Origin of the sequence: Lysobacter daejeonensis GH1-9 (genome assembly GCF_000768355.1) — a bacterium.
Taxonomy (GTDB): domain Bacteria; phylum Pseudomonadota; class Gammaproteobacteria; order Xanthomonadales; family Xanthomonadaceae; genus Aerolutibacter; species Aerolutibacter daejeonensis.
On record NZ_AVPU01000024.1, the window covers coordinates 1 to 40,704 of the forward strand.

The 40,704-nt window shown below is 68.4% G+C and carries 32 protein-coding genes and 1 tRNA gene; 23 read left to right on the plus strand and 10 right to left on the minus strand.

Annotated features, from left to right (window positions below; translation table 11 throughout):
• The 3 genes from N800_RS12035 to lpdA form a co-directional block, all read left to right on the plus strand.
• Positions 1 to 1,077: dihydrolipoyllysine-residue acetyltransferase (locus tag N800_RS12035; RefSeq protein ID WP_036138915.1), on the plus strand; the 1,077-nt coding region annotated here is incomplete at its 5' end.
• A gap of 2 nt (positions 1,078 to 1,079) precedes the next feature.
• The gene (locus N800_RS12040) at positions 1,080 to 1,745 is read left to right on the plus strand and encodes a hypothetical protein (protein WP_036138983.1); all 666 of its coding nucleotides are present in this window, start codon (positions 1,080 to 1,082) and stop codon (positions 1,743 to 1,745) included.
• On the plus strand, positions 1,732 to 3,576 hold the full coding sequence (gene lpdA, locus N800_RS12045; RefSeq protein ID WP_036138918.1) for a dihydrolipoyl dehydrogenase: 1,845 nt from the start codon (positions 1,732 to 1,734) through the stop codon (positions 3,574 to 3,576). The genes N800_RS12040 and lpdA overlap by 14 nt, the downstream gene beginning before the upstream one ends.
• Before the next feature lie 144 nt (positions 3,577 to 3,720).
• Here the strand turns inward: lpdA and N800_RS12050 are convergent, their stop codons facing one another.
• The gene (locus tag N800_RS12050) at positions 3,721 to 3,945 is read right to left on the minus strand and encodes a DUF2061 domain-containing protein (RefSeq protein WP_036138921.1); all 225 of its coding nucleotides are present in this window, start codon (positions 3,943 to 3,945) and stop codon (positions 3,721 to 3,723) included.
• A 229-nt stretch (positions 3,946 to 4,174) separates the two neighbouring features.
• Between N800_RS12050 and N800_RS12055 the strand changes: the two genes are divergently transcribed.
• The 9 genes from N800_RS12055 (at position 4,175) to N800_RS12095 (ending at position 11,404) form a co-directional block, all read left to right on the plus strand.
• A complete protein-coding gene (locus N800_RS12055) occupies positions 4,175 to 4,540 on the plus strand; it encodes a hypothetical protein (RefSeq protein ID WP_036138925.1) in 366 nt (121 codons plus the stop codon).
• 60 nt (positions 4,541 to 4,600) lie between these two features.
• Positions 4,601 to 5,398, plus strand: coding sequence for a F0F1 ATP synthase subunit A (gene atpB, locus N800_RS12060; protein WP_036138927.1), 798 nt, complete (start codon positions 4,601 to 4,603; stop codon positions 5,396 to 5,398).
• A 74-nt stretch (positions 5,399 to 5,472) separates the two neighbouring features.
• A complete protein-coding gene (atpE, locus tag N800_RS12065) occupies positions 5,473 to 5,769 on the plus strand; it encodes a F0F1 ATP synthase subunit C (RefSeq protein WP_036138930.1) in 297 nt (98 codons plus the stop codon).
• 108 nt (positions 5,770 to 5,877) lie between these two features.
• Positions 5,878 to 6,348, plus strand: coding sequence for a F0F1 ATP synthase subunit B (locus tag N800_RS12070; protein ID WP_036138933.1), 471 nt, complete (start codon positions 5,878 to 5,880; stop codon positions 6,346 to 6,348).
• Positions 6,349 to 6,355: 7 nt separating this feature from the next.
• Entirely contained in the window at positions 6,356 to 6,883 is a 528-nt protein-coding gene (locus tag N800_RS12075) for a F0F1 ATP synthase subunit delta (RefSeq protein ID WP_036138936.1), read from the plus strand.
• A 60-nt stretch (positions 6,884 to 6,943) separates the two neighbouring features.
• Positions 6,944 to 8,491 carry a F0F1 ATP synthase subunit alpha gene (atpA, locus tag N800_RS12080; RefSeq protein ID WP_036138938.1) on the plus strand — a complete coding sequence of 516 codons (1,548 nt, stop codon included), beginning with the start codon at positions 6,944 to 6,946 and terminating at the stop codon, positions 8,489 to 8,491.
• 101 nt (positions 8,492 to 8,592) lie between these two features.
• A complete protein-coding gene (gene atpG / locus N800_RS12085) occupies positions 8,593 to 9,456 on the plus strand; it encodes a F0F1 ATP synthase subunit gamma (protein ID WP_036138941.1) in 864 nt (287 codons plus the stop codon).
• Positions 9,457 to 9,530: 74 nt separating this feature from the next.
• A complete protein-coding gene (gene atpD / locus N800_RS12090; protein WP_036138943.1) occupies positions 9,531 to 10,934 on the plus strand; it encodes a F0F1 ATP synthase subunit beta in 1,404 nt (467 codons plus the stop codon).
• 44 nt (positions 10,935 to 10,978) lie between these two features.
• On the plus strand, positions 10,979 to 11,404 hold the full coding sequence (locus tag N800_RS12095; RefSeq protein ID WP_036138946.1) for a F0F1 ATP synthase subunit epsilon: 426 nt from the start codon (positions 10,979 to 10,981) through the stop codon (positions 11,402 to 11,404).
• A gap of 54 nt (positions 11,405 to 11,458) precedes the next feature.
• On the opposite strand, the gene N800_RS12100 is transcribed toward N800_RS12095, so the two are convergent.
• Both N800_RS12100 and N800_RS12105 read right to left on the minus strand, forming a co-directional pair.
• Positions 11,459 to 11,842 (minus strand): GtrA family protein, encoded by a 384-nt coding sequence (locus tag N800_RS12100; RefSeq protein WP_036138986.1) that lies wholly within the window; start codon positions 11,840 to 11,842, stop codon positions 11,459 to 11,461.
• Positions 11,839 to 13,839: a hypothetical protein gene (locus tag N800_RS12105; RefSeq protein WP_156962987.1), complete on the minus strand. Its 2,001-nt coding sequence runs from the start codon at positions 13,837 to 13,839 to the stop codon at positions 11,839 to 11,841. Before N800_RS12105 ends, N800_RS12100 begins: the two co-directional genes overlap by 4 nt.
• A gap of 84 nt (positions 13,840 to 13,923) precedes the next feature.
• Between N800_RS12105 and glmU the strand changes: the two genes are divergently transcribed.
• Together glmU and glmS are read left to right on the plus strand one after the other, a co-directional pair.
• Positions 13,924 to 15,294, plus strand: coding sequence for a bifunctional UDP-N-acetylglucosamine diphosphorylase/glucosamine-1-phosphate N-acetyltransferase GlmU (gene glmU, locus N800_RS12110; protein WP_036138952.1), 1,371 nt, complete (start codon positions 13,924 to 13,926; stop codon positions 15,292 to 15,294).
• A gap of 69 nt (positions 15,295 to 15,363) precedes the next feature.
• The gene (gene glmS, locus N800_RS12115; protein ID WP_036138954.1) at positions 15,364 to 17,196 is read left to right on the plus strand and encodes a glutamine--fructose-6-phosphate transaminase (isomerizing); all 1,833 of its coding nucleotides are present in this window, start codon (positions 15,364 to 15,366) and stop codon (positions 17,194 to 17,196) included.
• An 87-nt stretch (positions 17,197 to 17,283) separates the two neighbouring features.
• On the opposite strand, the gene N800_RS12120 is transcribed toward glmS, so the two are convergent.
• Positions 17,284 to 17,658, minus strand: a complete 375-nt coding sequence (locus tag N800_RS12120; protein WP_036138955.1) for a TfoX/Sxy family protein — start codon at positions 17,656 to 17,658, stop codon at positions 17,284 to 17,286.
• Complete coding sequence (locus tag N800_RS12125; RefSeq protein ID WP_036138958.1) at positions 17,655 to 18,140, minus strand: GAF domain-containing protein; 486 nt, start codon at positions 18,138 to 18,140, stop codon at positions 17,655 to 17,657. The genes N800_RS12120 and N800_RS12125 overlap by 4 nt, the downstream gene beginning before the upstream one ends.
• A gap of 63 nt (positions 18,141 to 18,203) precedes the next feature.
• Here N800_RS12125 and bioD point away from each other — a divergent pair, with 63 nt between their 5' ends.
• The 3 genes from bioD (at position 18,204) to N800_RS12140 (ending at position 23,222) form a co-directional block, all read left to right on the plus strand.
• Positions 18,204 to 18,878, plus strand: a complete 675-nt coding sequence (gene bioD, locus N800_RS12130) for a dethiobiotin synthase (RefSeq protein WP_036138987.1) — start codon at positions 18,204 to 18,206, stop codon at positions 18,876 to 18,878.
• A 115-nt stretch (positions 18,879 to 18,993) separates the two neighbouring features.
• A complete protein-coding gene (locus N800_RS12135; RefSeq protein WP_084087601.1) occupies positions 18,994 to 20,148 on the plus strand; it encodes an efflux RND transporter periplasmic adaptor subunit in 1,155 nt (384 codons plus the stop codon).
• Between the two features lie 14 nt (positions 20,149 to 20,162).
• Complete coding sequence (locus N800_RS12140; RefSeq protein ID WP_036138961.1) at positions 20,163 to 23,222, plus strand: efflux RND transporter permease subunit; 3,060 nt, start codon at positions 20,163 to 20,165, stop codon at positions 23,220 to 23,222.
• A gap of 74 nt (positions 23,223 to 23,296) precedes the next feature.
• On the opposite strand, the gene N800_RS12145 is transcribed toward N800_RS12140, so the two are convergent.
• The gene (locus tag N800_RS12145) at positions 23,297 to 23,695 is read right to left on the minus strand and encodes a phasin family protein (RefSeq protein WP_036138963.1); all 399 of its coding nucleotides are present in this window, start codon (positions 23,693 to 23,695) and stop codon (positions 23,297 to 23,299) included.
• A gap of 244 nt (positions 23,696 to 23,939) precedes the next feature.
• Between N800_RS12145 and N800_RS12150 the strand changes: the two genes are divergently transcribed.
• Positions 23,940 to 25,157, plus strand: coding sequence for an MgtC/SapB family protein (locus N800_RS12150; RefSeq protein ID WP_198032542.1), 1,218 nt, complete (start codon positions 23,940 to 23,942; stop codon positions 25,155 to 25,157).
• Positions 25,158 to 25,164: 7 nt separating this feature from the next.
• Here the strand turns inward: N800_RS12150 and queD are convergent, their stop codons facing one another.
• The gene (queD, locus tag N800_RS12155; RefSeq protein ID WP_036138969.1) at positions 25,165 to 25,521 is read right to left on the minus strand and encodes a 6-carboxytetrahydropterin synthase QueD; all 357 of its coding nucleotides are present in this window, start codon (positions 25,519 to 25,521) and stop codon (positions 25,165 to 25,167) included.
• Positions 25,522 to 25,603: 82 nt separating this feature from the next.
• On the opposite strand from queD, the gene N800_RS12160 reads away from it, so the two are divergent.
• Positions 25,604 to 26,377 (plus strand): lytic transglycosylase domain-containing protein, encoded by a 774-nt coding sequence (locus N800_RS12160; protein ID WP_036138972.1) that lies wholly within the window; start codon positions 25,604 to 25,606, stop codon positions 26,375 to 26,377.
• An 11-nt stretch (positions 26,378 to 26,388) separates the two neighbouring features.
• Here the strand turns inward: N800_RS12160 and prpF are convergent, their stop codons facing one another.
• A complete protein-coding gene (gene prpF / locus N800_RS12165; RefSeq protein WP_036138974.1) occupies positions 26,389 to 27,582 on the minus strand; it encodes a 2-methylaconitate cis-trans isomerase PrpF in 1,194 nt (397 codons plus the stop codon).
• Between the two features lie 107 nt (positions 27,583 to 27,689).
• The gene (gene acnD / locus N800_RS12170) at positions 27,690 to 30,299 is read right to left on the minus strand and encodes a Fe/S-dependent 2-methylisocitrate dehydratase AcnD (protein WP_036138977.1); all 2,610 of its coding nucleotides are present in this window, start codon (positions 30,297 to 30,299) and stop codon (positions 27,690 to 27,692) included.
• Positions 30,300 to 30,441: 142 nt separating this feature from the next.
• Here acnD and recC point away from each other — a divergent pair, with 142 nt between their 5' ends.
• Genes recC through recD form a run of 3 tightly spaced genes read left to right on the plus strand, consistent with a single transcriptional unit; the run spans position 30,442 to position 39,813 of the window.
• Positions 30,442 to 34,248 (plus strand): exodeoxyribonuclease V subunit gamma, encoded by a 3,807-nt coding sequence (gene recC / locus N800_RS12175; protein WP_052108211.1) that lies wholly within the window; start codon positions 30,442 to 30,444, stop codon positions 34,246 to 34,248.
• Positions 34,241 to 37,897: a UvrD-helicase domain-containing protein gene (locus N800_RS12180; protein WP_036138979.1), complete on the plus strand. Its 3,657-nt coding sequence runs from the start codon at positions 34,241 to 34,243 to the stop codon at positions 37,895 to 37,897. The genes recC and N800_RS12180 overlap by 8 nt, the downstream gene beginning before the upstream one ends.
• The gene (recD, locus tag N800_RS12185) at positions 37,894 to 39,813 is read left to right on the plus strand and encodes an exodeoxyribonuclease V subunit alpha (RefSeq protein ID WP_232227639.1); all 1,920 of its coding nucleotides are present in this window, start codon (positions 37,894 to 37,896) and stop codon (positions 39,811 to 39,813) included. Before N800_RS12180 ends, recD begins: the two co-directional genes overlap by 4 nt.
• Before the next feature lie 131 nt (positions 39,814 to 39,944).
• Here recD and N800_RS12190 read toward each other — a convergent pair.
• Positions 39,945 to 40,021 (minus strand) — tRNA-Met (locus N800_RS12190).
• Positions 40,022 to 40,185: 164 nt separating this feature from the next.
• On the opposite strand from N800_RS12190, the gene N800_RS12195 reads away from it, so the two are divergent.
• The coding region (locus N800_RS12195; RefSeq protein WP_036138980.1) for an RNA pyrophosphohydrolase at positions 40,186 to 40,704 on the plus strand (519 nt) is incomplete at its 3' end.

A 40,704-nucleotide genomic window follows, 5' to 3' on the forward strand; every position in this document is an offset into this window, starting at 1 on the left:
CCGGTGCCCACCGCCGAGACCGGCGCCCGCGTCGAGCCCGTCGCGCCGTCCACGCAGCCCGACGCCCTTGCCGCCCGCGAAATCGAGACTGCGGCCACAGCCAGCGAGCCGCGCACCCCGCCGGTGGCCTTCACGGCCGACGAGCTGATGCCCAACAAGGTGCCCTACGCCAGCCCCGCCGTGCGCCTGTTTGCGCGGGAACTCGGCGTGGACCTCGGCCACGTCAAGGGCAGCGAGCGTGGTGGCCGCATCACCCGCGAGGACGTGCAGAAGTTCGTCAAGGGCGTGATGCAGGGCGGTGGTGCCATGGCCGCGACGCCGGTAGCCGGGGGGGGGGGGCTCAACCTGCTGCCGTGGCCCAAGGTCGACTTCGCCAAGTTCGGCCCGGTCGAGACCCGCGAGCTCAGCCGCATCCAGAAGATCTCCGGCGCCAACCTCGCCCGCAACTGGGCGATGATCCCGCACGTCACCCAGCACGACGACGCCGACATCACCGAGCTGGAAGAGTTGCGCGTGCAGCTCAACAAGGAAAACGAGAAATCCGGCATCAAGCTGACCATGCTCGCCTTCCTGATGAAGGCCTCGGTCGCCGCGCTGCAGAAGTTCCCCACCTTCAATGCCTCGCTCGACGCCTCGGGCGAAGTGCTCACCCTCAAGCAGTATTTCCACATCGGCTTCGCCGCCGACACGCCCAACGGCCTCGTGGTGCCGGTGGTGCGCGACGTCGACAAGAAGGGCGTGCTGCAGATCGCGCAGGAAACCAGCGAGCTGGCCAAGAAGGCGCGCGATGGCAAGCTCGGCCCCGCTGACATGCAGGGCGGCTGCTTCTCGATCAGCTCGCTGGGCGGTATCGGCGGTACCAAGTTCACGCCGATCGTGAATGCGCCGGAAGTCGCCATCCTCGGTGTGTCCAAGTCGGCCATCCGCCCGGTGTGGAGCGGCAGCGCGTTCGAGCCCAAGCTGATCCTGCCGCTGTCGCTGTCGTACGACCACCGCGTCATCGATGGCGCCGCCGCCGCGCGCTTCACCGCCTACCTGGCGCAGCTGCTGGCCGACATGCGCCGGGTCCTGCTGTGACCGTGCGCGCCATGTGTCTGGCCGCCGCGCTGGCGGTCGCGCCGCTCGCGCAGGCAGACGAGTGCGTGGTTGATCTTGGCCGCGGCTGGCCTGTAGGCGCACAGAACCACGGTGAAGCCGCGGAGAAACTGCTGTTCGGCGGTCGCCAGCCGGTGCTGTCGTTGACCTGGCTGCCCGTGCGCGGGGAGGAACGCAGCCTGCAACTCGTGCCTGCCGAGAGCGGTGACTGGACGCTGCGCTACAGCCTCGCCGACGAGCGCGTGCTGCAATGGACCGCCGTGCGCAACGGCGTCGAGCAGCGGTTGGTGCTGGAGCAGACCCCCGAAGTGCTGGAAGTGCCGATCCCGGCCTTGGTTGGCCAGCGGTTGGTGGACGACTGGGGCCGCGTGCTGGCTACCGTCGCGCCGGCAAGCCGCGCAGCCAACTTCCACGAGGGTGACCTATGGCTGCTGCAGGTGGAAGGCATGCGCATCAGCGGCCTCGCGCCCAAGTGCGGCCCTGCCGAGCGCCTGCATGAACAGATCGGCCTGCTGATCGAAGCCGTGGACGAGAAGGCCTCCAAGCGCGAGAAGCGCTGGACCCAGATCCAGGAATCACTGGACACGATGCGCGAAGAACTGGCCAGCACCACGGGTGCCGACGAAGGAGTGGCCCATGCCAACGATTGAGATCAAGGTCCCGGACATCGGCGGTTATGACGATGTGCCAGTGATCGAACTGCTGGTCGCCGTGGGCGACACCGTCGCCAAGGACCAAGGCCTGGTCACGCTGGAGTCGGACAAGGCCACGATGGAAGTGCCGGCCTCGCACGCGGGTGTGATCAGGGAACTCAAGGTCAAGCTCGGCGACGCCGTGTCCGAAGGCAGCGTCATCGCGCTGATCGAAGCCGAAGGCGAGGGCGCCGCACCGGCAGCGACGCCGGCCACCGCACCCGCAGCGGCACCGGCTTCGGCTGCACCTGCAGCAACGCCCGCCGCCACCGGGGCTGCGTCCGCACCGATCGCGCCGGTTGCGCCGGTTGCGCAACCGGCGTCGCCCGCGGGCCCCGCTCCGGCCGCCGCCTCCGGGCGCAAACCCGACATCGAGTGCCGCATGCTGGTCCTCGGCGCGGGTCCGGGCGGCTATACCGCCGCGTTCCGCTCCGCCGACCTCGGCATGGATACCGTGCTCATCGAGCGCTACGCCAGCCTCGGCGGTGTCTGCCTCAATGTCGGCTGCATTCCGTCCAAGGCGCTGCTGCACGCCGCCGCGGTGATCGACGAAGCCGCGCACGCCAAGGACTATGGCATCGACTTCGGCAAGCCCAAGATCACCCTTGACGCGCTGCGCGCCTACAAGGAAAAGGTCGTCGGCCAGCTGACCAAGGGCCTGTCCGGCATGGCCAAGCAGCGCAAGGTGCGCGTGGTCGAGGGCGTGGGCAAGTTCGTGTCGCCGCATGAGGTGGAGGTGGCCGGGCCCAACGGCACCCAGCTCATCCGCTTCGAGCAATGCATCATCGCCGCGGGCTCGCAGGCGGTGAAGCTGCCGGGCTTCCCGTGGGGCGACGCGCGCGTGATGGATTCCACCGACGCGCTGGAATTGGCCGAAGTGCCGAAGAGGCTGCTGGTCGTGGGCGGCGGCATCATCGGCCTGGAAATGGCCACCGTGTACCGCGCGCTGGGCAGCGAAGTGACCGTGGTCGAATTCGCCGACCAGATCATGCCGGGCGCCGACACCGACCTGATCAAGCCGCTGGCCGACCGTCTGAAAAAGCAAGGCGTTATCGTCCACACCAAGGTCAAGGCCGCGGGTACCGAGGCGCTCAAGGGTGGCCTCAAGGTGCGTTTCGAGCCTGCGCAGGAGGGTGGCAGCGCACCCGAGCCGCAGACCTTCGACCGCGTGCTGGTTGCCGTCGGCCGCTCGCCCAACGGCGGCAAGTTGGACGCGAACAAAGCCGGCGTCAGCGTCACCGATCGCGGCTTCATCCCGGTCGACCGGCAGATGCGCACCAACGTGCCGCACATCTTCGCCATCGGCGACCTCGTCGGCCAGCCGATGCTGGCGCACAAGGCCACGCACGAGGGCAAGCTCGCCGCGGAGGTCGCGTTTGGCGAGAAGAAGGAGTGGGTCGCGCGCGTGATCCCGTCGGTGGCCTACACCGATCCGGAAATCGCCTGGGTGGGCGTCACCGAGACCGAAGCCAAGGCCAAGGGCCTGAAGGTGGGCGTGGGCAAGTTCCCGTGGGCCGCCAGTGGCCGCGCGATCGGCCTGGGCCGCACCGAGGGCTTCACCAAGCTGGTCTTCGATGAGGCCACGCACCGCATCATCGGCGGCGGCATCGTCGGCGTGCATGCCGGCGACCTGATCGCGGAAATCGGGCTCGCCATCGAGATGGGCTGCGAGGTGCATGACATCGGCGCCACCATCCACCCGCATCCGACGCTGAGTGAGTCGGTGGGCATGGCGGCCGAGGTCTATGACGGCACCATCACCGATCTCTACCTTCCGAAGAAGAAATGACAGCAAAGCCCCGGCCCGGGGAGCACACCCGGGCCGGGGCTTTGAGTGCCGCCGTTGCGTTGCCTTTGACGAGGAGGTTTGGAGCGGCGGGACTCGGGGTATGGGACCGGCGCGGCGGGAAAAGGTTCCCGCCGGCGCGCAGATTCAAGCGATAACTTGCGTCGATGGCCGGGGTGCGGCCGAGGCGCGGCGTGGATTGCGATGGGCCAGCCGCCGCCACACCTTTTCGTGCAGGTGGAAGGCCACGGTGTTGACCGCCGGCTCCACCAGCGCCATGGCGCCGCCAACCCAGACGCTGCCGGTCATGAGGTAGCCCAGGGTGAAGGCGACGGTGAAGTGCACGGCGGCAAAGCTGAGGGTCTTGCGCATGGCATCTGCCTGCAAATGAGAATTGATCTCGATTATCCGGCTGCCTTCTAGGCCGTCCAGTCGAAATTTCCTGCGGTTTTCATAGATCGAGCCAATCGCCCCGGGCCGTGAGCCGTTGTTTCACAAGGAAACCGCCGACCATCGTCGGTTGCTCCGCCCCCGTAGCCGTTCTATACTTTTGCGGCTTACCCGGGCGCTTTTCAGCCCACTTCCTCCGACCGGGACCAGCGTGCACGACCCACTGACAGCCGGCCGTCGCCTGGCGACCCGCACGGTCGTCTGGCAAGCCACCGCGACAGCCCTGCTGGCGCTGGCTTTCCTGGCCAAGGGTGGCACGCATGCCCTCGCGGCGCTGCTTGGCGGCGGCGCGATGGCGGCCGGAGGTGCCATCGCGGCCCGCCTGCTGTTCAGGGGTGGCGTCGGGTCCGCGGGCACGGTCATGGGCCGCTGGCTGGCGGGCTTGGCATTGAAGTGGCTGGTGGTGTTCGTGGTGCTGTGGTTGGGCGTGGTGGTCTGGCACTTGCCGGCGCTGCCGCTGCTGCTGGGGATCGTGGCTGCACTCGTTGCGCTCGCCCTCGCCGCGACCCGTCGCTGACGGCACTGGTTTGGCCAGCAATCCGTCGTTCATAAATTTCACATTGCAAGGTTAGGGCACATGTCCGGCGCGGCAGAACTGACTCCCACCGAATATATCCAGCACCACCTCAAGAACCTGACCGTCCAAGTCGGCGAGGGTGGCTTCTGGACCCTGCACCTGGACACGTTCATCACCGCAGTGCTGATGGGCCTGGTGATCGTGTTCGCGTTCTGGCTGGCCACGCGCAAGGCCACGTCCGGCGTGCCGGGCAAATGGCAGGCCTTCGTCGAGATCTGCCTGGAGTTCGTCGACAAGCAGGCGCGCGACACCTACCACGGTCCGAGCAAGCTGGTGACGCCGATCGCGATCACCCTGTTCTTCTGGATCCTGATGATGAACCTGCTGAAGATGATCCCGGCAGACTTCATCGCCAAGCCGCTGGAGCTGGTGGGCGTCCATTACTGGAAGCCGGTGCCGACCGCCGACGTCAACGCGACGCTCGGCATGTCGATCAGCGTGTTCTTCCTGATGCTGTTCTTCGCCATCCGTTCCAAGGGCCTGGGCGGCTTCACCAAGGAATTCCTGACCGCGCCGTTTGGCAAGTGGATGGTGCCGTTCAACCTGATCCTCAACATCGTTGAGTGGCTGAGCAAGCCGATTTCGCTGGCCATGCGACTGTTCGGCAACATGTTCGGCGGCGAAATCGTGTTCCTCCTCATCTGGGTGCTCGGCGGTGCCGGCATCCTGGGCGCCCTCGCGGGCGGCGCGTTCGGCCTCGGCTGGATGCTGTTCCACCTGCTGGTGATTCCGCTGCAGGCGTTCATCTTCATGATGCTGTCCATCGTGTACCTGAGCCTGTCGGAAGACGCTCACTAAGCGCTTCGGCGCACGCTCGAATCGTTTCAACCCTTCCTCGTTTCAACCCTTAAAGCACCCGTTCGGAGACAACCATGGAAATCCTTGCCCACCTCGCTTCGGTTCAGGCCTCGACCGTTCTGGCCGTCGGCATCATGATCGGCCTCGCCGCCCTCGGCGCCGGTCTCGGTCTGGCCATCATGTCCGGCAAGTTCCTTGAGTCGGCCGCCCGCCAGCCGGAGCTGATCCCGGTCCTGCAGGTCCGCATGTTCATCACCGCCGGCCTGATCGACGCCGCGTTCATCATTACCGTCGCCGTCGCCCTGCTGCTGGCCTTCGCCAACCCGCTGGCCTCGGCGCTGCTGGCCGAAGCCGCCAAGCTGGCCGGCTGATAAGCCAATCCGCTTGACGGGTGCGGGCCGGTTCGCCGGCCTGCACCACGGTTGAAGGACGGGCGCGACATCGCGCCCTTTCCCGTCACCTCTGGCAGAGCATCATCAATGAACATCGGCATGACCCTCATTGCCCAGGCGCTGGCATTTGCCGGTTTGATCTGGATCATCGCGACCAAGATCTGGCCGCCGCTGCTGGCTGCGATCGAAGAGCGCCAGCAGAAGATCGCCGAAGGTCTGGCCGCGGCTGACAACAGCCAGAAGGCCCTGGCCCAGGCCCAGGAACAGGTCGACGCCGCCCTGCGCGAAGCGCGTGGCAAGGCCAACGAGATCATCGAGCAGGCGCACCAGCGCGCCAACCAGATCATCGACCAGGCCAAGAACGAAGCCCTCGCCGAAGGCGAGCGCCAGAAGGCCCTGGCCCTGGCCGAGATCGAAGCGTCCGCCACCCGCGCCCGCGAAGACCTGCGCAAGCACGTGTCCGCCCTGGCCGTGACCGGCGCCGAGAAGCTGCTCAAGCGCGAAATCGACGCCAACGCCCACAAGGCGCTGCTCGACGAGCTCGCCGCGGAAATCTGAGCCCACCATGAGCCAGCCCCTGACCCTCGCCCGCCCGTATGCCCGCGCAGCCTTCGCGTTGTCGCGTGACGGTGGCCGTTCCGCCGACTGGTCGAAGGCCCTGGCCTTCGCCGCGCGCGTGTCCGCCGACCCGCAGGCGCAAGCCGTGCTCGGCCACCCGCTGCTGAGCAGTGCCGACGCCGTCGGCCTGCTGGTCATCGACGGCGCCGACGAAGCCTTCATCCGCTTCCTCGGCTTGCTCGCCGACAACCGCCGCCTCCCGCTGCTGCCGGAGATCGCCGGGCTGTTCGAGGAGCTGCGCGCCGAGGCCGACCGCGTGGTCAAGGCCAAGGTGACCGCCGCCGCCGAACTGCCGGCCGCCGAACTCGAGTCGATCAAGGCCGCGCTGATGAAGCGCTTTGGCCGCGACGTCGAGATCGAGACGGCCATCGACGCGTCGCTGATCGGCGGCGCGGTGATCGACGCCGGCGACGTGGTCATCGACGGCTCGCTCAAGGGCAAGCTCTCGCGCCTGCAATCCGCGCTCGCGGGCTGACGGCACACAAGTCTTCAATTGCTACTCCGGCGGCAACGCCGGGCACATAGGGAAACTCCCATGCAAACCCAGCTCAACCCGTCCGAAATCAGCGAACTGATCAAGACCCGCATCGAGAAGGTCAAGCTGGCCGCCGAGGCGCGCAACGAAGGCACCGTCACCTCGGTGTCCGACGGCATCGTGCGCATCCACGGCCTGGCCGACGTGATGCAGGGTGAAATGATCGAGCTGCCGAACAGCACCTTCGCCCTGGCCCTGAACCTGGAGCGCGACTCCGTCGGCGCCGTGGTCCTGGGTGACTACGAGCACCTGCGCGAAGGCGACGTGGCCAAGACCACCGGCCGCATCCTCGAAGTGCCGACCGGTCCGGAGCTGCTGGGCCGCGTGGTGAACGCCCTGGGCGAGCCGATCGACGGCAAGGGCCCGATCAACGCCGCGATCTCCGCGCCGGTGGAGCGCGTGGCTCCGGGCGTGATCTGGCGCAAGTCGGTCGACCAGCCGGTGCAGACCGGTTACAAGTCGGTCGACTCGATGATCCCGATCGGCCGCGGCCAGCGCGAGCTGATCATCGGCGACCGCCAGACCGGCAAGACCGCGATGGCCATCGACGCCGTGATCAACCAGAAGGGCACCGGCATCAAGTGCGTGTACGTCGCGATCGGCCAGAAGGCCTCGACCGTGGCCAACATCGTGCGCAAGCTGGAAGAGAACGGCGCGCTGGCCCACACCATCGTCGTGGCCGCCACCGCCTCCGAGTCGGCCGCGATGCAGTACATCAGCGCCTACTCCGGCGCGACCATGGGTGAGTACTTCATGGATCGCGGCGAAGACGCCCTGATCGTGTACGACGACCTGTCCAAGCAGGCCGTGGCCTACCGCCAGATCTCGCTGCTGCTGAAGCGTCCGCCGGGCCGCGAAGCCTACCCGGGTGACGTGTTCTACCTGCACAGCCGCCTGCTGGAGCGCGCCGCGCGCGTGTCCGAGGAGTACGTCGAGAAGTTCACCAACGGTGCCGTCAAGGGCAAGACCGGTTCGCTGACCGCGCTGCCGATCATCGAGACCCAGGCCGGCGACGTGTCCGCGTTCGTGCCGACCAACGTGATCTCGATCACCGACGGCCAGATCTTCCTGGAAACCGACCTGTTCAACGCGGGCATCCGCCCGGCCGTGAACGCCGGTATCTCGGTGTCGCGCGTCGGTGGCGCCGCCCAGACCAAGATCATCAAGAAGCTGTCGGGCGGCATCCGTATCGCCCTCGCCCAGTACCGTGAGCTGGCCGCGTTCGCGCAGTTCGCCTCGGACCTGGACGAAGCCACCCGCAAGCAGCTCGAGCGCGGCCAGCGCGTCACCGAGCTGATGAAGCAGAAGCAGTACGCGCCGATGTCGATCGCGCTGCAGGCCCTGTCGATCTACGCCGTCAACGAGGGTTACCTCGACGACGTGCCGGTCAACAAGATCCTGGCGTTCGAAGACGGCCTGCACGCCCACTTCATCAACACCCAGGGCGCGCTGATCGACCAGATCAACAGCACGGGCAACTGGAACGACGACATCGAAGGTGCCTTCAAGAAGGGCATCGGCGAGTTCAAGACCACCGGTTCCTGGTAAGCCCCACGTCGGGCGCGCCGTTCGCGGCGCACCGGGCAGGGCAGGCAACCATCCGCGCGGGCCTCGGCCCGCGTCGTTGAGTCCAAGCAGAAGAGAGCAGCATGGCAGGCGGACGCGAAATCAAGACGAAGATCAAGAGCGTGCAGAACACCCGCAAGGTGACGCGCGCGCTCGAGATGGTCTCGGCCTCCAAGATCCGCAAGGCGCAGGAGCGGATGCGGGTGTCGCGCCCTTACGCGCGCGTGATGAAGCAGGTGATCGGCCACCTGGCCCAGGCCAACAGCGATTACCAGCACCCGTACATGGTCGAGCGCAAGGACGTGAAGCGCGTTGGCTACATCGTGGTGTCGTCCGACCGCGGCCTGGCCGGCGGTCTGAACAACAACATGTTCCGCAAGCTCGTCACCGAGTTCCGCAAGTGGCAGGAGCAGGGCGTCGAGATCGACGTGGTCACCATTGGCCAGAAGGCCTCGGTGTTCTTCCGCCGCCTGCACGTGAACATGCTGGCTTCGGTCACCCACCTGGGCGACCAGCCCAAGCTCGAGCAGCTGGTGGGCGTGGTCAAGGTCGTGCTGGACGGCTACAGCGCCGGCAACATCGACCGCGTGTTCGTCTGCTACAACGACTTCGTCAACACGATGGTGCAGCGCGCGACGTTCGACCAGCTGCTGCCGTTGCCGCCATCCGATGCGCCGGTCGCCAAGCATGACTGGGACTACATCTACGAGCCCAACGCCGAAGGCGTGCTGGACCACGTGCTGACCCGCTACATCGAGTCGCTGGTGTACCAGGCGGTGCTCGAGAACGTGGCCTCCGAACATGCCGCGCGCATGGTCGCGATGAAGGCCGCGTCCGACAACGCCAACAAGCTGATCGGCACCCTCCAGCTGGTCTACAACAAGGCCCGCCAGGCGGCGATCACCCAGGAAATCTCGGAAATCGTCGGCGGCGCCGCGGCGGTCTAAGCCCGGGTTTGAACACACATTCCGGCACGGGCAGCCGCCCGCGCCAAGCAGATTTAAAGTTAGAGGAAACCACAATGAGCCAGGGCAAGATCGTTCAGATCATCGGTGCCGTTGTCGACGTCGAGTTCCCGCGTGAGTTCGTGCCGAAGGTGTACGACGCGCTGAAGGTCGACGGCACCGCGATCACGCTGGAAGTGCAGCAGCAGCTGGGCGACGGCGTCGTCCGCACCATCGCCCTCGGTTCCACCGACGGCCTGAAGCGCAACCTGATCGCCACCAACACCGGCAAGGGCATCGCGGTGCCGGTCGGCGCCGGTACGCTGGGCCGCATCATGGACGTGCTCGGCACCCCGATCGACGAGGCCGGCCCGGTGGCCGCTTCCGACCATTGGGAAATCCACCGCGCCGCCCCGTCGTACGAAGACCAGTCCTCGGCCAACGAGCTGCTGGAAACCGGCATCAAGGTCATCGACCTGATGTGCCCGTTCGCAAAGGGCGGCAAGGTCGGCCTGTTCGGCGGCGCCGGCGTGGGCAAGACCGTCAACATGATGGAGCTCATCAACAACATCGCCAAGGCGCACTCGGGTCTGTCCGTGTTCGCCGGCGTGGGCGAGCGTACCCGCGAGGGCAACGACTTCTACCACGAGATGAAGGACTCCAACGTCCTCGACAAGGTGGCGATGGTGTACGGCCAGATGAACGAGCCGCCGGGCAACCGTCTGCGCGTCGCCCTGACCGGCCTGACCATGGCCGAGTACTTCCGCGACGAGAAGGACGCCTCGGGCAAGGGTAAGGACGTGCTGCTGTTCGTCGACAACATCTACCGCTACACGCTGGCCGGTACCGAAGTGTCGGCGCTGCTCGGCCGCATGCCGTCGGCGGTGGGCTACCAGCCGACCCTGGCCGAGGAAATGGGCGTCCTGCAGGAGCGCATCACCTCGACCAAGACCGGTTCGATCACCTCGATCCAGGCCGTGTACGTGCCCGCGGACGACCTGACCGACCCGTCGCCAGCGACCACCTTCGCCCACCTCGACGCCACCGTCGTGTTGAGCCGTAACATCGCCTCGCTGGGTATCTACCCGGCCGTGGACCCGCTGGACTCGACCTCGCGCCAGCTGGACCCGAACGTGATCGGCAACGAGCACTACGACACCGCGCGCAAGGTGCAGTCGACGCTGCAGAAGTACAAGGAGCTCAAGGACATCATCGCGATCCTGGGCATGGACGAACTGTCGGAAGAAGACAAGCAGGCCGTGTCGCGCGCCCGCAAGATCGAGCGCTTCTTCTCGCAGCCGTTCCACGTGGCCGAAGTGTTCACCGGCTCGCCGGGCAAGTACGTGTCGCTGAAGGACACCATCCGCGGCTTCAAGGGCATCGTCGAGGGCGAGTACGACCACCTGCCGGAGCAGGCGTTCTACATGGTCGGCTCCATCGAGGAAGCGGTCGAGAAGGCCAAGAAGATGGGCGTGGGCTGAGCGCCCACCCTTTCTTCCGCACCTGATCAACCAAGGACATCCTGATGAGCACCACCTTCCGTTGCGACATCGTCAGCGCCGAGAACGAAATCTTCCACGGTGACGCCGAGCTGCTGGTCGCCACCGGCGAGATGGGCGAACTCGGCATCGCGCCGCGCCATGCGCCGCTGATCACCCGCCTGAAGCCGGGCAAGGTCGTGGTGACCCTGCCGGGCGGCGAGCAGGTCGACATCGCCATTTCCGGCGGCATCCTCGAGGTGCAGCCGCAGGTGGTGACCGTGCTGGCCGACACCGCGATCCGCGCCGAGGACATCGACGAGGCCAAGGTGCGCGCGGCGAAGGAAGAAGCCGAGCGCATCCTGTCCAAGAAGGATCCGAAGATGAGCCTGGAGGAAGCCCAGGCGCAGCTGGCGATGAGCATCGCCCAGCTGAGCGCGCTGGAGCGCCTGCGCAAGAACCTCAAGCACTGAGCCTGCGGGCGACGTGGTTGCGAGAACGCCGGCCTTGCGCCGGCGTTCTTGTTTCTACTTGCGGTAGACCCAGTGCCGCGACATGAAGAAACCCAGCGCGCCCAAGGCCAGCTCCACCAGCGGCTTGGCCAGCCAGGCCCATTTCAGGCCGAGCAGGTCGTCGACGGTGGCCAGTGCCCAGGTGCTGGCCACGGTGGTGCCCAGCCACATGACCAGGAACCGCAGCAGTTGGTGGCGGCCGACGGCGGTGTTAGCTCCGGCGAAGGTGAAGCGGCCGTTGGCCCAGAAGCCCAGGCTGGCGCCGCAGATGCGTCCGGCGATGTTGGCGATTTCCACCGGCACGCCCACATGGCTGAGCCCGACCATCACGCCCCAGTCCAGCAGCCACTGGACGATGCCGATGGCGAGGTAATGGCCACTCTGTCGAGTCAGGCTCACGGCGCGCGACCCGTAGGCCGTTGCCACCACTCCGCTTCGCCGACCGACAACATCCGCCGCGCGCCCGCCGCCTGCAGTCCCGCGCGCTGCGCGGGTGTCAGTTCGGTGGGGCGCAGCAGGATTTCGGTGACTTCCTCGCGCTCCAACAAGGCTTGCCACGCGCGTCCCGAAGCATCGCCGTCGGCAACCTGGCGCGCCGCCTCCACGCGTGGAGCGTACCAGGTGGCGGTGCGCCCCCGGGTGCCGAACTCCGCATAGGCGGGGGCCGAGGACAACACCAGCACGGCGCCGCGGTCCGGTGCCCGCTCGCGGATCGCGGCGGCCAGCACACGCTCGGGCACGTAGCGCGCGAGCAGCGGCGTGTCACGACCGAGCAGGCCGATGCTGCGCTTGATGGCGCCGGTATGCAGCATCCACTGCGCGTTGGCCTGGAAGGCTAAGTTGAGCAGGCAGGTGCCCACCAGCACCCACCGCAACCGCGGCATCGGCAGGGCAGCGTGCAGGGCGGCGACCAGCGCCGGCAACAGCAACACCAGCCCAGGGTGGGCATAGCGGGCGTACTGCATGCCGGCCAGGGGTACGGCCATCATCGCCAGTGCGCACAGCGCCAGGGCGCGCGTCCGGGATTGCCACACCGCCACCAGCCCGGCGCCGCCCAGCGCAACGAGCACGAAACCGATGCCGCCGTCCCAAGCCTCCAGGTAACGACTGGTCTGGAATGTCATGCGCCATGCCAACGTGGCGTCAAAGCCGGCATGCCAGCGCGCGTCGCCGAAGTTGTAGGCGCCGAAGTAGGGCGACTGGAACACGCCATTGAACAACGGCAGCACCGGATTGCCCGCGACGGTCCAGGCGTAGGTGTAGCTGGACGCGCCCAGCACGAGCGCCAGCGCGGCTGCGACCGGCCATCTCCAGGACGTCAGCAGGGTGCGGTGGCGCAACGCCGCCCATGCCAGCAGCGGAAGCGCCGCGAGTGCATGCAGCGGCTTCAGTGCCAGCAACAGCGCGAACAGCAGCAGGCCGGCCCGCAGGCTGCGTCCCTGCCGGCCCAGTGGCTCCATCACCAGTGACGCCAGCAGCACGCCCGTGGCAGTGGCCGCAGCCTCGGTCTGCATGCTGGCCATCAGGGCCGGGACCATCGGCAGGCTGGCGAACAGCGCGAGGGTCGCCCAGCGCAAAGCGGCCGGCAGGGCCAGCCCGGCGGCCAGCCGCCACAGGCCGGCGCAGGTGAGCACCATCCAACCTGCGTTGAGCGGACCGCGTGCTTCGGACTGGGCCAGCAACTGGACGATGCCGTTGAGGACGTCGCCGGCCCACGGCGCCATCGTCCACACCTGGTGCGTCGGGTCGAGCGCGTAGCGGCCGGTCGTCAGCCATTGCCATGGCAGACCCAGGTGGTACGCGATGTCGTCGTGCTGCATCGTCGGCAACCAGCTACCGGTCGCGGCCAGGCCCAGGGCCAGCACGCTCCAGGCCGCTGCGCGCGGGGCCTCCAGCACGGCCCGGTTCCATGCCTGCAGCGAGGTGCGCAACTGGTCGCCGAGCGGCCGCAAGCGCCACGCGGCCAAGGCCAGCAACAGCGGGCCCCAGGTCCAGATCCGATGCACTGGCAAAGGCGCCAGCCAGCCGCCCAGACAGGCGAGGATGGCCAAGCCGCAGGCGCACGCCAGTGCAGGGCGCGCGTCACCGATCAGCAGCGATCCCAGGGCCAGTGCGGCTGCCAGCAGCAGCGCCACTCCCAACGCGGGCAACAGGCCGGCCATCGCGACCAGCGCGCCGATCCAGACTAGCAGCAAGGCGTTGGCCCATGGCATTCGACGCCAGCGCACCAGCGGCCACGCCAACAGGCTGGCCAGTGCGGCCAGCAGCAGCGCTTCGCCGAATCGGCCGGCGGGCAACACCGTCCACATGCGGTGCAGCAGCAGGCCGGCGATGCAGGCGCCCACGCCTGCCCATACCATCCCTTCGGCGGCCTGCTTGGACCGGGGGAGCGTCATCGTGTATTCCATGGCCGCGGCATCGTAGCAGGCAGCCGGCGGCTAGAATGTCCGCTCTGTCCCGTTGCGAATCCCGGAGTACGCATGTCCGCACCGCTGCACGTCGTCATCCTCGCCGCTGGCGAAGGCAAGCGCATGAAGTCGGCGGTGCCGAAGGTGCTGCAGAAGGTGGCGGGCAAGCCGATGCTCGGCCATGTGATCGACACCGCGCGCGCGTTGCAGCCGGCCGGCATCCATGTGGTCTACGGCCACGGCGGCGATCAGGTGCGCGATGCGTTCATTGCCGACGCGGACCTGCACTGGAGCGAACAGGCGCAGCGCCTGGGCACCGGTCATGCCCTGCAGCAGGCGATGCCCGAGGTGCCGATGGATGCGCGGGTGCTGGTGCTGTACGGCGACGTGCCGCTGATCACTGCGCACACCCTGGAGCGCCTGTTGGCCGCGCCGGGCCGCTTGGCGGTACTGGTAGCCGACCTGGAGGACCCCACCGGCTACGGTCGCATCGTGCGTGACGCGGAGGGGCGGGTCGGCGCGATCGTCGAACACAAGGACGCCACGCACGAGCAGCGCGAGATCCGCACGGTCAACACGGGGATCCTCGTGGCCGATGGCGAGCCGCTGCGCCGCTGGTTGGCCAACCTGGGCAATGAGAACGCGCAGGGCGAGTACTACCTGACCGACGTGTTCGCCGCCGCCGCCGCCGAATTCAGCGCCGCCGAGATGGTGCACGTGGGCGAGCCGATCGAGGTGGAGGGCGCCAACGACCCGTGGCAGCTGGCCCAGCTGGAGCGCGCCTTCCAACTGCGCCAAGCGCGAATTTTGTGCGTGGCCGGCGCGCGCCTGGTCGATCCGGCGCGGCTGGACGTGCGGGGCGTGGTCACGGTCGGTCGCGACGTCGAGATCGACGCCAACGTGGTGCTGGAAGGCAACGTCGAGCTGGCCGATGGCGTGCGCATTGGCCCGTTCTGCCGGCTCAGGGACGTCAAGCTGGGCCCGGGCACCGAGGTGCGCGCGCATTGCGACCTGGACGGGGTGGTGGTGGAAGGGACCGCCAGCATCGGCCCGTTCGCGCGGCTGCGTCCGGGCACCGTGCTGGCCGACGGCGTGCACATCGGCAACTTCGTCGAGACCAAGAACGCACGGCTGGGCGTGGCCAGCAAGGCCAACCACCTGAGCTACCTGGGCGATGCGGTCATCGGCAGCAAGGTCAACGTGGGCGCCGGCACCATCACCTGCAACTACGACGGGGTGAACAAGTCCACCACCACCATCGAGGACGGTGCCTTCATCGGCTCCAACAGCTCGCTGGTGGCGCCGGTGACCGTGGGGCGCGATGCCACCTTGGCTGCCGGGACGGTGCTGACCCGCAACGCCCCGGCCGGGCAGCTGACCGTCGCGCGCGCCCGCCAGAGCACGGTGGAAGGCTGGAAGCGCCCGGAGAAAAAACCGCGCTGATGCGCATCCCGGAGAGGCGGGTGGACCGCGTTAGAATGGTGCGTCCCCTACCTTGGAAACAGCCTCTCCATGTGCGGAATTGTTGGTGCGATCGCCGGCCGTGATGTGGTCCCCGTCCTCGTCGAGGGCCTGAAGCGACTCGAGTACCGTGGCTACGACTCGGCGGGCATCGCCGTGCTCGACCATGGAGACGTGCGTCGTGTGCGCCGTACCGGCCGGGTGGCCGAGATGGAAGCCGCGGCACAGGCAGAGGGCTTCCACGCCCAACTGGGCATCGGCCACACCCGCTGGGCCACCCACGGCGGCGTCACCGAAGCCAACGCCCATCCGCACGTCAGCTTCGGCGAGCTGGCGGTGGTGCACAACGGCATCATCGAGAACCACGACGCACAGCGCGAGCGCCTCAAGGGCCTGGGTTACACCTTCGAGTCGCAGACCGACACCGAGGTGATCGCCCATCTGGTGCATTACCACCAGCAGAAGGGCCTGGACCTGCTGGCTGCGGTGCAGGCCGCTGCGCGCGAACTGCACGGCGCGTATGCGATCGCGGTGGTCAGCAAGCGCGAGCCAGAGCGCCTGGTGTGCGCGCGCATGGGCTGTCCGCTGCTGGTCGGCCTGGGTGACGGCGAGAACTTCGTGGCCAGCGATGTCTCGGCCATCGTGCAGGCCACGCGCCGGGTGATCTTCCTCGAGGAAGGCGATACCGCCGACGTCACCCGCGCCGGGGTGCGCGTGTTCGACGCGAGTGGTGTGCAGGTGGCTCGCGACGAGCACCTGTCCGACGTTTCTCTTGCATCGCTGGAGCTGGGCCCGTACCGGCACTTCATGCAAAAGGAGATCCACGAGCAGCCACGCGCGATCAGTGACACCTTCGAGCAGGTCATCGCCAACAACGGTTTCGTGCCGCAGTTGTTCGGCGCCAATGCCGAAGCCATGCTCCGCGACATCGAGGGCGTGCAGATCCTCGCTTGTGGCACCAGCTACTACGCCGGGCTGACCGCTCGTTACTGGATCGAAGCCATCGCCGGCCTGCCGTGCTCGGTCGAGATCGCCAGCGAGTACCGCTACCGCGCCGCCGTCGCCAACCCGAAGCACTTGGTGGTGACGATTTCGCAGTCGGGCGAGACGCTGGACACGATGGAGGCGCTGAAGTACGCCAAGTCGCTGGGCCACGACCGCACGCTGTCGATCTGCAACGTGCCGGAGAGCGCCATCCCTCGTGCCAGCGCGCTGGTCTACTACACCCGCGCCGGCGCCGAAATCGGCGTGGCCTCGACCAAGGCTTTCACCACCCAGCTGGTGGCGCTGTTCACCTTGACCTGCACCCTGGCCAAGCTGCGCGGTCGCCTGAACGACGAACAGGAGGCGGGCTACCTCGACGACTTGCGCCAACTGCCGGGCAGCGTGCAGCACGCGCTGAACCTGGAGCCGCAGGTGCAGGTGTGGTCCGAGCGTTTTGCGCCCAAACAGCATGCGTTGTTCCTCGGCCGTGGCGTGCATTATCCGATCGCACTGGAAGGCGCGCTCAAGCTGAAGGAAATCTCCTACATCCACGCCGAGGCTTATCCGGCGGGCGAGCTCAAGCACGGCCCGCTGGCGCTGGTGGACGAAGCGATGCCGGTCGTGGTGATCGCGCCCAACGACGCTTTACTGGAAAAGGTGAAGTCCAACATCCAGGAAGTTCGCGCGCGTGGCGGCGAGATGTTCGTGTTCGCCGACCTCGACAGCCAGTTCGGCGAATCCGAGCAGGTGCGCGTGATCCGCACCCCGCGCCACGTGGGCGTCCTGTCGCCGATCGTGCATGCGATCCCGGTGCAGTTGCTGGCCTACCACGCCGCGCTGGCGCGGGGCACCGACGTGGACAAGCCGCGCAACCTGGCCAAGAGCGTCACCGTCGAGTAACGCAGGTCCGCAGCGCACCGCACGAAAAAGCCCGCTTGAATGCGGGCTTTCTCATTGCGCAGTCGCGCAGGGCGGACCGGGCGAAATTCAGTCCTCGTCGCCTGCGGTTTCCGTTTCCGGCATGTCACCATAGCCATCAACCCCATCGCCGTTGTGGACGGTGGTGGTGACCGGGCCGGCAGGCGGGCGGTAGCGCGGCGGAGGCAGCAGCGCGATCGCGGCTTCCGCGGCACTGACCAGTTCGGTACGGCGTGCTTCCGGCACCTCCTGCCAATGCCGGTCGGTGAGCGCTCCCTCGATCGCGTACAGCAGGTTGAGCGTGGGTTTGAACCCGGCGCGCTTGACCCGCATGAACGCCTCCACCGTGCCCACCGCGGCGATGTCGTCCTGGGTGCGCAGCCCCACCTGGCGCAACCAGGCGGCCGACTTGGGTCCGATGTTCCGCAGCTTTTCGTTGCTCAAGCGATCGACTCCACGAAGACCTTGGCGATGGCTTCCAGCCCAGATTGGTCATCCCTGGAAAAGCGGTTGAGCTCCGGGCTGTCGAGGTCGAACACCCCGATCAGCGCACCGTCGGCGGCCACCAGCGGCACCACCAGTTCCGAACGCGAGGCCGAGTCGCAGGCGATGTGGCCGGGGAAGGCATCCACGTCCTCCACGCGCTGTGTCTGCCGGGTCTGTGCGGCGGTGCCGCACACGCCCTTGCCCAGCGGAATGCGCACGCAGGCGGGCAGGCCCTGGAACGGCCCCACCACCAGCTCCGTGCCATCGAAGAAGTAGAAGCCCACCCAGTTCAGCGCCGGCAACGCCTGGTAGACCAGCGCCGACAGGTTGGCGGCGTTGGCGACGCGGTCGCGTTCGCCGTGCACCAGCGCGCGGGCCTGCTCGGCCAACTGCGCATACTGCTCGGGCTTGCTGCCGCTTAAACTGTTGCTGGTGAACATCGTGATGAATCCCCCTCCGCTGGAGTCTATCAGTCCCGCGCCACGCGTCGGGGGTCGTCGATGATGCCCGTGGAACGCCTGTTCGTCACCGGCACCGACACCGGCATCGGCAAGTCGGTGGCCAGCGCCGCATTGCTGCACGCGCTACGTCGCGAGGGCCGGAGCGCTGTCGGCATGAAACCGGTGGCCAGCGGTTGTGAGCGGCACGCCGAAGGCTGGCGCAACGAGGATGCGTTGTTGTTGCAGGCCGCGAGCGCGCCGCGACCAGACTACGCGGACGTGAACCCGTTTGCCCTGCCGGAGCCACTGGCGCCCGAGTTGGCCGCGGCCAGCGCCGGCGTGACCATCGCGCTGGAGCCCATCCGCGCCGCATTCGCGCGCCTGGGGGCACAGGCCGACTGCGTGGTGGTGGAAGGCGTCGGCGGCTGGGCGGCGCCGTTGACGGCCACGCTGGACCAGATCGACCTGGTCCGCGCACTGGAGCTGTCGGTGGTCATGGTGGTGGGCCTGCGGCTGGGCTGCATCAACCACGCGCGGCTGACCCAGCAGGCCATCGAGACATCCGGCGCGCGGTTGGTGGGCTGGATTGCCAACGACATCGACCCGGCGATGGCGCGTGCGGACGACAACTTCGCGATCCTCCGCCGCTGCCTCGCGGCGCCCTGCTGGGGACGCCTGCCCCATGCCGCCATGCCCGATCCGGCGCAATTGGCCCACAACCTGACCGGGCCGCGTTAATCGCCAAGCGGCCTTTGCGTGGACTGTGGCCGTTCATGGGACTAATGGCACGGGCGTCGCCGCCCACCACCCCAGCTAAACTGACCAGTATACGAAATCCCCCGCGAGGCCCAGGATGCGCCGCACGTATCTCTTTTCCGCAGTAATGATCGCCGCCGCGTTGTCCCTCAGCGCATGCGGCGGCAAGCAGGAGCAGGGCGCGGGTGGCGCCGGCGGCCCGCCGGGCGGCATGCAGCTGCCGGTGGAGACCGTCACCCTGCAACCGCAAGCGCTGGCCGGTGGCCTGCAGACCGTGGGCAGCTTGCGGGCGGATGAGTCGGTGGTGGTGCGGCCGGAAGTCGGTGGGCGCGTCACCCGCATCCATTTCACCGAAGGCGGTCGCGTTGCCGCCGGGCAGCCGCTGTTCACGCTGGATGGCAGCCTGGCCCAGGCCAGCCTCAACGAGGCCGCCGCCAACCTTGAGAACAGTCGCCGTACCATCGCTCGCGCCGAGCAGCTCAGCCGCGAGAACCTGATCGCCCAGTCCGACCTGGACAAGGCGCGCGCGCAGTTGGGTGTCGACCAGGCGCGCGTGGCCTCGGCGCGCACCGCGCTGTCGAAGATGACCCTGAGCGCGCCGTTCTCCGGCCAGGTTGGCCTGCGCAGCGTCAGCGTCGGCGAGTTCGTCAACGTTGGCCAGGACCTGGTCACGCTGGTGAAGCTGGATCCGATCGAAGTCGATTTCAGCGTGCCCGAGACCGTGCTGGACCAGCTGCGCAACGGGCAGAAGATCGACATCATTGTCGACGCGTTCCCCGGCGATGCGTTTGGCGGCAAGGTGGTGGCCATCGACCCGGTGATCGATCCCAACACCCGCAGCGCCAAGCTGCGCGCACAGATCCCCAATCCCGATTTCCGCCTGCGCCCGGGCCAATTCGCCAAGCTGCAGCTGGACACCGGCACCGGCGATGCCAAGGCGCTGATGGTGCCCGAGCAGGCGCTGATGCAGGACGGCGACACCCGCTTCGTCTACCTGGTGGTGGACGGCAAGGCGAAGAAGACCACGGTCAAGACCGGCACGCGTACGCCGGGCCTGGTGCAGGTGGTGGAAGGCCTGAAGGCGGGTGACGTGGTGATCACCGCTGGCCAGGCCAAGCCGATGATGCACGACGGCATGCCGGTGATGTCGCTGCCGCCGCAGGGTGCGGACGGCGACAAGCCGGCCGCGGGCGCGACGAAGCCGGGCGATGCACCGGCGAAGGCCACGGACAAGCCCGCCAACGGCGGCTGAGGAAAGGAATCCCCATGGTCCTCTCCGACATCTCCATCCGCCGCCCGGTCTTCGCGACGGTGATCAACCTGGTGGTGCTGCTGGTCGGCATCATCGCCTACGACCGACTCGCGGTCCGATTGATCCCCAATGTCGACACGCCGGTCGTCACCGTCAACACCAGCTACCCGGGCGCCAGCGCGCAGGTGATCGAATCGCAGATCACCCAGCCGATCGAGGACGCGCTCTCCGGCGTGGAGGGCATCGAGTACATCTCGTCGGTCAGCCGCGAGCAGTCCAGCCAGGTCACGATCCGCTTCCGCTTGGACCGCGATCCCGATGGCGCTGCGTCCGACGTGCGCGACCGCGTCGGCCAGGCGCGCGACTTCCTGCCCGAGGAGGCCAACGAGCCGATCGTGCAGAAGCAGGAGGCCGACGCGCAGCCGATCATCTGGATGGCGTTTTCGTCCGATCGCCACAGCAAGACCGAACTGGCCGACCTGGCCGACCGCCTGGTCAAGGACCGCGTGCAGACCATCCCGGGTGTCGCGCAGGCGCAGGTGTTCGGCGTGCGCTACGCGATGCGCGTTTGGCTGAATCCGCAGCGCCTGGCTGGCTTCGGCCTGACCCCGGTCGATGTGGAAAACGCCTTGCGCGCGCAGAACGCCGAGATTCCGGCCGGCCGCGTGGAAGGCAGCACCCGCGAGTTCACCGTGTTGTCGGAAACCGACCTGCGCACCGCCGAGCAGTTCAGCGAGGTGATCCTCGGCAACAGCGGCGGTTACCTGGTGCGCCTGAAGGACGTGGCCAGGGTGGAGCTGGGCTCGCAGGAAGACCGCTTCCGCGCGCGTTTCAACGGCGTCGACGCGGTGCCGCTGGGCGTGGTCAAGCAGGCCGTGGCCAACCCGCTGGAGATCTCCCAGGCGCTGAAGGCGATGTTGCCGCAGATCCAGCGCACGTTGCCGGAAGGCGTGAAGGTCGCCATTGCCTACGACTCCACCATCTTCATCGAGAAGTCGATCGACGAGGTCTACAAGACCGTCGGCGAAGCGGTGTTGCTGGTCATCCTGGTCATCTTCCTGTTCCTGCGCAGCTGGCGCGCCACGCTAATCCCGCTGGTCACCATCCCGGTGTCCCTGGTGGGCGCGTTCGCGCTGATGTACGCCTTCGGCTTCACCATCAACACGCTGACCCTGCTGGCCATGGTGCTGGCGATCGGCCTGGTGGTGGATGACGCGATCGTGATGCTGGAGAACATCTTCCGCCACGTGGAAGAGGGCATGCCGCCGTTCGAGGCGGCGCTGAAGGGCAGCAAGGAGATCGGCTTCGCGATCATCGCGATGACCCTGACGCTGGTGGCGGTGTACGTGCCGCTGGCGTTCTCCACCGGGCGCACCGGCAAGCTGTTCGTGGAGTTCGCGCTGACCCTGGCCGGTGCGGTGTTGGTATCAGGTTTCACCGCGCTGACCCTGTCGCCGATGATGTCGTCCAAGTTGCTCAAGCACGAGAAGAAGCACGGCCGCTTCTACGCCGCCGGCGAGAAGGTGTTGCGCGGCATCGACAACACCTACCGCGCGGTGCTGAAGCGGGCGTTGTCGCTGAAGGTGATCGTCGCCGGCATCGGCGTGGCGATCCTGGCCGCGGCCCTCGGGCTGTTCATGCTGCTGCCGCGCGAGCTGGCGCCGCAGGAAGACCAGGGCTTGGTGATCGGCTTCGGCATCGCGCCCGAGGGCTCCACTGTTGAGTACACCGACAAGTACGCCCGGGTGATGGAAGGCATGTTCGCCAAGGTGCCGGAGGTGGACCGCTACTTCCAGATCGTTGGCTTCCCGTCGATCACCCAGACCATCGGCTTCGTCGGCCTGGTCGACTGGGACGAGCGCACGCGCAAATCGGCGGAGATCCAGGGCCAGCTGTTCCCGCAGTTCATGGGCATCCCGGGCGTGATGGCGTTCCCGGTACTGCCGCCGCCGCTGGGCCAGCAGGGATTTGGCCAGCCGGTGAGCTTCGTGGTGCAGAGCACGGGCACTTGGGAGGACCTGGGTGCGACGGTGCAGAAGCTGATGGCCAAGATGGCCGAGAACCCGAAGCTGACCAATCCCGATACCGACCTCAAGCTGGACAAGCCGCAGCTGAAGATCGACGTCAATCGCGACAAGGTGGCGGCGGTCGGCAGCAACGTCGCGACCGTGGGCCGTACGCTGGAAACCCTGCTGGGCGGGCGCAACGTCACCCGTTTCAAGATGGGCAGCGAGCAGTACGACGTGATCGTGCAGACCGACGATGCCAACCGTCGTGTGCCGGGTGACCTCAGCAACATCTTCGTGCGCGCCGGCGACGGGCAGATGGTGCAGTTGTCCAACCTGGTGGACGTGCGCGAGACCATCGCGGCCAAGGAACTGAACCACTTCAACAAGCTGCGTTCGGCGACGATCAGCGCGGGGCTGGCGCCCGACTACTCGATGGGCGAGGCGCTGACCTGGATGGAAGCCGCGTTGAAGGAAGTGGCGCCGGAATCGCAGTACGACCTTTCGGGGCAGAGCCGCGAGTTCCGCGAGTCGTCCAGCGATTTCGCGATGATCTTCGTGCTGGCGCTGGTCTTCATCTTCCTGGTGCTGGCCGCGCAGTTCGAAAGCTGGGTGGACCCGTTCGTGATCCTGCTGGCGGTGCCGTTGGCCGCGTTTGGTGCGTTCCTCGCATTGAAGCTGAGCGGGGGCAGCTGGAACATCTACTCGCAGATCGGCATCGTCACCCTGGTGGGCCTGATCGCCAAGCACGGCATCCTGATCGTGGAGTTCGCCAACCAGTTGCAGGAGCAGGGCCGCAGCAAGCTGGATGCGGTGATGGAATCCTCCGCGCTGCGCCTGCGCCCGATCCTGATGACCACCGGCGCGATGGTGCTGGGCTCGGTGCCGCTGGCGATTGCCTCCGGCGCCGGCGCGGAAGCGCGCAACCAGATCGGCTGGGTGATCGTGGGCGGCATGGGCATCGGCACCTTCTTCACCCTGTTCGTGGTGCCGGTGATGTACCTGCTGATCGGCCGCAACCGCCAGAAGGCTGCCAGGGCCAAGGCCAAGGCCCCGGAAGCGTACTGACGCGCAAAAAAACACCCGGCCGCGAGGGCGGCCGGGTGAGGGGGTTCCAGTTGTAGCTGGAGAGAGAGATTCGGTTACTTGGCCTTCGGCGCGGCGGCCTTGACCGCCTTCTCGACGTTGGCTTCGGCCTTCTTGGCGGCCGCTTCGAACTGGGACTTGGCGACCTGGCTGATGGCCTCGTTGGCCTTCACGGTGCGATCGACCACTTCCTGCGAGGTGGCCACGGCGCGCTCGAGGTTCTCGCGCGCGACCTGCACGCCCTTCGGGAACAGGGTCTTGGCAGCATCGAGATCGCGGGCTTCGGTCACTTCGCCGAAGAAGGCGAAGGTCGCGTTGGCGCGCTCTTCCAGAGCCGAGAGCTGCAGGCCGAAGACGGCCTCGGCGTTCTCGATGGCGATGCGGTTGATCTGGGCTGCCGTGTCCGCGAACTGGCGCGTGGCGGCGGCAAACTGTTCGTTGAACTGCTGGTACATGGCAGTGACTCCGGGATCGCCGGCAGGGATTGCCGGTTTGTGCGGTGCAGCATATCGTCGGAATTGGTGCGATGCAACAATAAAAATATGAACAGGGGCCGAGGGTTACCGGCCTGTTCATGCGCACGGCGCCATCCCGCGGTCCCGCGCGCGTATCCAGCCAGACTGGAGGGGGGCTCCCTGAACCAGCGGTGGCTTAGCATGGACCCGGAGAACCGGAGTGGCGATGGACTGGAATGAGGTCTTGAAGGGATTGCTGACCGCCTTGGGCGTGGGCCTGCTGATTGGCGTGGTACGCGAGCGCCATTACGGACCCAGCGTCAGCAAGGCGGGCCTGCGCACGCACGCGCTGGTGGCCCTGCTGGGTGCGGTCGCCATGGGCTTTGGCGTGCCGGTGTTCATTGCCCTGCTGCTGATCGTGGGGGCCTACGCTATCGCGGGCTATTGGAACAGCCACCGCGACGACCCCGGCCTTACCGGCGAAGTGGCGCTGCTGGTGTCGGCCATGCTCGGCGCGCTGGCGCGACAGGAACCGACCTTGGCGGCCGGGCTCGGCGTGGTGTCGGCGATCCTGTTGCAGGCCAAGCAGCCGCTGCAGCGCTTCACCCGCGAGCTGATCAGCGAGCGCGAGGTGCAGGACGCGCTGCTGCTGGCCGCTGCGGCGCTGGTGGTGATGCCGCTGTTGCCGGACCGACCGCTGGACCCGTGGGGCGTGCTGCCCCCACGGATGCTGTGGCGCATCGTGGTGCTGGTCATGGCCGTGGGCATGCTGGGGCACATCGCGCTGCGCGCCGTGGGTGCGCGCTGGGGATTACCGGTGGCGGGCTTCTTTTCCGGCTTCGCCTCGTCCACGGCGGCGGTGGCGGGGTTCGGGCGGCGCGCGGCCGACAACCCGAAGTTGATGGCGCCGGCGGGCGCCGCCGCCCTGCTGGCCAACCTGGCATCGCTGCTGCTGTTCGTGGCGGTGATCGCCACGGTGGCGCCGGCTTTGCTGGTCGCGATGGCCTGGCCGCTGGCCGCGGCGGCACTCGGGCTGCTGGCCTTCGCTGCATTGGGCCTGCACCGGGCCAACCATCTGGACGGGCTGCCGGACGAGCCTTCGCCGCGCGCCTTCCATCTGACCCACGCACTGCTGATCGCGGCAATCATTGCCGTCGTGCTGCTGGTGTCGGCGTGGTTGCGCCAGATCTTCGGCGATGCCGGTGCGCTCGTAGCCGCGACGCTGGTGGCATTGGTGGAAATCCATGCCGCTGCAGCGAGCATCGCCCAGCTGACCGCCACGGGCGGCCTGCCGATCGAACATGCGCGCTGGGGCTTGGTGGCACTGCTGGCCGCCGGCTCGGTCGCGAAGGTGGTGCTGGCGGTGGCGAGTGGCGGCTGGCGCTATGGTCGCTACGTCGGGGCGGGGCTGGTGGCGATGACGGGTGCGGCCGCCGCGCTGACGGCCCTCACGCCGCCATAAGCGCCCTTCACGGCCCGCGGTAGCGGCAGCCGGAGGTGCACGTTTCATGCACCACCACCTCGCTCAACAGCGGCAGGGCGGGCTTGAGCTTCTCCCAGATCCACATCGCCAGCCGTTCGCTGGTCGGGTTTTCCAGCCCGGGAATGTCGTTGAGGTAGTGGTGGTCGAGCTGGTCGTACAGCGGCTGGAACGCCTGCTTCACGTCGCCGAAGTCCATCACCCAGCCTGTGTCCGCGCCCACGTCGCCGCTGACATGCAGTTCGACGCGGAACGAATGACCGTGCAGCCGCGCGCACTTGTGACCCGGGGGGACGTTGGGCAGCCGGTGTGCGGCTTCGAGGGTGAAAGCCTTGAAGATGTCCATGCGCCATTGTCGCACGCGGCGGCAGATGGCTCCCGGGCACGCTGACGAAACGTTAAGGCGAGGTCAGCGACACTCGGGACCCATGGCACGGCACACGCTGCTGCTCTTGATGCTGGTGGGCGTGACCTGGCCGCTCCAGGCCCGCACCGTCTACCGTTGCCTGCGCGACGGAACGGTGAGCCTGGCCACGGCGCGCGAGCCGGGGTCGTCCTGCGAGGCCGTGCAGCTGGACGACGACTCGGCCGTCGTGCCCAACCTGTGGGGCGCCTTGGGCAAGGTCTCGGGGATGTTGTACCAACGGGTCCAGGATGGCCAAGTGGTGTACAGCACCCGCAATCTGCCCGGTTCCACGCCGATGTTCGGGTTCGTGGTCCACACGCCGAAGGCGTCCCCTGCACACGAGGGACTCGGCACCGTGGCCACACCACGGCTGGATCGCTACGCCGTCGAGTTCCGCGCGGCAGCCAAGGCCTACCGGTTGGACGAGGCTTGGCTGCGGGCGATCGCCCATGCGGAAAGCGGGTACGACCCGCGGGCCGTTTCACCGAAGGGGGCGCAGGGCCTGATGCAACTGATGCCCGCCGTCGCACGCGAGTTGGGCGTACGCGATCCGTTTGCAGCGTCGGATTCCATCCGCGCCGGCGCCCGCCACCTGCGGCAGTTGCTCCAGCGCTATGGCGGCGACTACACCCGCGCCGCGGCCGCGTACAACGCGGGCATGGGCGCGGTGGCCCGGTACGGCGGCGTGCCGCCCTACCGGGAGACTCAGGCGTACGTGGAAAAAGTCGCCCGGCTGCACACCCGGTACCGGGCGGCTTTGGGCCAACTGCCCGTGGATGCGCTCAACGAGCGGTAGGTCCGCAGGCGTCAGAAGCTGCCCGCGGGCACGCGCACCTGGCCTTCCATCAGCACGCGTGCGCTGCGGCTCATCACCGCCTTGGTGACGGTCCACTGGCCATCCACCTGCTGCACATCCGCACCCACGCGCATCGTGCCCGACGGATGGCCAAAGCTGACCACGCCGCGGGTGCCACCGCCGGCGGCCGCGTTGACCAGCGTGCCCGGCACCGCGGCAGCGGTGGCGATGGCGACAGAGGCCGTGCCCATCATGGCGTGGTGCAGCTTGCCCATCGACAGGGCGCGCACGCGCAGGTCGATATCGCCCGCGTGCACCTGCTTGCCACTGGAGGCAGCGTAATCCGCCGCAGGCGCGACGAAGGCCACCTTGGGTGTGTGCTGGCGCTTGGCGGCTTCGGATACGTCCTTGATCAGTCCCATGCGCACCGCAGCGTGCGCGCGAATGGCCTCGAACATGGCCAGCGCCTTGGCGTCGCCATTGATCGCGTCCTGCAACTCGCTGCCGGTATAGCCGATGTCGGCGGCACTGACGAACACCGTGGGAATACCGGCGTTGATCATCGTGGCCTTGAGCGTGCCGACGCCCGGCACCTCCAGGTCATCGATGAGGTGGCCGGTCGGGAACATCGCGCCGCCGCCATCGCCTTCGCCCTCGTCGGCAGGATCGATGAATTCCAGCACGATCTCGGCCGCGGGGAAGGTCACGCCGTCCAGCTCGAAGTCGCCGATCTCCTGCACCTGGCCGTCGGCCATCGGCACGTGCGCGACGATGGTCTTGCCGATGTTGGCCTGCCAGATGCGCACGGTGCAGAGGCCGTCACGCGGCACCTTTGCCGGGTCGATCAGACCGTTGGCGATTGCGAACGGCCCCACGGCTGACGACAGGTTGCCGCAGTTGCCGCTCCAGTCAACGAAGGCGGTGTCGATGGACACCTGGCCGTAGAGGTAGTCGACGTCGTGGTCGGGCATCGTCGACTTGGTGATGATCACGCACTTGCTGGTGCTGGACGTCGCGCCGCCCATGCCATCGGTGTGCTTGGCGTACGGGTCGGGCGATCCGATCACGCGCATCAGCAGTGCGTCGCGCGCGGCACCGGGCACCTGTGCCGCTTCCGGCAAATCCTGCAGGCGGAAAAACACGCCCTTGGACGTGCCTCCGCGCATGTAGGTGGCGGGGATGCGGAGCTGCGGTGCGTAGGCCATGCGCGTGGGTTCCTTGGGCGGCCCCGCGTGCGCAGGGCGATGACACGATTGCTGGGAGGTGGTGCGAGGCGGTTTCAGTCCATCGTGGACGAATGGGCCGTACGGCCTCAGGCCGCCTTCGACGACTCAAGGAAGTCGTTGGCGAAGCGCTGCAGGACGCCGCCGGCCTCGTAGATCGACACTTCCTCGGCGGTATCGAGGCGGCAGGTCACAGGTACCTCCACGCGCTCGCCGTTGCGGCGGTGGATGACCAGCGTCAGCGTCGCACGCGGGGTGCGCTCGCCGATGACGTCATAGGTCTCTGTGCCATCGATGGCCAGCGTGGTGCGGTCAGCGCCCGGCTGGAACTCCAGCGGCAGCACGCCCATGCCGATCAGGTTGGTGCGATGGATGCGCTCGAAGCCCTCGGCCACGATCGCCTCCACGCCCGCCAGGCGCACGCCCTTGGCCGCCCAGTCGCGGCTGGAGCCCTGGCCGTAGTCGGCGCCGGCGATGATGATCAGCGGCTGCTTGCGCTCCATGTAGGTCTCGATCGCTTCCCACATGCGGGTGACCTGGCCCTCCGGTTCAATGCGCGCCAGCGAACCCTGGCGCACGCTGCCGTCGTCCTTGCGCACCATCTCGTTGAACAGCTTCGGGTTGGCGAACGTGGCGCGCTGCGCGGTGAGGTGGTCGCCGCGGTGCGTCGCGTACGAATTGAAGTCCTCTTCCGGCAGGCCCATCTTGTCCAGGTACTCGCCCGCGGCGCTGTCGAGCAGGATCGCGTTGCTGGGCGAGAGGTGGTCAGTGGTGATGTTGTCACCCAGCACCGCCAGTGGGCGCATGCCGCGCAGCGTGCGCTCGCCGGCCAGTGCGCCTTCCCAGTACGGCGGGCGGCGGATGTAGGTGCTCTGCGGGCGCCAGTCGTACAGCGGGCTCACCGCGCCGCCGTGCTCCACGCGCACGTTGAACATCGGCTCGTACACCTTGCGGAACTGCTCGGGCTTCACTGCGGCCTTCATCACCGCGTCGATCTCGGCGTCGGTGGGCCAGAGGTCCTTGAGGCGGATCTCGCGGCCGTCGACCACGCCCAGCACGTCCTTCTCGATATCGAAGCGGATCGTGCCTGCGATGGCGTAGGCCACCACCAACGGCGGCGAGGCGAGGAACGCCTGCTTGGCGTACGGGTGGATGCGGCCGTCGAAGTTGCGGTTGCCCGACAACACGGCGGTGGCGTACAGGTCGCGGTCGATGATTTCCTGCTGGATCTTCGGGTCCAGCGCGCCGCTCATGCCGTTGCAGGTGGTGCAGGCGAACGCGACGATGCCGAAGCCCAGCTGTTCCAGGTCATCGGTGAGGCCGGCTTCGTCCAGGTACAACGCCACGGCCTTGGAGCCGGGCGCCAGCGAAGTCTTGACCCACGGCTTGCGCTGCAGGCCCAGGCGCGCGGCGTTGCGCGCCAGCAGCCCGGCGGCGATGACGTTGCGCGGGTTGGAGGTGTTGGTGCACGAGGTGATGGCGGCGATGATCACCGCGCCATCGGGCAGCAGGCCCTGCGCTTCCTGCGCGCGCGCCGCCTCCAGGTTGCCGGCGATGCCGCGCTCGGCCAGCTGCGCGACCGGCAGCCGCGCGTGCGGGTTGGACGGGCCGGCCATCGTGCGTTCCACGCTGGACAGGTCGAAGTGCAGGGTGCGCTCGTACTGCGCGGTGCGCAGGTCGTCGGCCCACAGGCCCGCGGCCTTCGCGTAGGTCTCCACCAGGGCGACCTGCTCGTCGCTGCGGCCGGTCAGGCGCAGGTAGTCGAGGGTGTTGTCGTCGATGAAGAACATCGCAGCGGTGGCGCCATATTCCGGCGCCATGTTGGAGATGGTGGCGCGGTCGCCGATGGTCAGCGCGGCGGCACCCTCGCCGCGGAACTCCAGGTACGCGCCCACCACCTTCTGCTTGCGCAGGAACTCGGTCAGCGACAGCACGATGTCGGTGGCGGTGATGCCCGGCTGCGGCTTGCCGGTCAGCTCCACGCCCACGATGTCGGGCAGGCGCATCCACGACGCGCGGCCGAGCATCACGTTCTCCGCCTCCAGGCCGCCCACGCCCACCGCGATCACGCCCAGCGCGTCGACGTGCGGGGTGTGGCTGTCGGTGCCCACGCAGGTGTCGGGGAACGCGACGCCGTCCTGCACGTAGATCACCGGGCTCATCTTCTCCAGGTTGATCTGGTGCATGATCCCGTTGCCCGGCGGGATCACGTCGACGTTGCGGAACGCCTGCTTGGTCCAGTCGATGAAGTGGAAACGGTCCTCGTTGCGGCGGTCCTCGATGGCGCGGTTCTTGGCGAACGCATCGGGGTCGAAGCCACCGCATTCGACGGCCAGCGAGTGGTCCACGATCAGCTGCACCGGCACCACCGGGTTGACCTGCGCCGGGTCCCCGCCCTTGTCGGCGATGGCGTCGCGCAGGCCGGCGAGGTCGACCAGCGCGGTCTGGCCGAGGATGTCGTGGCACACCACGCGCGCCGGAAACCACGGGAAGTCCAGGTCGCGGCGGCGCTCCACCAGCTGGCGCAGGTACGCGTCGCGCATCGCCGGGTCCGCCTTGCGCACGATGTTCTCGGCGTGGACGCGGGCGGTGTAGGGCAGGGTGGCCCAGGCGCCCGGCTGCAGGGCCTCCACGGCCTCGCGTGCGTCAAACCAGTCGAGTTTCGTGCCGGGCAGCGGCTTGCGGTGGGCGTTGTTCATGGCGGGCGATGGGGGCTCGGGGACCGCAACGGGCGGCGAGGCCTCGATTTTACCCCGCGCTACCACCACCGTCGTCCCACGATGGTCTCAACCCTTGCGACCAGGCTGGCTATCCTAGGCCTCCACACTCGACCCCGGATGGATGGCACTGGACGCGACCGAGCAGCAAACCGCAGGCGACACCGGGCTGGTGATCTTCCGCGCCAGCCGGCTTGAGGCATTGGTGCCGCCGTTGCGCGAAATGCTGCGGCAGACCCGGCCCGCGTCGGTGCTGGCGCCGCAGACGGTGGTGGCCGCGCACCCGGGCATGAAGCAATGGTTGACCGGTGCGCTGGCGCGACTGGCCGGGCCGACCGGGGTGGTGGCCAACCTGGAGGTGATCCTCCCCAGCTCGTGGTTGAACGCGGTCGCGGGCGCGCGGCTCGGCGCGCAGGCGGTGAAGCTGCCGGCATGGCAGCGCGCCCACCTGCGTTGGACGCTCCACGACCTGCTGCGACCGGGGCACGCAGTGCCAGGGCTCGACGATTCACGCATCGAGCGCTACCTCGCGCCCGCACCCGGCGCGGCGGAGGCCGAGGCGGCCCGACGCCGCTTCCAGTTGGCCGATCGGCTGGCGGGACTGTATTCCCAGTACCTGGTGTATCGACCGGACTGGCTCGATGCTTGGGAGCACGGCCAGTACCGGTTCGCCACCGCGCGGCAGGCCGACAACGACCTGCAGCGCCTGGAGTCGGCCCTGCTGGCGCCGTTGTGGCGTGCGCTCAAGGAGCGACTGGGCGCTCATCGCGCCGATGCGGTGGACGCGCTGGTGGCCGCGTTGCAGTCCCCCACAATGTGCGAGCCGCTGCACGTGTTCGGCATCAGCCACCTGCCGCCGCGGGAGATGGACGTGCTGCGGGCGTGGGCGCGGCATGCACTGGTCTGCCTCTACGTCCCCGACCCGAGTCGCGAGTACTGGGGCGGGCTGGCGCATCGCCGCGACGGCGTGGCGGGCTTGCGCGCGTGGTCACGAAAAGAACAGGCGCGCATGGATGCCGCCGGGGATGGCGATTGGTGTGAAGCACAGGCACATCCGCTGCTGGCGCGTTGGGGCCGGTTGGGCCAGCATTTCTTCGCCGCACTGGTCGAAGGCGAAGTCCGCGAGGACATGCGCCATGGCCAGGACGAAGTGGACGTCGCCCCCGCCAACCGGTTGCAGCGGGTGCAGGAGAGCATCCGCCGCCTGGATCCGGCACTGATGGATGATCCCTTGCCGCTTGCGGATGCTGATGGCAACGAGCAGGCGGAGTCACGCGAGGCCTGGCAGGCCCGCGGGCGTGCGGATGCCAGCCTGCGGTTGCACGCCTGCCACACGCGCCTGCGCGAGCTCGAGGTACTGCGCGACGCGCTGCTGGACGCGGTGGAGCACGATGGGGTGCGGGCCGGCAACATCGTGGTCATGGCGCCCGACATCGGCGCCTACGCGCCGTTGATTCCCACCGTATTCGGCGAGCCCGGTAGCCCACGCGAGCGGTTGTTGCCGTACCACCTCAGCGACGTGCCCATCGCGCGCGGCCATCGATTGTTCAGCACGTTCCGCCGCCTGCTGGAACTGGGCAGCAGCCGCGCCACCACGCCGGAGGTAGCCGACCTGTTGGCCATCCCCGAAGTGGCGCGTCGCCTCGGCCTGGGCCCCGATACCGCCGAGGCGTTGCTGGGCTGGCTGGAGCGCAGCCGCGTGGCATGGGCGCTGGATGGAGCACACCGCGCCGCGTTCGCCGCACCGTCCAGCGTGGACCACAGCTTCGCCTGGGCGATGGATCGCCTGCTCGCCGGCTACGTCATGGCCGACGCGCCGGAGGATGCGCGCGTCGCGACGTTGGACTTGCCCGATGCCAGCAGGGTGCTGCCGCTGGCGGGCGTGCAGGGGCCGGCCACCGCAGGCCTGGGCGCGCTGGATCGCCTGCTGTGCGAGTTGCAGCGCTGGCGCGACCTGAGTGACCAGATCCTGTCGGCATCGGCGTGGGCGGTCGAGTTGAAGAAGCGCCTGGAGGCACTGCTGCGCGCCGATCCCGAAGACGGTGATGCGGTCGAAGCGATCAAGACCCTCGGTCAGATCATCGCCCAGCTCGGCGCGGAACCGGCGAAGGCGGGCCTGGATCCGGAGCTGCACTTCGCCGTGGTCCGCGACCTGTTGATCGACGCCCTGGACAGCGTGCCCGAGCGCCAACGCTTCCTGATGGGCGGCATCACCTTCTGCGGGATGGTGCCGCAACGCGCCATTCCGTTTGAGGTGGTGTGCGTGCTGGGACTCAACGATGGCGAGTTCCCGCGCAGTCATCGCGACGGCGGCCTCGACCTGATGGCGAGGGTGCGGCGCCTTGGCGATCGCGACGTGCGCAGCGACGACCGCTACCTGTTCCTCGAAACCCTGATGTCCGCGCGCAAGCGCCTGCACCTGAGCTGGGTGGGACAGGGCGTGCGCGACGGTGCCGCACGCAACCCGGCGCCGCCGCTCGCCGAACTGATCGCCGCATTGGACCACGCCTCCGGCACGCAGGGGCTGTCGATGGACGCGCCGCATGCGGATCGGCCGTGGTGGGTGTGGCACCCGCTGCAGCCCTTCGACGAGCGCTACTTCAACGGCGAGGACCCCGCGCTGTTCTCGTACTCGCGGGTGTTTGCGCGCCAGCATGGCGACGGCCGCGGCGAGGCGCCGGCGTTCCTCGAAGGCGACGCCGGCGCGGCCGATCCGCTGCCGATGCCGTTGTCGCTGCGGGCACTGGGTGACTTCTTCAAGCGCCCCGCCGACTACCTGCTGAAGCGGCGTCTGCAGCTGAACCTGGAAGCGCTCGACCAGGACCACCTGCCGGCCACTGAGCCCTTGGATGATCGGCTTGAGCGCGTACAGACGATCGCGCGCCGCGTGTTTTTCGGCGAGGCCTTGCCGCAGGGATACACCGCCGAGGGCGTGCCGGTCTGGCGCCCAGACCACATCCCCGACTGGGTCGCGCACGGCGGCTTGCTGCCGCCCGGTGAACTGGGCCGCATCGCGTGGCGGCACGAAGCCAATGCCGTGATGGCCCTGCTGACGGCTGCGGCGGCGCACGGACTTGGCGGCACAGGCTTCCGCGAGGCTCACTCGGTGGAAGTGGACCTGGTGGTGCCAATGGAAGCCACCCACCCGGACGCCAGGGCAGAATCACACGCGGCGCGGCTGCATGGCGTGGTCGAGCACGTGTTCGTCGATGCGGCGACCGGGGCTCACCTGTTGGTCCGCGCCTTCCCCAAGGCCGGGCCTGATGCGCACAAGGCGCTCAAGCCCGTGGCGGACCTGGACTATGGCGAACGCGTGCGACTGTTCATCGAGTGGGCCGCGTTGCGCCTGCATTCCGGCGCGCAACCCAACCCACCGTCGGTGCAGGTCGGCCTGCTGGCGCTCGATGGCGAAACGTGGGACGACCTGGGCTGGCGTGCGTGGGATGCCCATTTCCTCGCCACGCCGCAGGCGCGAGCCGCGCTGCTGGCGCAGTTGCGCCAGCGACTGCATACGCTGTTGGCGCTATGGCAGGACGCGAGCGCGCAGCCGCCGGTCTACTTTCCCCGCACCGCGTGGCAGGCGCGCCAGGCGTGGGACAAGGCCATGCGCAAGGCCGCTGATGGCGCACACGACGCCTCGCCATCGCGTGCCGCACTCGTAGCGGCGGCCCGCGCGGCCGAAACCGCCTTCGACAACGACCGCGGCGGCGAGCGCGACCGCGCGCCCGGCTACGCGCGGGTGCTGGCGCGCGGACTGTCGTTCGCGCTGGACCCGGCGGACACCGACGGCGGCATCGACCCCCTCGTCGACATCGGCAGCGCCACTCGTCCGGCGGCCGTCGGTCAATTGCTGGATTACGCCATGAAACTCGACGCGGTGATGCAGCTCGACGTGCCCTCCGGCAGCGTGCGGGAGCCCGCGCATGACTGACCCCCGCGACTGGCGCACGCTGCCCCTGGTTGGCGACGGCCGTACCCTGGTCGAGGCCAGTGCGGGCACCGGCAAGACCTGGACCATCGGCGCACTGTACCTGCGCCTGCTGCTGGAGGACCGCACCGGACAGGGGCCGCTCTCGCCCCGTCAGATCGTGGTCGCCACGTACACCAACGCCGCCGCCGACGAACTGCGTCGGCGCCTGCGCGGACGTCTGCTGGAGACATTGGACCTCGCTGCCAACGGCTTCCACCTCGCGGCGCCGCCAGCGTCCGAGCACACCGACCGCGCGTGGCTGCATGCACGCTGGCAGCGCACGGACACGCTGGCCGCGGACCGCGAGCGCCTCGGCCTGGCGCTGGCCGAACTGGACCTTGCCCCGGTGAGCACACTGCACCGGTTGTGTGCGCGCATCCTGGCAGACCACCCGTTCGCTGCCGGCGCCGCCTTCCGCACGCCCGAGATGGTGGACAGCCAGCAGCGTGTGCACGAACTGGCCGACGACCTGTGGCGGCTGCTGCAGAGCGACGATGCCGCCGACCTCGCGGCCCACGCCGTACTGCAGGCGCGCAACGGGCTGCACCACGTGCCCACCCGTGAGACCGTGCGCCACGACCTTGAGGGGCTGATGCAGCCGTTGGTGGTGGTGGAGGCGGACGAGGTGCCGGTGGCATGGCTGGCCCAGGTGCAGGCCACGCTGGCGGCCGTCGTCGAGCGGCCCCAGATTTTCGCGAGGAGCACTTCGGTGCTGCTCAAGCAGTGGAAGGCGCTGGCGGAGTTCCTGGCCAGCTGCCCGTCCGGTGCGCCCGCCTGGGACTTGCTCCCCAAGGCCAAGGAGGTCCGCGCAGCCCTCGGCAACCTGCAACACAACCAGGTCAAACCCGAGTTTCACCAGGACCCCGGCGTGCTGGCCGCGGCAGCCACCACCGAACCCGTGCTCGACGCCATCAGCCGGATGCAGGCCCTGCCGCGAGCGCGTTTCCTCGCCGCCGTCCAGGCCTGGGCCCGGGCGGAGCTTGATCGCCGTCTGGGCGCAGCCCGCCAATTGGGTTTCGATGACCTGCTCACCACCGTCCACGACGCGTTGCGCCCGACGATCGACGGCGCCCGGCCGTTGGCCGATGCCCTGCGCCAGGCCTGGCCGGTCGCATTGATCGATGAATTCCAGGACACCGACCCGGTGCAGTTCGGCATCCTCGACGCGATCTACCGCGACGCGGATGGCGCGCCGCGCGGCCGCCTGGTGCTGATCGGCGACCCCAAGCAGGCCATCTACCGGTTCCGCGGTGGCGACATCCACACCTACGAGCGGGCCAAGGCCGATGTGCCCGAAGCCGACCGATTGACCCTGGACATCAACCGCCGCTCCTCGGACGATTTCGTCGAAGCGGTCAACCAGTTCTACGACGTTGCCGGCGCCAAGCTCGGCGCACCCGGTTCCGGCACGCCCATCACCTACACTCGGGCGCGTCCCAGCGGGCGGCGCGCCGCGCACCGCTATGCCGGTCCGGATGGCGCCGGAAGCCGCTGCCTGGTGCTGCACAGCGCCGCAGACGGCGAGGCCGACGAATCGAGCGCCCTGCGCTCCTGTGCCAACCGCATCACCCGCCTGCTGGATGCTCGCGGCGGCCACACGATCGGCGACCGCACTCTGCAGGCCTCCGACCTGTGCGTGCTGGTGCCCAACAACGGCCAGGCCATCGCCATGCTTACGCTGCTGCGCGAGCGGGGCGTGCCTTGCGTGTTGCGCGGCCGGCAAAGCGTGTTCACGGACAACGCGCTCGCGCGCGACCTGCTGGTGGTGCTGCACGCCGTGGTCCATTGCCATGATCCGGCCGTGCTGCGCGCCGCACTGGGCACAGGTTTGTGGGGCCTGGGATACCAGCGTCTGCGCGCACTGCGCGACGACCCGGCGGCATGGCAGGAGGAGGCCGCACGCTTCCACCGCTGGCAGCGCCTGTGGCGCGAACGCGGCGTGCTGTCCGTGGTCACGTCGCTGATCGACGAGGTTGCACGCGCGCATCTGGACACGCGCGAGGGCCACCGGGTGCTGACCGACCTGCGCCATCTGGGCGAACTGCTGCAGGCCTGCGAAGACCAGGCCGATGGCATGGCCTCGGTGCTCAAGTGGCTGCAGCAGCGCATTGAAGGCTCGCGTGAGGACAGCGAGGACGCTGCCGACGCCAACGCACTGCGCATCGAATCAGACGCCCATTGCGTGCAGGTGATGACCCTGCACGGCAGCAAGGGCCTGGAGTTCAACGTGGTGCTGCTGCCGCTGATGTGGAAGCACGAAGGGCGCGCGCGCCAGCACGCCAAGGGCCTGCGCAAGCTGTCCGGCGTGGATGGCCTGCGCCGCGTGGCGCTGGACGAGGCCAGCGTGCGGCTTGATGACCGCGAACAGCAGGACGAGCGCTTCCGCGTGCTCTACGTGGCACTGACGCGAGCGGTACACGCCTGCCACGCATGGATCGCGCCGCATGCGAAGCAGGGCGCTGACGATGCCCTGGCCGCGCCGTTGGCGCTGGCCACCCCGCGTCTTGATGCCGAGGCGCTCGCCGCACATGGGGCCGACCGCATCGCCGTGGTGGCGGGATGGTGGACGTCGCCGGTGTTGCGCCCGCCGCAGCCCATTCGCGTGCGCACCGGCGACGAGGCGCGCGCCCTTCCGGCTGTCCCGGAACGCATCCTCCCGTCGCGCCACAGCTTCACCACGCTCGTGGCGCGACGCCGCCGGTTCGAAGCCGATCCTTGGGCGGCGGCGGGCGACGAGCGCGACGCCGCGGTTCTCAACGAGCCCCTCGACGCGTCCGCGATGGACGACGCAACGGCCCCAGTCACCGCGACCGCCACAGCCACGCCGCACCCGGAACTGGACAGCCTGTTGGGCGTGGCTGGTGCGGATTTCGGCAACGCCATCCATCGCATCCTCGAACTGCGCGCGCCCGACGAACCTTTGGCCGCGCAGCACGCGCTGGTGCGCGAGAGCCTCACCCATTACGACGTCAGCCATCGCGAGCTGACCACCGAAGCGTTGGCTGAGCGACTGATCCTGCGATTGCAGGCCGTGCTGGACGCGGACCTCGCGCGGGCAGGCGTGCGCCTGGCCGACCTGCCCGCCACCGCGCTGCGCGCGGAGATGGAGTTCAACTACGCCCTCGATGGTGCCTCGCTCGGGCGCCTGCGCGATATCTGCGCCCAGCACGGATGGCCGCAACTCATCCCTGCGCGCGCGCAGCAGCTCGCGGGCCTGATGAACGGCAAGATCGACCTTGTGTTCGAGCACGCGGGTCGGTTCCACATCCTCGACTGGAAGGGCAACGACCTCGGCGATGGCGCCTCTGCCTGCCTGGAGGATTACGCCCCCGCCGCGCTGGAGCGGAAGATGGACAGTACCCACTACCGCTTCCAGGCACTGCTCTACACCGTGGCCATCGACCGTTACTTGCGTGATCGCCTGGGCGACGCCTATGACCGCGCCCGCCACCTCGGTGATTGCTGGTACCTGTTCGTGCGCGCCACCGGCCTGCAGCTGCCCGACGGCACGCCCTGTGGTGTGTGGCGCCATCGATTCAACGACGCCCTGATCGACGCGGTGCAGGCCGAGCTGTCGCGCGTCGAAGTGGGTGTGGAGGAGGCCGCGTGAACCTGCCCGTCGCACGCGGCTTCCACTTCCGCCCGGTGCCAGGCTTCGAGCCGCCCGAGGCCTGGTCCAGTCTCGACCACGCCGTTGCGCGTTGGGTACTGGCCCACGGCGGCGATGTGCGGTTGGCGCGGCTCGCCGGCTGGGCCAGCGCCGCCGAATCGCGCGGCGACGCGGCGCTGCTGCTCACCGCGGAAGGCGCACAACGGCTCGGCATGCCCTGGTCGCCGGACCTGCCCGCCGCCGTGCAGGCGATGGCCGACGATGCGGGCGACGCATGGGTGCAGCGCACCGTGGGCGAGGTGGTTCCGGCCAGCCCCTTCGTGCTCGATGGCGAAGCGTTCTTCCTGCGCCGCAACTTCCTGCACGAAACCGCAGTCGCCGGCTTGGTCCGGCACCGTCGCGCAGCATGCCCCACGCCCGCGCACGCCATCACCGATGACGACCTGCGTGACCTGTTCAATAGCAGCACCCGCGACGAGGAAGCGCCGCAGCGTGCGGCCGTACGCCAGGCGCCGGGCAAGCGCCTGTTCGTGCTCACCGGCGGCCCTGGCACCGGCAAGACCACCACGGTGCTGCGCATGCTGCTGGCGCTGGTGCGCGAACACACGGCCGCCCACGCCGGCCGCGCGCCGGTCGTGCGCATCGCCGCGCCTACCGGCAAGGCCGCCCAGCGTCTGACCGAGTCGCTGCGCAGGGGCGGCGTCGCGCTGCACGCAAGACCGCCGTCGCATGGTGCCGATGCCGAAAGCGCCACCGCCGCCCGTCCGTGGAGTCCACTGCCGTCCACGTGGCAGCCCCATCTGGACAGCCTCGCCACCGCCGAATCCGGCACCCTGCATCGGCTGCTGGGCAGCCGTGGGGGGCAGGGCGGCTTCGCTCACCACCGCGAACACCGCCTGCCGGCCGACATCGTGGTGGTCGACGAAGCCTCGATGATCGACCTGGCCCTGCTGCGCGCCCTGCTCGAAGCACTGCGCGACGATGCCGTGCTGGTGCTGGTGGGCGATGCGGACCAGCTGACCTCGGTAGGCACCGGCTCGGTGCTGGCCGATCTGGTGGCTGCACTGGAAGGCGGCGATGCGCCCGATCTGGTGCGCCTGCGCCACTGCTTCCGCGCTGACCGCTTGCTCGTGCCGATCAACGACGCTGTGCGCAATGGCGACGTTGCCGCCTTCCAGGATGCGTGGCGCGCTGCGGGTAGCCAGGCGGTGCGCCATGCGCCACTGGATCGTCGCGCCCTGGACCCCTTGCTTTCGGCCTGGGCCCGGCGCGTGGAAACCGCACTGTCGCAGGCCTGTGCGTTCGACGTGCTGCACGACGCCGATCCTGCTGCCGCGCGCCGCGCGCTGTCCGCACTGCATGCCCAGCAACTGCTGTGCGCGTTGCGTGAAGGCCCGTTCGGTGCCGTCGATGCCAACGCACGCATCGAGCACCACCTGCGTCGCAGCGAAACCCTCGCCGAGTGGGCGGGCGCCGACTGGTATCCGGGGCGTGCGGTGATGGTGGTCCGCAACGACTATGCCAGTAATCTGTTCAACGGCGACGTGGGCCTGTGCCTGCGCGTGCGCCTGGACGATGGCCGCGAGGTGTTGCGCGTGGCATTCGAAGGAGTTGCTGGCAACGACAGTGAGGGTGACACGCCGGCGGTGCGCTGGTTCGACCCTGACACCCTGCCCGCGCACGAGGGCGCGTTCGCCCTGACCGTGCACAAGAGCCAGGGCTCCGAGTACCGCCACGTAGCGCTGCTGCTGCCACCCGTGGCCGAGCATCCGCTGTTGGTGCGGCAGATGCTTTACACCGGCCTGTCGCGCGCGCGCCAGAGCGTGGAACTGTGGGGAACAAGCGACGCGGTCATTGCGTGCATGGATAACGCGCTGACCCGCGCCGGGCGCCTGCGCGAGCGAATCGGCGGGTGAGGGCAGGAGACGGATCGGCAAAGGCTTACCGCGGCCCGTCCGCGCTGGGCTGGCCCGCCGCCAACAAAAAAGCCCGCCAAGGCGGGCTTTTCAGGGTGGGGCAAGGCCCCTTATCTGCGACATCACCGGACTGGTGGCTATGGGTGGACTCGAACCACCGACCCCAGCATTATGAGTGCTGTGCTCTAACCGGCTGAGCTACATAGCCGGGAGTCGCAGATCACGCCGCAGTCGCGGCGAGCCGCAAATTGTGCGGATACCGACTGGCAATGTCAATTCACCGCCCGGGCCGCGGTCGACTTGTCCTGTGCCACACCCCGTGGCAGAGTCGGAGACAGAGACGCAAGTCACCCTAATTCAGGAGTCCGCATCGTGATCGATCCGGACGGCTACAGGCCCAATGTCGGCATCATCCTGATGCATCCGGACGGCCGCCTGTTCTGGGCGCGCCGGGTGCATCGCGATGGTTGGCAATTCCCGCAGGGCGGGATGAACAGCGACGAGACGCCGCTCGAGGCGATGTACCGCGAGTTGCGTGAAGAAACCGGCTTGATGCCCGAGCACGTGGAAGTGCTGGGCGCCACCCCGGGCTGGCTGCGCTACCGCCTGCCGCAGCGCTCCATCCGCCGCCACGACCGGCTGGTCTGCATCGGCCAGAAGCAGGTCTGGTTCCTGCTGCGCCTGACTGGCACCGAATCGGACCTGCGGTTGGATCTCACCGACAAACCCGAGTTCGACCACTGGCGCTGGGTCGACTTCTGGTACCCGGTGGAGCACGTGGTGATGTTCAAGCGTGGGGTCTACGCCAGCGCGCTGCATCACCTGGCCCCGGTGGCTCGCCGCGTGGTCGGGCCGCACGCGGTGCCCGATCCGCGCGGCCTGCCCGGCCTG

What these genes read in the sequence shown, in the direction of transcription:
- lpdA (WP_036138918.1), top strand. Translation starts at nt 1,732, where the DNA reads ATGCCAACGATTGAGATCAAGGTCCCGGACATCGGCGGTTATGACGAT.
- N800_RS12050 (WP_036138921.1), bottom strand. Translation starts at nt 3,945, where the DNA reads ATGCGCAAGACCCTCAGCTTTGCCGCCGTGCACTTCACCGTCGCCTTC.
- atpB (WP_036138927.1), top strand. Translation starts at nt 4,601, where the DNA reads ATGTCCGGCGCGGCAGAACTGACTCCCACCGAATATATCCAGCACCAC.
- atpE (WP_036138930.1), top strand. Translation starts at nt 5,473, where the DNA reads ATGGAAATCCTTGCCCACCTCGCTTCGGTTCAGGCCTCGACCGTTCTG.
- N800_RS12070 (WP_036138933.1), top strand. Translation starts at nt 5,878, where the DNA reads ATGAACATCGGCATGACCCTCATTGCCCAGGCGCTGGCATTTGCCGGT.
- N800_RS12075 (WP_036138936.1), top strand. Translation starts at nt 6,356, where the DNA reads ATGAGCCAGCCCCTGACCCTCGCCCGCCCGTATGCCCGCGCAGCCTTC.
- atpA (WP_036138938.1), top strand. Translation starts at nt 6,944, where the DNA reads ATGCAAACCCAGCTCAACCCGTCCGAAATCAGCGAACTGATCAAGACC.
- atpG (WP_036138941.1), top strand. Translation starts at nt 8,593, where the DNA reads ATGGCAGGCGGACGCGAAATCAAGACGAAGATCAAGAGCGTGCAGAAC.
- atpD (WP_036138943.1), top strand. Translation starts at nt 9,531, where the DNA reads ATGAGCCAGGGCAAGATCGTTCAGATCATCGGTGCCGTTGTCGACGTC.
- N800_RS12095 (WP_036138946.1), top strand. Translation starts at nt 10,979, where the DNA reads ATGAGCACCACCTTCCGTTGCGACATCGTCAGCGCCGAGAACGAAATC.
- N800_RS12105 (WP_156962987.1), bottom strand. Translation starts at nt 13,839, where the DNA reads ATGACGCTCCCCCGGTCCAAGCAGGCCGCCGAAGGGATGGTATGGGCA.
- glmU (WP_036138952.1), top strand. Translation starts at nt 13,924, where the DNA reads ATGTCCGCACCGCTGCACGTCGTCATCCTCGCCGCTGGCGAAGGCAAG.
- glmS (WP_036138954.1), top strand. Translation starts at nt 15,364, where the DNA reads ATGTGCGGAATTGTTGGTGCGATCGCCGGCCGTGATGTGGTCCCCGTC.
- N800_RS12125 (WP_036138958.1), bottom strand. Translation starts at nt 18,140, where the DNA reads ATGTTCACCAGCAACAGTTTAAGCGGCAGCAAGCCCGAGCAGTATGCG.
- bioD (WP_036138987.1), top strand. Translation starts at nt 18,204, where the DNA reads ATGCCCGTGGAACGCCTGTTCGTCACCGGCACCGACACCGGCATCGGC.
- N800_RS12135 (WP_084087601.1), top strand. Translation starts at nt 18,994, where the DNA reads ATGCGCCGCACGTATCTCTTTTCCGCAGTAATGATCGCCGCCGCGTTG.
- N800_RS12140 (WP_036138961.1), top strand. Translation starts at nt 20,163, where the DNA reads ATGGTCCTCTCCGACATCTCCATCCGCCGCCCGGTCTTCGCGACGGTG.
- N800_RS12145 (WP_036138963.1), bottom strand. Translation starts at nt 23,695, where the DNA reads ATGTACCAGCAGTTCAACGAACAGTTTGCCGCCGCCACGCGCCAGTTC.
- queD (WP_036138969.1), bottom strand. Translation starts at nt 25,521, where the DNA reads ATGGACATCTTCAAGGCTTTCACCCTCGAAGCCGCACACCGGCTGCCC.
- N800_RS12160 (WP_036138972.1), top strand. Translation starts at nt 25,604, where the DNA reads ATGGCACGGCACACGCTGCTGCTCTTGATGCTGGTGGGCGTGACCTGG.
- prpF (WP_036138974.1), bottom strand. Translation starts at nt 27,582, where the DNA reads ATGGCCTACGCACCGCAGCTCCGCATCCCCGCCACCTACATGCGCGGA.
- acnD (WP_036138977.1), bottom strand. Translation starts at nt 30,299, where the DNA reads ATGAACAACGCCCACCGCAAGCCGCTGCCCGGCACGAAACTCGACTGG.
- recC (WP_052108211.1), top strand. Translation starts at nt 30,442, where the DNA reads ATGGCACTGGACGCGACCGAGCAGCAAACCGCAGGCGACACCGGGCTG.
- N800_RS12180 (WP_036138979.1), top strand. Translation starts at nt 34,241, where the DNA reads ATGACTGACCCCCGCGACTGGCGCACGCTGCCCCTGGTTGGCGACGGC.